The organism is Bordetella sp., from assembly GCF_057362025.1.
On the sequence record NZ_JBMQQZ010000083.1, the window covers coordinates 1 to 55,408 of the forward strand.

At 66.3% G+C, this 55,408-nt stretch carries 53 protein-coding genes (1 of these 53 cut by a window edge); 31 read left to right on the forward strand and 22 right to left on the reverse strand.

The window, feature by feature from the left end; translation table 11 throughout:
• Window positions 1-17: 17 nt before the first annotated feature.
• Entirely contained in the window at window positions 18-923 is a 906-nt protein-coding gene (locus ACO1P8_RS17370; protein ID WP_486297134.1) for a LysR family transcriptional regulator, read from the forward strand.
• A 66-nt stretch (window positions 924-989) separates the two neighbouring features.
• On the opposite strand, the gene ACO1P8_RS17375 is transcribed toward ACO1P8_RS17370, so the two are convergent.
• Window positions 990-1,988: a Bug family tripartite tricarboxylate transporter substrate binding protein gene (locus ACO1P8_RS17375; protein WP_486297135.1), complete on the reverse strand. Its 999-nt coding sequence runs from the start codon at window positions 1,986-1,988 to the stop codon at window positions 990-992.
• Window positions 1,989-2,085: 97 nt separating this feature from the next.
• Entirely contained in the window at window positions 2,086-3,135 is a 1,050-nt protein-coding gene (locus tag ACO1P8_RS17380) for a TauD/TfdA family dioxygenase (RefSeq protein WP_486297136.1), read from the reverse strand.
• Between the two features lie 227 nt (window positions 3,136-3,362).
• Between ACO1P8_RS17380 and ACO1P8_RS17385 the strand changes: the two genes are divergently transcribed.
• Genes ACO1P8_RS17385 through ACO1P8_RS17405 form a run of 5 tightly spaced genes read left to right on the forward strand, consistent with a single transcriptional unit; the run spans window position 3,363 to window position 7,389 of the window.
• The gene (locus tag ACO1P8_RS17385) at window positions 3,363-4,259 is read left to right on the forward strand and encodes a dioxygenase family protein (RefSeq protein ID WP_486297137.1); all 897 of its coding nucleotides are present in this window, start codon (window positions 3,363-3,365) and stop codon (window positions 4,257-4,259) included.
• A gap of 49 nt (window positions 4,260-4,308) precedes the next feature.
• The gene (locus ACO1P8_RS17390; RefSeq protein WP_486297138.1) at window positions 4,309-5,388 is read left to right on the forward strand and encodes an acyl-CoA dehydrogenase family protein; all 1,080 of its coding nucleotides are present in this window, start codon (window positions 4,309-4,311) and stop codon (window positions 5,386-5,388) included.
• Window positions 5,376-6,134, forward strand: a complete 759-nt coding sequence (locus tag ACO1P8_RS17395; RefSeq protein ID WP_486297139.1) for a PIG-L deacetylase family protein — start codon at window positions 5,376-5,378, stop codon at window positions 6,132-6,134. The genes ACO1P8_RS17390 and ACO1P8_RS17395 overlap by 13 nt, the downstream gene beginning before the upstream one ends.
• Window positions 6,131-6,715 (forward strand): class I SAM-dependent DNA methyltransferase, encoded by a 585-nt coding sequence (locus ACO1P8_RS17400; RefSeq protein ID WP_486297140.1) that lies wholly within the window; start codon window positions 6,131-6,133, stop codon window positions 6,713-6,715. Before ACO1P8_RS17395 ends, ACO1P8_RS17400 begins: the two co-directional genes overlap by 4 nt.
• Entirely contained in the window at window positions 6,712-7,389 is a 678-nt protein-coding gene (locus ACO1P8_RS17405) for a glycosyltransferase family 2 protein (RefSeq protein WP_486297141.1), read from the forward strand. The genes ACO1P8_RS17400 and ACO1P8_RS17405 overlap by 4 nt, the downstream gene beginning before the upstream one ends.
• Window positions 7,390-7,398: 9 nt before the next feature.
• Here the strand turns inward: ACO1P8_RS17405 and ACO1P8_RS17410 are convergent, their stop codons facing one another.
• The gene (locus tag ACO1P8_RS17410) at window positions 7,399-8,325 is read right to left on the reverse strand and encodes a LysR substrate-binding domain-containing protein (protein ID WP_486297142.1); all 927 of its coding nucleotides are present in this window, start codon (window positions 8,323-8,325) and stop codon (window positions 7,399-7,401) included.
• 109 nt (window positions 8,326-8,434) lie between these two features.
• Between ACO1P8_RS17410 and metC the strand changes: the two genes are divergently transcribed.
• The 8 genes from metC to ACO1P8_RS17450 all read left to right on the forward strand — a co-directional run bounded on the left by metC (window position 8,435) and on the right by ACO1P8_RS17450 (window position 16,965).
• Window positions 8,435-9,586, forward strand: coding sequence for a cystathionine beta-lyase (gene metC, locus ACO1P8_RS17415; protein WP_486297143.1), 1,152 nt, complete (start codon window positions 8,435-8,437; stop codon window positions 9,584-9,586).
• Window positions 9,587-9,625: 39 nt separating this feature from the next.
• Window positions 9,626-10,276, forward strand: a complete 651-nt coding sequence (locus ACO1P8_RS17420; RefSeq protein WP_486297144.1) for an amino acid ABC transporter permease — start codon at window positions 9,626-9,628, stop codon at window positions 10,274-10,276.
• Entirely contained in the window at window positions 10,273-11,040 is a 768-nt protein-coding gene (locus tag ACO1P8_RS17425; RefSeq protein WP_486297145.1) for an amino acid ABC transporter ATP-binding protein, read from the forward strand. The genes ACO1P8_RS17420 and ACO1P8_RS17425 overlap by 4 nt, the downstream gene beginning before the upstream one ends.
• A 91-nt stretch (window positions 11,041-11,131) precedes the next feature.
• On the forward strand, window positions 11,132-11,992 hold the full coding sequence (locus ACO1P8_RS17430) for a transporter substrate-binding domain-containing protein (protein WP_486297146.1): 861 nt from the start codon (window positions 11,132-11,134) through the stop codon (window positions 11,990-11,992).
• A gap of 144 nt (window positions 11,993-12,136) precedes the next feature.
• A complete protein-coding gene (locus ACO1P8_RS17435) occupies window positions 12,137-13,681 on the forward strand; it encodes an acyl-CoA carboxylase subunit beta (RefSeq protein WP_486297147.1) in 1,545 nt (514 codons plus the stop codon).
• A 25-nt stretch (window positions 13,682-13,706) separates the two neighbouring features.
• A complete protein-coding gene (locus tag ACO1P8_RS17440) occupies window positions 13,707-14,432 on the forward strand; it encodes an acetate--CoA ligase family protein (RefSeq protein ID WP_486297148.1) in 726 nt (241 codons plus the stop codon).
• The gene (locus ACO1P8_RS17445) at window positions 14,429-15,898 is read left to right on the forward strand and encodes a CoA-binding protein (protein WP_486297149.1); all 1,470 of its coding nucleotides are present in this window, start codon (window positions 14,429-14,431) and stop codon (window positions 15,896-15,898) included. The genes ACO1P8_RS17440 and ACO1P8_RS17445 overlap by 4 nt, the downstream gene beginning before the upstream one ends.
• Window positions 15,899-15,981: 83 nt before the next feature.
• The gene (locus ACO1P8_RS17450) at window positions 15,982-16,965 is read left to right on the forward strand and encodes a tripartite tricarboxylate transporter substrate binding protein (RefSeq protein ID WP_486297150.1); all 984 of its coding nucleotides are present in this window, start codon (window positions 15,982-15,984) and stop codon (window positions 16,963-16,965) included.
• An 18-nt stretch (window positions 16,966-16,983) separates the two neighbouring features.
• Here the strand turns inward: ACO1P8_RS17450 and ACO1P8_RS17455 are convergent, their stop codons facing one another.
• From ACO1P8_RS17455 to budC, 3 genes are all read right to left on the reverse strand, one after another.
• Window positions 16,984-17,556 (reverse strand): TetR/AcrR family transcriptional regulator, encoded by a 573-nt coding sequence (locus ACO1P8_RS17455; RefSeq protein WP_486297151.1) that lies wholly within the window; start codon window positions 17,554-17,556, stop codon window positions 16,984-16,986.
• Window positions 17,557-17,664: 108 nt separating this feature from the next.
• Complete coding sequence (locus ACO1P8_RS17460; RefSeq protein WP_486297152.1) at window positions 17,665-19,116, reverse strand: amidase family protein; 1,452 nt, start codon at window positions 19,114-19,116, stop codon at window positions 17,665-17,667.
• 189 nt (window positions 19,117-19,305) lie between these two features.
• Window positions 19,306-20,070 carry a meso-2,3-butanediol dehydrogenase gene (gene budC, locus ACO1P8_RS17465; RefSeq protein ID WP_486297153.1) on the reverse strand — a complete coding sequence of 255 codons (765 nt, stop codon included), beginning with the start codon at window positions 20,068-20,070 and terminating at the stop codon, window positions 19,306-19,308.
• 176 nt (window positions 20,071-20,246) lie between these two features.
• Here budC and ACO1P8_RS17470 point away from each other — a divergent pair, with 176 nt between their 5' ends.
• The 6 genes from ACO1P8_RS17470 to ACO1P8_RS17495 all read left to right on the forward strand — a co-directional run bounded on the left by ACO1P8_RS17470 (window position 20,247) and on the right by ACO1P8_RS17495 (window position 28,555).
• Window positions 20,247-21,464 (forward strand): pyridoxal-phosphate-dependent aminotransferase family protein, encoded by a 1,218-nt coding sequence (locus ACO1P8_RS17470; protein WP_486297154.1) that lies wholly within the window; start codon window positions 20,247-20,249, stop codon window positions 21,462-21,464.
• A gap of 71 nt (window positions 21,465-21,535) precedes the next feature.
• On the forward strand, window positions 21,536-22,513 hold the full coding sequence (locus tag ACO1P8_RS17475; RefSeq protein WP_486297383.1) for a Bug family tripartite tricarboxylate transporter substrate binding protein: 978 nt from the start codon (window positions 21,536-21,538) through the stop codon (window positions 22,511-22,513).
• Window positions 22,514-22,567: 54 nt separating this feature from the next.
• Window positions 22,568-23,080: a tripartite tricarboxylate transporter TctB family protein gene (locus ACO1P8_RS17480; protein ID WP_486297155.1), complete on the forward strand. Its 513-nt coding sequence runs from the start codon at window positions 22,568-22,570 to the stop codon at window positions 23,078-23,080.
• 92 nt (window positions 23,081-23,172) lie between these two features.
• Window positions 23,173-24,693 (forward strand): tripartite tricarboxylate transporter permease, encoded by a 1,521-nt coding sequence (locus ACO1P8_RS17485; RefSeq protein ID WP_094842028.1) that lies wholly within the window; start codon window positions 23,173-23,175, stop codon window positions 24,691-24,693.
• Window positions 24,690-27,824, forward strand: a complete 3,135-nt coding sequence (locus tag ACO1P8_RS17490) for an FAD-binding and (Fe-S)-binding domain-containing protein (RefSeq protein ID WP_486297156.1) — start codon at window positions 24,690-24,692, stop codon at window positions 27,822-27,824. The genes ACO1P8_RS17485 and ACO1P8_RS17490 overlap by 4 nt, the downstream gene beginning before the upstream one ends.
• A gap of 38 nt (window positions 27,825-27,862) precedes the next feature.
• The gene (locus ACO1P8_RS17495; protein WP_486297157.1) at window positions 27,863-28,555 is read left to right on the forward strand and encodes a GntR family transcriptional regulator; all 693 of its coding nucleotides are present in this window, start codon (window positions 27,863-27,865) and stop codon (window positions 28,553-28,555) included.
• A gap of 32 nt (window positions 28,556-28,587) precedes the next feature.
• Here ACO1P8_RS17495 and ACO1P8_RS17500 read toward each other — a convergent pair whose 3' ends face one another.
• Window positions 28,588-29,421 carry a transporter substrate-binding domain-containing protein gene (locus ACO1P8_RS17500; protein ID WP_486297158.1) on the reverse strand — a complete coding sequence of 278 codons (834 nt, stop codon included), beginning with the start codon at window positions 29,419-29,421 and terminating at the stop codon, window positions 28,588-28,590.
• A gap of 92 nt (window positions 29,422-29,513) precedes the next feature.
• On the opposite strand from ACO1P8_RS17500, the gene ACO1P8_RS17505 reads away from it, so the two are divergent.
• Window positions 29,514-30,161 (forward strand): DsbA family oxidoreductase, encoded by a 648-nt coding sequence (locus tag ACO1P8_RS17505; protein ID WP_486297159.1) that lies wholly within the window; start codon window positions 29,514-29,516, stop codon window positions 30,159-30,161.
• 203 nt (window positions 30,162-30,364) lie between these two features.
• Entirely contained in the window at window positions 30,365-31,129 is a 765-nt protein-coding gene (locus ACO1P8_RS17510; RefSeq protein ID WP_486297160.1) for a class I SAM-dependent methyltransferase, read from the forward strand.
• Between the two features lie 18 nt (window positions 31,130-31,147).
• Here ACO1P8_RS17510 and ACO1P8_RS17515 read toward each other — a convergent pair whose 3' ends face one another.
• From ACO1P8_RS17515 to ACO1P8_RS17525, 3 genes are read right to left on the reverse strand one after another with little or no spacing between them, the layout of a single operon-like run.
• Window positions 31,148-32,383: a CaiB/BaiF CoA transferase family protein gene (locus ACO1P8_RS17515; RefSeq protein WP_486297161.1), complete on the reverse strand. Its 1,236-nt coding sequence runs from the start codon at window positions 32,381-32,383 to the stop codon at window positions 31,148-31,150.
• 46 nt (window positions 32,384-32,429) lie between these two features.
• Window positions 32,430-33,230: an enoyl-CoA hydratase/isomerase family protein gene (locus tag ACO1P8_RS17520; protein ID WP_486297162.1), complete on the reverse strand. Its 801-nt coding sequence runs from the start codon at window positions 33,228-33,230 to the stop codon at window positions 32,430-32,432.
• Window positions 33,231-33,255: 25 nt separating this feature from the next.
• Window positions 33,256-34,242, reverse strand: a complete 987-nt coding sequence (locus ACO1P8_RS17525) for a Bug family tripartite tricarboxylate transporter substrate binding protein (RefSeq protein ID WP_486297163.1) — start codon at window positions 34,240-34,242, stop codon at window positions 33,256-33,258.
• 131 nt (window positions 34,243-34,373) lie between these two features.
• Here ACO1P8_RS17525 and ACO1P8_RS17530 point away from each other — a divergent pair, with 131 nt between their 5' ends.
• Window positions 34,374-35,060: a GntR family transcriptional regulator gene (locus tag ACO1P8_RS17530; RefSeq protein ID WP_486297164.1), complete on the forward strand. Its 687-nt coding sequence runs from the start codon at window positions 34,374-34,376 to the stop codon at window positions 35,058-35,060.
• Between the two features lie 69 nt (window positions 35,061-35,129).
• Here the strand turns inward: ACO1P8_RS17530 and ACO1P8_RS17535 are convergent, their stop codons facing one another.
• Window positions 35,130-35,909 (reverse strand): SDR family oxidoreductase, encoded by a 780-nt coding sequence (locus ACO1P8_RS17535; protein ID WP_486297165.1) that lies wholly within the window; start codon window positions 35,907-35,909, stop codon window positions 35,130-35,132.
• A gap of 174 nt (window positions 35,910-36,083) precedes the next feature.
• Here ACO1P8_RS17535 and ACO1P8_RS17540 point away from each other — a divergent pair, with 174 nt between their 5' ends.
• Window positions 36,084-36,512: a winged helix-turn-helix transcriptional regulator gene (locus ACO1P8_RS17540; RefSeq protein ID WP_486297166.1), complete on the forward strand. Its 429-nt coding sequence runs from the start codon at window positions 36,084-36,086 to the stop codon at window positions 36,510-36,512.
• Window positions 36,513-36,587: 75 nt separating this feature from the next.
• Here ACO1P8_RS17540 and ACO1P8_RS17545 read toward each other — a convergent pair whose 3' ends face one another.
• From ACO1P8_RS17545 to ACO1P8_RS17555, 3 genes are all read right to left on the reverse strand, one after another.
• Complete coding sequence (locus ACO1P8_RS17545) at window positions 36,588-37,385, reverse strand: alpha/beta fold hydrolase (RefSeq protein WP_094842012.1); 798 nt, start codon at window positions 37,383-37,385, stop codon at window positions 36,588-36,590.
• A gap of 234 nt (window positions 37,386-37,619) precedes the next feature.
• A complete protein-coding gene (locus tag ACO1P8_RS17550) occupies window positions 37,620-38,075 on the reverse strand; it encodes a universal stress protein (RefSeq protein WP_486297167.1) in 456 nt (151 codons plus the stop codon).
• A 132-nt stretch (window positions 38,076-38,207) separates the two neighbouring features.
• Window positions 38,208-39,746 (reverse strand): bifunctional aminoglycoside phosphotransferase/ATP-binding protein, encoded by a 1,539-nt coding sequence (locus ACO1P8_RS17555; RefSeq protein WP_486297168.1) that lies wholly within the window; start codon window positions 39,744-39,746, stop codon window positions 38,208-38,210.
• Between the two features lie 172 nt (window positions 39,747-39,918).
• Here ACO1P8_RS17555 and ACO1P8_RS17560 point away from each other — a divergent pair, with 172 nt between their 5' ends.
• Window positions 39,919-40,698 carry a L,D-transpeptidase gene (locus tag ACO1P8_RS17560; protein ID WP_486297169.1) on the forward strand — a complete coding sequence of 260 codons (780 nt, stop codon included), beginning with the start codon at window positions 39,919-39,921 and terminating at the stop codon, window positions 40,696-40,698.
• A 25-nt stretch (window positions 40,699-40,723) separates the two neighbouring features.
• On the forward strand, window positions 40,724-43,309 hold the full coding sequence (gene mgtA / locus ACO1P8_RS17565) for a magnesium-translocating P-type ATPase (protein WP_486297170.1): 2,586 nt from the start codon (window positions 40,724-40,726) through the stop codon (window positions 43,307-43,309).
• A gap of 24 nt (window positions 43,310-43,333) precedes the next feature.
• Here the strand turns inward: mgtA and ACO1P8_RS17570 are convergent, their stop codons facing one another.
• Together ACO1P8_RS17570 and ACO1P8_RS17575 are read right to left on the reverse strand one after the other, a co-directional pair.
• Window positions 43,334-43,810: a BON domain-containing protein gene (locus ACO1P8_RS17570; protein WP_486297171.1), complete on the reverse strand. Its 477-nt coding sequence runs from the start codon at window positions 43,808-43,810 to the stop codon at window positions 43,334-43,336.
• Window positions 43,811-43,964: 154 nt separating this feature from the next.
• A complete protein-coding gene (locus ACO1P8_RS17575) occupies window positions 43,965-44,873 on the reverse strand; it encodes a LysR substrate-binding domain-containing protein (protein ID WP_486297172.1) in 909 nt (302 codons plus the stop codon).
• A 118-nt stretch (window positions 44,874-44,991) separates the two neighbouring features.
• On the opposite strand from ACO1P8_RS17575, the gene ACO1P8_RS17580 reads away from it, so the two are divergent.
• From ACO1P8_RS17580 to ACO1P8_RS17590, 3 genes are read left to right on the forward strand one after another with little or no spacing between them, the layout of a single operon-like run.
• The gene (locus tag ACO1P8_RS17580; RefSeq protein ID WP_486297173.1) at window positions 44,992-46,158 is read left to right on the forward strand and encodes a CaiB/BaiF CoA transferase family protein; all 1,167 of its coding nucleotides are present in this window, start codon (window positions 44,992-44,994) and stop codon (window positions 46,156-46,158) included.
• Window positions 46,155-46,967, forward strand: a complete 813-nt coding sequence (locus ACO1P8_RS17585) for a citryl-CoA lyase (protein WP_486297174.1) — start codon at window positions 46,155-46,157, stop codon at window positions 46,965-46,967. Before ACO1P8_RS17580 ends, ACO1P8_RS17585 begins: the two co-directional genes overlap by 4 nt.
• A gap of 60 nt (window positions 46,968-47,027) precedes the next feature.
• Window positions 47,028-48,044: a Bug family tripartite tricarboxylate transporter substrate binding protein gene (locus ACO1P8_RS17590; RefSeq protein WP_486297175.1), complete on the forward strand. Its 1,017-nt coding sequence runs from the start codon at window positions 47,028-47,030 to the stop codon at window positions 48,042-48,044.
• 27 nt (window positions 48,045-48,071) lie between these two features.
• Here the strand turns inward: ACO1P8_RS17590 and ACO1P8_RS17595 are convergent, their stop codons facing one another.
• Window positions 48,072-48,995: a LysR family transcriptional regulator gene (locus ACO1P8_RS17595; protein ID WP_486297176.1), complete on the reverse strand. Its 924-nt coding sequence runs from the start codon at window positions 48,993-48,995 to the stop codon at window positions 48,072-48,074.
• A gap of 113 nt (window positions 48,996-49,108) precedes the next feature.
• Here ACO1P8_RS17595 and ACO1P8_RS17600 point away from each other — a divergent pair, with 113 nt between their 5' ends.
• On the forward strand, window positions 49,109-49,894 hold the full coding sequence (locus ACO1P8_RS17600; protein WP_486297177.1) for an SDR family oxidoreductase: 786 nt from the start codon (window positions 49,109-49,111) through the stop codon (window positions 49,892-49,894).
• Window positions 49,895-50,040: 146 nt separating this feature from the next.
• Complete coding sequence (locus tag ACO1P8_RS17605; protein ID WP_486297178.1) at window positions 50,041-50,952, forward strand: hypothetical protein; 912 nt, start codon at window positions 50,041-50,043, stop codon at window positions 50,950-50,952.
• Window positions 50,953-51,059: 107 nt separating this feature from the next.
• On the opposite strand, the gene ACO1P8_RS17610 is transcribed toward ACO1P8_RS17605, so the two are convergent.
• The 5 genes from ACO1P8_RS17610 to ACO1P8_RS17630 form a co-directional block, all read right to left on the reverse strand.
• Window positions 51,060-52,241 carry a glycosyltransferase gene (locus tag ACO1P8_RS17610; RefSeq protein ID WP_486297179.1) on the reverse strand — a complete coding sequence of 394 codons (1,182 nt, stop codon included), beginning with the start codon at window positions 52,239-52,241 and terminating at the stop codon, window positions 51,060-51,062.
• Window positions 52,242-52,397: 156 nt separating this feature from the next.
• Window positions 52,398-53,210: an alpha/beta fold hydrolase gene (locus ACO1P8_RS17615; protein WP_486297180.1), complete on the reverse strand. Its 813-nt coding sequence runs from the start codon at window positions 53,208-53,210 to the stop codon at window positions 52,398-52,400.
• A gap of 13 nt (window positions 53,211-53,223) precedes the next feature.
• The gene (locus ACO1P8_RS17620) at window positions 53,224-53,544 is read right to left on the reverse strand and encodes an NIPSNAP family protein (protein WP_486297181.1); all 321 of its coding nucleotides are present in this window, start codon (window positions 53,542-53,544) and stop codon (window positions 53,224-53,226) included.
• Between the two features lie 46 nt (window positions 53,545-53,590).
• On the reverse strand, window positions 53,591-54,445 hold the full coding sequence (locus tag ACO1P8_RS17625; protein WP_486297182.1) for a sulfurtransferase: 855 nt from the start codon (window positions 54,443-54,445) through the stop codon (window positions 53,591-53,593).
• On the reverse strand, window positions 54,442-55,408 hold the 3' portion of the coding sequence (locus tag ACO1P8_RS17630) for a Bug family tripartite tricarboxylate transporter substrate binding protein (RefSeq protein ID WP_486297183.1). It continues 8 nt past the right edge of the window; the window shows 967 of its 975 coding nt (coding positions 9-975); its start codon lies beyond the right edge, outside the window; it ends in the stop codon at window positions 54,442-54,444. Before ACO1P8_RS17630 ends, ACO1P8_RS17625 begins: the two co-directional genes overlap by 4 nt.

Genomic DNA, 55,408 nt, shown 5'->3' on the forward strand with positions numbered 1-55,408 from the left:
CGCGCCACACTGCGTGAATGAACATCCGGCAACTCGTTTCATTCGCGCGCGTGGCGCAGCTCGGCAGCTTCGCCGCCGCGGCCAAGGCCCTGCACGCGACGCAATCGACCATTTCGACGCGCATACGCGAGCTGGAGACCACCTGGGGCGTCGAGTTGTTCGACCGCTCGCACCACGGCCTGCAATTGACGGCCAAGGGCGAGGAAATCCTTCCCTGGGCGAAGCAGATCATCGCCCTGTCCGAGCGCATCAGTTTCCATCTGGGCGAACCGGAGGCCATCGCCGGGTTATTGCGCATGGGCGTGGCCGGGCGCATTGCCCACACCTGGCTGCCGCGGCTGATCGCCGCCATCCGCGCGCGCTATCCGCGCGTCCGCTTCGAGATCCGGCTTGGCTTGACGGCCCCCTTGCTGCAAATGGTGCGATCCGGCGAGCTGGACATCGCCTTTGCCGGCGCGCCCATCACCGATCCCACGCTGGAAGCGGTGTCGCTTGGCCATGACGAATTCGTATGGATGGCTTCGCCGGAACTGGATTTGCCGGTCGAAAGCACGTTGACGCCCGCGGATCTGGCGCAATATCCCATCGTCGGCCTGTCGCAGGCCTCGCCGCACTACCCCGCGATCGCGCAGTGGTTCGGCGCGGCGGGAGTGGAATACAACCCCTTGATCTCCTGTAGCGACATGGGGGTGGCGGCCAAGCTGATCGCGGCGGGCCTGGGCGTGGGGCTGCTGCACCGTGCCTCGCATCGGAACGAGGTGTTGGCCGGGCTGTTGACCGTGCTGGACACGTCGCCCGCCTTCCCTCGACTGGAATTCGTCGCCGTGCACCAGCGCGGCAATACCAGCCCGCTGGTCACGGCCGTGGCGCTGCTCGCGGCCGAGGTCAGCGACTTCCCGCGGGAAGCGATGCCGCCGGCCTGAACACTCAGAGGCCGTGCCGTCGTCATCGGGAAGGATGCGCGGCTGAGCAGCGTCGCCCTGCTTGCATCAACGCGCGGCGGTTTTGATGCCCGTCTTCTGGATGACCTGCGCCCACTTGGCACGCTCGCCCGCCATGAACTTGCCAAAAGCCGCCGGCGTCATGCTTTGCGGCTCGGTGCCGATGCCGGTCAGCTTTTTCCGGATATCGTCCCGCGCCAGGATCTTGGCAGTTTCCTTGCTGAGGATATCGACGATGGCCTGCGGCGTGCCCGTGGGCGCTACCAGGCCATACCAGACCGTCACATCGTATCCCGGCAGGCCCTGCGAAGCCACCGTCGGAATCTGGGGAACCATGGGAGACCCATGCGCGCCGGTCACGGCCAGGCCGCGCAACTGCCCGGACTTCACCATTGTCGCGGCGGTCGGCATATTGTCGAAGACCAGATCCACGCGCCCCGCCACCACTTCGCTCACCGCTTGCGGTCCGCCCTTGAATGGCACATGGGTCATCTCGATGCCGGCCATGGATTGGAACAGCTCGGCCGACATATGCGGCGACGAACCCGTGCCCGCGCTGCCATAGAACAGTTTGTGCGTCTTGCCGTAGGCGATCAGCTCCCGCACGTTTTTGACGGGCAGCGATGGATTGACCAGCAGGATGTTCTGGATGCCCGCCACCAGCGAGATCGGCACGAAGCTGCGTGCGGCGTCGTACGGCAGGTCATTCTGCAAGGCGGGATTCACCGCCAGCGCCGAGCTCGACCCCATCAGCAGCGTGTAGCCGTCCGGCGCGCTGCGCGCCACGACGCCGGTACCCAGCGCGCCGCCGGCACCCGGGCGGTTTTCCACGACAACGGGCTGGCCCAGGTCCAGGGTCATTTGTTCGGCCAGCGTGCGCGCCAGCACGTCGGACGTGCCGCCCGGCGTGAACGGAACGACGATCTTGATGGGCCGCTCGGGATAGGCGCCGGCGTGCGCCGTCCCCGCCCATCCCAACGGAAGAATCAATGACAACGCCGCCAGCAGGCGCGTGCCGATGCCACGCATCGCGCAGGAAATGTCCATGGAATACCCCTTGTGTCGTTATCCGGAAGGCCGGTGTCCATGTCCCCTCGCCTTCGCCGCTGGTGCTTCTATACAGCTTTTTATGGCGGTCCAATCATCAACCGTGATATGAGCGGCGCCCTTCGTCGCGCAGCCACAGCCGCAGCAGGTGCCGCTTGCGTTCCGGTTCTGGATAATCCACGAACCCCGTGCGGCGATGTCCGCAACGGCGATTGTCGACGATCTGAATCTGGCCGCGTTCGAAGAAGAACTCGCGGTTCCAGCGTTCTTCGCGCATGATGGATTCCAGCGCGTCCAAGGCTTCGAAACCCAGCGGATCCAGCTCCTGTCCCGCGAGGTGATAGCCGCTGAGGGTCTGATGGCGCGACAGCTTGCAGTTCAGCCATTCTCCGTCATAGGTGAACAGCGGACGGCTCAGCACCATCGGGTCGCCCGGATAGTGTTCGCGCTGACGGTTTGCCAGGAACGGTTGATACAGGCGCTCGACGAGTTCGATGGGATGCCGCTTCAGCATCTCGTTGTAGACCGAATAGAAACTGACGATGCTATTGATGCCGCCCGCCATGGCCGGATGCAGGCAGAACAAGGCCACATAGTGCGGCGGGCACAGGTTGTAGTTGTTGTCGGTGTGGAAATTCTGGTCCTTGCTGGTCGTGTCGCCGCGCACCGAAGTGCTGTAGGCACGGCCCTGGTCCTTCACGTCGTAGATCATCTTGCCGTCGAAACTCTGCGCCACCGGCCGGGCCACCATTTGCCCCAGCATCCAGTAGATGGCGCGGTTTTCCTCTTGCGAATACCGCTGCACCGGCACCTTGTCCAGGATCACGAAGCCGACGCCATGCTGCAGTATTTCGCGGGCGCGCCGCATCATGGCCATGCAGTGCGGCATGTCGAAATCCGCGGGCGTCAGCAGCAGGGTGGGCAGCGGATTGCGGCGCAAGGACTCGACGAAGGCTTCGATTTCGGCCAGGCTATCGTCGCCGATATGGATGATGCCATCATCCGGCGCCAGCGTATCGCGCTCCCAGACGATGGGCCCCTCGAGCGGCGTGTCGCGTATCGGCGGACGGCCCGGCGCAGACGTGTCGAGTATGGTGACTTCCTCGCCTTCGGCAAGATCCCGTGTGCGTTCGACTTGCATTTCCATGAATGCGTTTTCCCTTGGTTGCGGTTCGTGGGGAAGTATAGGAACGCAGGCGTGGCGGCAAAAACGAATTATTCCGTCGCGGCGGCGACGGGAAATCCGATATCCGGGATTACCATAGGCGGCGGCGCGCGCAGCCTCGGCTACCCGATGCGCGCGCGCTGGATGGCCGCCCCGCGACGCGCCGCCATCCCTGAACCTCATACAAGAACCGGACGACGGAGACATCCATGCAACAGCCCGATCCCCTGCAACTGACCCGGACCGTCCTCGAACGGGTCGCCAATTCACCCGACCCGCGTTTCCGGCTGTTGATGACGACGCTCGTCACCAAACTGCATGAGTTCATCCGCGAAGTGGACCTGACGCCCGAGGAGTGGATGGCGGCCATCGAATTCCTGACGGCCACGGGCCAGACCTGTACCGACAAGCGCCAGGAATTCATTCTTTTGTCCGATACCCTGGGGGCGTCCATGCAGGTCGTCATGCTGGCCCAGGCGCGGGCCTCGGCCTCGTTGCCCGAGGGAGTCGCCGCCACGCCCGCCACGGAGGCCACCGTCCAGGGCCCGTACTACTGGGAAGGCGCGCCCGAGCGCGAACTGGGCAGCAATATCGCCGAGGGCGTGCGCGGCGAGCCCGCGTATTACCACGGCCGGGTCACGGACACCGCCGGGCAGCCCCTGGCGGGCGTCCTGCTCGATATCTGGTCCGGCGACGGCGAAGGCGTCTACGACATGCAGGTCGCGGGCCAGAACGAAATGCTGGCGCGCGCGCGTTTACGCACCGACGCGCAGGGCCGCTATGCCTTCTGGTCCATCCGGCCGAGCTACTACCCTATTCCCATGGACGGCCCCGTCGGCAGGATGGTCCAGGGTTTCGGCCAACACCCCAACCGGCCAGGCCATATCCACTTCAAGGTCTCGGCGCCGGGCCACGCGGAGATCACCACGCATATCTTCGTCGCCAATAGCCCGTACATCGAATCCGACGTCGTTTTCGGCGTGCGCGACAGCCTGATCGTCGAATTCCAGCCGCATGCCCCCGGCCTCGCGCCGGATGGCCGCGAGATGAAGGCGCCGTTCTGGACGGCGGAGTACGACTTCCGGCTGGCGCCTGCCCGGGCATGACTGTTGCTGTTTCCCGCCATCGCATTGACCCTGTTTGGCGATGGCACGCATGGAAACTGCTTCGAAATCACTATTGGAATGCCTGCGTCCCGGCACGACCCCGGATCCTCTGGGGCGTTTCGGGACGTTGTGCGCCGCCGCCGGCCGCACCCGCGACGCCGCGGAAATCGGCTCGATATTCCAGGACATCGCCGGTGGCCTGACGCACACGGTACCGACACCGGGAAGCGGACGCACGTTGGCACGCTGGCGTGTCCTGGCCGACATCGCTGCCAGCAGCCTGCCGCTGGTCAAGCTGGTCGAGGGGCATCTGGATGCCGTCGCCATCCTGCATGAACTGAACCTGTGGAGCGAGGTCCAGCCGCGGGACATCTGGGCGGTATGGTGCGCCGAGCCGCCCGGCATGCGCGTGACGGCAGCCGTCGACGACACCGAGGTTCCCTGCCGCGCGCGCGTGTCCGGAATCAAGCCATGGTGTTCCGGCGCGGCCAGCGTGACACGCGCGCTGGTCAGCGTGTGGAACCCGCGGGGGCAGCCCTGCCTGGCGGCGGTCGACATGGATGCCCCCGGTGTACGGCTTGGCGAGGGCTGGCACGCTGTCGGCATGGGCCCCACCGCAAGCGTCGATGTGGAGTTCGATAACGTTCCGGCGGTCCTGGTCGGCGCGCCGGAAGCCTATGTCCAGCGGCCCGGTTTCCTGCATGGCGCGGCCGGCGTCGCGGCCTGTTGGTATGGCGCCTGCGCCGCCATCGCCGACGCGGTGCGGCTGGGGGCCCGTCGCCGCCCGGACGATGCGCACACCCTCGCCCACCTGGGCGCGATCGATATCAAGCTGGCACAGGCCGCCTCGCAGATGCGTGCCTGTGCCGCGGCCATCGACGCCGACCCCGGGCAGCCTCATGCGCGCGCGGTGTGGCGGGCCCGTCTGGCGGTGGAGGATGCGGCGCATGCTGTGCTGGAACGGGCGCCGCGCGCGCTGGGTCCCTCCCCCTTCTGCAAAGATCCCACGTTGGCCGGCCTGCTGGCCGACCTGCCGATCTACCTGCGCCAAAGCCATGGCGAACGCGACCTGGCGGCACATGGCCGCGCATTGATCGAGGCCTCGGAGACCGCGCCATGGACGCTTTGATCGACCGGGTCATTCGCGGCACCGGGACATCCGAAGCGCGTTGGCAATCCTGGCTGGACCGGAATCCCCCGCGCCCCATCGATCCGCTTGGCCTGGTGCAGCCGGCGGGAACCTTGCACATCGTCGCCCCGCATCCGGACGACGAGATCCTGGGTTGCGGCGGGATCATGCGAAAGGCCTGGCTGGCCGGCGTGCCGCTGAGCATATGGGCCGTCACCGATGGCGAACGGAGCCATCCGGACTCGCGCACATGGCAACCCGCCCGGCTTGCTCGCGAGCGGATACGCGAAAGCAGCGCCGCATTGGCATTGATCGCGCCCGGAGCCAGCCGCCATCGGCTCGAAGTGGCCGACGGCAGCGTGGAGGCGTTCGAGGACGACATCGCGGACCGTCTGGCCGCCTCGATCCACCCGCGCGACACCGTGATCGCGCCGTGGCAATGGGACGGCCATCCCGATCACGAATCCGCGTCGCGTGCCGCCTTTCGCGCCGCGCGCGCGCGAGGCGCGCGTTTCCTGGAAGTGCCGATATGGGCCTGGCATTGGATGGATCCCGAAACCGGCGCGTTTCCCACCGAGCGCGCGCGCGCCGTCCGCCTGGGCGACGAGACACTCGGCCTGAAACGGCGCGCGGTGCAGTGCTTTCGTACGCAGCTGGAGGCCGACTCGTCCACCGGCAAGCCGCCGGTGTTGACACCGACCATGCTGCAAAGGGTGGACCGCCCCTTCGAGGTGATATTCGAATGAACCGGTTCGACTCGCTGTACAGGCAATGCGCCGATCCCTGGCAGGTACGGGCATCCTGGTACGAACAGCGCAAGCGCGCCGTGCTGCTCGCCGCCCTTCCCAGACAGCACTACGGACGGATACTGGAGCTCGGATGCGGCAACGGCGAGATGACGCGCTGCCTGGCACCGCGATGCGACGCGCTGGTGGCCATCGACGGCGCGGAAACGGCGATCGCATTGTGCGTCCGTGCCTTGCGGCAGGCGGGTATTGCACATGTACGCACGCATGTCGCGCAACTGCCGGACGAATGGCCGTTGCGGCCGGGCGAAAGCTGCGAGCTGGTTGTTGTATCGGAGCTCGCCTATTACATCCCGGACGCCGGGCTCGCGGCTTTCCTTCAGCGATGCCATGACGCGCTCGCGCCCGGCGGCGAATGGGTCATGTGCCACTACACCAAGGATTTCGACGACCGCCAGCAGCCCACATCCGAGCTCCATGCCCGTGTCGACGACATGGGCGAACTGACGCGCGTCATCGCTTACCGGGACGAGCGCTTCCAACTCGACATTTGGCGAAAACCCAATAAGGAAACCGCATGATAGGCGTTTGCATACCCGCCCATAACGAGGAGGACACCGTACAGGCCTGCCTGGCCTCCATCCGCAAGGCCTGCATGCACCCGGGCTTGAAGGGTGAAAGGGTGGTGGCCGCCCTGGTACTCGACAGCTGCACGGATCGCACCGCCGAATATGCCGGCCCATCGCGGGTGGCGCAATTGCGCGTGGCCTGCCGCAACGTCGGCCAGGCGCGTGCGGCCGGCGCGGATTACCTGATCGCGGCGGGCGCCCGATGGCTGGCCTTCACGGATGCCGACACCACCGTATCGGCGTCCTGGCTGGCGGATCAATTGTCGCTGCAGGCCGCCGCGGTATGCGGAACGGTCAGCGTGGCGGATTGGACGGGACATGGCCGGCATGCGCACGAGGCCAAGTGGCATTTCCAATCGGCCTATCGCGATCACGATGGGCACCGGCACATCCACGGCGCCAACCTGGGCGTCGCCAGCGATGCCTACGTGCGGGCCGGCGGTTTCCGCGCGCTGGCGTGCCACGAGGATCGTGATCTGGTTGAACGCCTGGAACGGGCCGGCGAGACCATCGCCTGGAGCGCCCTGCCGCGCGTCTCCACCAGCGCCCGCCCCTACTCCCGCGTCGACGAGGGCTTTGCCGCGGCGTTGCGGGAGGGCTGGGAGAGTGACGAGAAGGCGGCGTGATCCGCGAGGTCACGCGCTCGCCGCGGACTTGAGCATCGGCCCCAGTTGCGCCAGATCCGCCTCCAGCTGAATCCGCATGCTGCGCAGCAGAGCCTTCGCGTTTTCCGACAGCGGATTCCCCGGCCGAAACACCAGCAGGGTGCGGAACGGGGCCTCCAGGGCAAACGGCCGCAGGACGATACCCCGCCCGACGTAATCGAGCCCCATCAGTGGATGCACCATCCCCATGCCCAGCCCGTGCATCGCCAGTTCGCAGATCGTGTTGGAGTAAGGCGTCTCCAGGATGGGGCTGACCTTGCACCCCTGTTCGTGCAGCATCGCTTCCAGCCGGCGGCGATTGGCATCTTCCGGATTGAGCGCGATAAAGGGGTGGGCGCAGAGATCGGCCGGCTCGATGACGGGCTTGCGCACCAGCGGATGCGCGGCGGCCATGGCGATTACGCCGGGCATGCGCAGGAATTCGGAATGTTCCAATCCCGACACATCCAGTTCGTCGGCCATCAAGCCGAAGTCCAGCTGGCCGGCCAGCACGCGCTGGTAGACCTCGCGCGAGCTGAGGATCTGGAACGATAACTGGACACGCCGCGTGGCCAGTTGGAAATGGGCGATGGCGCGCGGCATGAAGCCGGTCCCCAGCGCGGGCAGCGACCCCACGGCAAGCCGCCCCAGGCCGAACGACTTCAGGCTGCGTATGCGGTGCTCGATCATCTCGAAGCCGGAAAAACAGCGGTCGACCTCTTCGATCAGGGCGCTCGCCTCCTGGGTGGGCACCAGCCGGCCGCGCACCCGCTCGAACAGGCGCAGCTCCGCCGCCTCTTCCAGCCGCCGTATGGCCTGGCTTACCGCCGGCTGCGAAACGCCCAGCAAGTGAGCGGCTTTGCTGGTCGTTCCGGCGCGCATGACGGCGCGGAAGACCTGGATCTCACGCATATCCATCCTATAAGCCTCACTTATAGAGCTAAACGAATCACCATATTGAACGAATAGGCGCGATGGCCGAAACTGCTCCCGGTCTGCTTATCCACCTGTTTGCCCAATAGCTTCAATGAAAACCATAAACCAGCCTAATGAGCCTTATCGTAGCCTGTCCCCCCCGGTGATGCGCGGATCGACCGTGGTATTCGACACCTTCCAGGACTTCGCCAATCGCAAATCGCGCCAGCCGGACGGTTTCAGTTATGGCATCACCGGCACGCCCACCGCTCGCGAACTGGAACGGCGCATCGCGGCGCTGGAGCACGGCCGGCACTGTGTCGTGACACCCAGCGGGCAAGCGGCGCTGATGGCATGCGTGACGGGCTTCGTCCGGGGCGGCGACCATCTGCTGGTGTCCGCGGCGTGCTACGGCGCGCTGAAGACCTACGCACAGAATTACCTGGCCCGCATGGGCGTCGATGTCGAGTTCTACAAGCCGGACATCGGGTCGGAGATCGAGGCACTCCTCAAGCCAAACACGCGCATGATCTGCATGGAGGCGCCGGGAACCGTGACGATGGAAATGCCGGACATACCAGCCATCGCCGCCCTGGCCCGCCGGCGTGGCGTGCTGACCATGATGGACAACACCTGGGCCAGCCCATTGGGATTCCGCCCACTGGAACATGGCGTGGACTTCTGCGTCGAAGCGGCAACCAAGTTCCTCGGCGGCCATTCCGATCTGCTGGTCGGCGCGATCAGCATGAACGATCGCCAACATTACGAAGTACTGCGCGAAACCCAGAGCATCATGGGCCTGCAGGTCAGTCCCGACGATGCGTTTCTCGTTATGCGCGGCATGGAGACATTGGAGGTCCGCCTGGCTGCCCAGAGCGCCGCCACCCTGGACCTCGCCCGCTGGCTGGCCGGCCAGCCGCAGGTGCGCGAGCTGTTGTATCCGCCATTGGTATCCGATCCGGGCCACGCGCGATGGAAGCGGGACATGCGCACCAACGGCTGCTTGTTCTCCATGATCCTGCAGCCCGCAGGCGAGCGCGCGCATCACGCTTTTTTCGACGCGCTGGCGCATTTCTCCATCGGCGCCAGTTGGGGCGGCACGCATAGCCTGGCGGCGTATTACCCCGCCCCTCTGCAAGCCGGCCGCGTGTATGCGCGCACGGACCAGCCCGTGGTGCGGCTTTCCATCGGCCTGGAGAACCGGGAAGCGCTGCGGCAGGACCTGGCAGGTGCGCTGCGCGCCTATGGCCAGCACGCGTCATGACGCGATGACTCCAAACACCCACGACACAAGGGGATAACCATGTGGGAACTCTTCCAGCGCGCCGCGCCCCTGTTGGGGCCGGCGTTGCTGATGACTTTATTCCTTGGACTGACGTCCTTCATAGGCGGATGCGTGCTGGGTATGCTGATCGCCCTGGCGCGCATCTCGAGCCTGCGTCCGCTGCGCTGGTTCGCCTTCGCTTATGTGTCCATCTTCCGCGGCACGCCCCTGCTGATCCAGATCCTGCTGATCTACTTCGGCCTGCCGACCTACGGCATCGTGGTGGGCCCCGTCGCCGCCGCGCTGGTAGCCCTGACGCTGTTCTCGGCGGCGTATCTCAGCGAGAACTTCCGTTCGGGGATCACCGGCGTCGACCGGGGCCAGTGGGAGGCGGCATGGTCGATGGGCCTGGGCTACACGCGCACCATGCGGCGCATTGTCCTGCCGCAGGCCTTGCGCATCGCCATCCCGCCCTTGGGCAGCCGGCTGATCGCATTGATGAAGGACACCTCGCTGGCCTCCACCATTACTGTCGTCGAGCTGACGCGCGTGGCGGACCAGATCGGCGCGACCACCTTCCGCTACATGGAGATGTTCGTCATGGTCGGCGCCATCTATTGGCTGATCAACCAGATCCTGACCATTCTGCAGACCCTATTCGAGGCCAAGTTGTCGAGGCGCTACCAATGAACGGCAATCGCTCCCATACCGTGCGCGTCCGCGGCTTGAAGAAAAGCTTCGGCGCCAACCAGGTCCTGTGCGGCGTCGACCTGGAAGTCCTGCAGGGCGAGGTTGTCGTCATCATGGGGCCGTCCGGCTCCGGCAAGACGACGTTGATACGCTCGCTGAATTTCCTGGAAACCCCGGACGACGGCCATGTGGAAATCTGCGGGATCGGCGTGGCCTGCGACGGCGGGACCGGCGATCGCTCGCGACGCCAGGCGGTGCGGGACATCCGCCGGCGCACGGCCATGGTGTTCCAATCGTTCAACCTGTTCCCTCACATGACGGCCTTGCAGAACGTCATCGAGGGCATGCTCGCCAAAGGCGTGGCCCGCGAATCGGCAATCCACACCGGCATGCGGCTGCTCGACCGGGTCGGCCTGAGCGAAAAAGCCGCGCAGTACCCCGGCAAGCTGTCCGGCGGGCAGAAGCAACGCGTGGCGATTGCCAGGGCCCTGGCCATGGCGCCCGAAGTCATCTTCTTCGACGAACCGACATCGGCCCTGGATCCGGAACTGCGGGACGACGTGCTGCAAGCCATGCGCGAGCTGGCCGCGGAAGGCATGACCATGCTGGTCGTGACGCACGAAACGCGCTTCGCCCGTGAAGTCGCCGACCGCGTCGTATTCATGGAAGGCGGCCATATCCTGGCCAACTGCCCGCCCGATGAGTTCTTCGGAGAAAAAGCCAGCCCGCGTTGCCGCCAGTTCCTGGGCCGCCTGGGCGATTGAGCCCGCCATTCGACGATCACCACTGGCGCCTCTGCGGGCGCATATTCCAACGCCGCGTCGCATAGCGGCATCACATACCCAAGGGAGCACCATGTTGCCGAATCTCCGCTTATCACCTTTCCGTTCCGCGGCCTGGGGCGCCGCCACCATCATGCTGGCGGCGGCGGTATCCGCACTTCTTCCGGCGGCCGCGCACGCCGATGGCGCGCTGGACCGCATCCGCGCCAACGGGGTCATCCGCATCGCGAATACCCAGAGTTCGCCGCCGTGGTCGTTCCTGAACGACCAGAACAAGCCCGCCGGCTACGACGTCGATATGGCCCAGGAAGTCGCGCGCCGCATCGGCATACCCAGGATCGAATTCGTCGCCGACTCGTTCAAGAACTTCGTCGCCGGCCTGAAGGCCGACAAGTACGACCTGGTCATGAATGACGTTACCCCCACCGCCGAACGCAAGCTGCAGGTCGATTTCTCCGAGCCCTATGGCGTCGAGGACTTCCGCATCTTCGTTCGCCAGGACAACAAGGATATCCATGGCGACAAGGACCTGGCGGGCAAACGGGTGGGCGTAACCACCGGATCGTCCAACGAATCCTGGTCGCGCGCGCATTTGCCGCAGGCCACGATCCAAAGCTACGAAAACGGCAGCCTGATCTTCGCCGACCTGGCGGTCGGCCGGGTCGATGCGGTCATCATTTCGCACTTCGGCGGCCTGCGCTACGCCACCGAGCGGAAGATGCCCATCAAGGAGGTAGGCGAACCCCTGACCTACCAGTTGTCCGCTGCCGCCTTGCGCAAGGGCGAGCCGGCGCTGCTCGAAGCGGTCAACCGGGCCATCGCCGCGATGAAGGCGGACGGGACCATCGAGAAACTCGGGCGGAAGTGGGTCGGCAAGGATTACGACATGGTCGGGTCCATCGCCCGCGCCGAAGCGGAAGCCAAGGCACAGTGAGGTGACTTGACCTGGCGCGGCACTCGTATGGTCCCGCCGCGCCAGCATGACCGCCAACCGCGCTCCCATGCCGGCGTTCTCTCCAGACCGGTGCTTGACTTGTAGTAGTTGTGATCGCTACTATCAGTCAACGCCAAGGAGAGCATGCGCAACATGGGCCACGACACCTATATCGAGGAATTGCGTCAGCGGCAGGAGAAGGCATACGGCATGGGCGGCGAAGACCGCCTGGCAAAACGGCGGGCCCAGGGCGTACTCAATGCCCGCGAACGCCTGGATGTGCTGCTGGATCCCGACAGCTTTTTCGAGTCCGGCCTGCTGGCCACCTCCTTTCGGCCGGAAGCGCGCGACAAGACGCCGGCGGACGGCAAGATCGCCGGGTTCGGCGCCATTGCCGGCCGTCCGGTGGCCGTGGTGTCGAATGACTTCACCGTGATGGGGGCCTCCAGCAGCGTCGTCAACGGCAAGAAGATCAAGCATGTGCGGCAGGTGGCCAACGATTCCGGCATGCCGCTGGTGATGCTGGGCGAGTCGGCGGGCGCCCGCATGCCCGACCGCATGGGCGCCGCCGGGCGCGCCATCCTGGGCCAGGACCCGCTGGAATACCTGCGCGATCGCCGCACGCCCTGGGTGTCGGCGCTGCTGGGCAGTTGCTACGGATCGTCCACCTGGTATGCCTGCCTGTCGGACTTCGTCGTCATGCGCAAAGGCGCCACCATGGCGGTGGCCAGCAGCCGTGTCACCGAACTGGCCATCAAGCAGGCCGTGGACGCGGAGGAACTGGGCGGCTGGAAGCTGCACACGGCCACGACCGGCATCGTCGACGTCGCGGTGGACAGCGACGAAGAGGCGCTGGATGCGGTCAAGCGCTTCCTCGCCTACCTGCCCAGCCACAACGGCGAAGCGCCGCCCGTGGCCCCCGTGCCCGCGGGATCGGACGATGCCATGGCGGATATCCTGGATATCGTGCCGGATTCGCGCACCCAGACCTACGACAGCCGCGACGTCATCCGCCGCCTGCTCGATCGCGACAGCCTTTTCGAGCTCAAGCCGCGCTTCGGCAAGTCGATGGTGACCTGCCTGGGCCGGGTTGCCGGCAAGACCGTGGGCGTGCTGGCGAACAATCCCAAGTTCAAGGGTGGCGCCATCGACGTCGACGCCTGCGCCAAGGCCACCAGCTTCCTGGTGCTGTGCGACTCCTTCAACATCCCCATCGTTTTCCTGGTGGACCAGCCCGGTTTCCTGATCGGCCTGGACGGCGAAAAGCGCGGCGCGCCCGGCCGCATCATGAACTGGATGAACGCGCTGTCACAGGTGACCGTGCCGCGCTTCGTGGTGACCCTGCGCAAGAACTACGGCCAGGCCTATCTGAACATGGGCGGCGGCCGCAACAGCGACGAGGCCGCGGCATGGCCTTGCGCGGACTACGGCTTCATGGACCCCGGCACGGCGGTCAATGTCCTGTATGGCCTGCGCTACGAGGACACGCCGGAGGAATTCAAGCGCCGGGTCGACGAGATCAACCAGGACAACGCGCCGTGGGCGCTGGCCGGGCTTTACGAAGCCAAGGATGTCATCGATCCCCGCGATACGCGCACCTATCTGTCGCGCCTGCTGGAGATTTATGCCCGCAAGCCGTCCCGCGGCGTGGGGGCCCATCGCCTGTCCAACTGGCCCACCAGCTACTGACCGCCAACGTCGCCCCGGAGGCCCCATGCCACCGCCATCCATCGCCGCCATCCTGGCACAGGCCCGCCGGCACGGACACCCTGCCCTGGACGAGCCGCTGGCCAAGCGCGTGCTGGCCGAATACGGCCTGCGCGTACCCCGCTCGGCCGTCGTACAAACCGGAGAGCAAGCCCAGGTGGCGCTCGAACATCTGCAAGCGCCTTTGGCGCTCAAGCTGGTGTCGCCCGATGTCCTGCACAAATCCGATTTCGGCGGGGTCCGGCTGGGGTTGAGCCAGGCAAACGAGATCCAGGATTGCATGGACGACATGGCATCGCGCTGCGCGGCGGCCGGCTTCCGCCTGGACGGTTTCCTGCTGGAAGAGATGGCGCCGCCCGGCCACGAAATCGTGATCGGCGGGTTCCGCGACCCGTCTTTTGGACAGGTCATCATGCTCGGCCTGGGCGGGGTTTTTGTGGAGATCCTGCGCGACGTGGCCTTCCGCATCTGCCCGATCACGAACCTGGATGCGCAGGAGATGCTGGACGAACTGCAGGGGGCGGCGCTGCTGCGCGGGGCACGCGGCGGCGCCCGCGTACCCGATGCGGTAATTACCGATGCACTCCTGGCCATGGGTGGAAAAAACGGCTTGTTGACGCAGGCGGCCGACGCTATCGGTGAACTCGATATCAATCCCCTGATCGTCTCGGCGCAGGGCGCGGTGGCGGTCGATGCGCGCCTGATCCTGATCCCGGAGACGCAACCGTCGTGAACGCCGACCTTCATCAAGCTCCCCAGGATCCGTCGCGCGATGGATTCGGCGCCTTGTTCCGCCCCGCCACGATCGCCGTGGCAGGCGTATCGGCCAGGAGCGCCGGCCAGGGCAACAAGTTCATCCAGCGGCTGCGCGCGGCGGGATACGCGGGCGCGATCTATCCCATCCATCCCACGGAAACCCGGCTGGAGGGCCTGCCCGCCTATCCTTCCCTGGCGGATACCCCGGAACCCATCGATTACGCCTTCATCGCCATACCGGCCGAAGCCGTGCCGCCCCTGCTGGCATCGGCCCGGCATCGAGTGCGCTTCGCGCAGGTGATGTCCAGCGGCTTCGGCGAAGGCGGCCGCGGCGGCGCGCTGCGCGAGGCGCTGGCGCAGGCGGTACGCCAGGGTGGCATGCGCCTGCTGGGTCCCAATTGCATGGGCATCTATTCGCCGTCCGGCCGCGTCACCTTCACCGATGGCCGGATGGGGGATGCCGGCACGGTCGGCGTGCTCTCGCAAAGCGGCGGCCTGTCGATCGATATCGTTCGCAACGGCGAATACCGGGGCCTGCGCTTCAGCGGCGTCGTATCGCTGGGCAATTGCCTGGACGTGGACCCCGGCGACCTGCTGGAGTATTACATCGAGGATCCCGGTACGCGGGTCATTGGCGCCTATGTCGAAGAGATCCGCGACGGGCGCCGGTTCTTCGATCTGTTGCGGCGTGCCCGGGCACGCAAGCCCATCGTCCTGCTCAAGGGGGGCCGCACCGGACAAGGCCAGCGCGCCGCGGCCTCGCACACGGGGTCGTTGGCCAGCAACGACCAGGTGTGGCGCGCGCTGGCGGCGCAGACGGGCTCGATCCTGGTGGATACGATGGAGGACTTCACCGATGCGCTGGTCGCCCTGGAACATGAGGCGGATACCTCCCCTTCTTTCGACGGCCGCGTGGTGCTGTTCGGCAATGGGGGCGGCGCCAGCGTGCTTGCCGCGGATGCCTTCGGCCGCGCGGGCATAGAGGTGCCCGAACTGCGGGCCGGCACGATCGCCGCCTTGCAGCGGCTGGGGATTCCATCCGGCGCGGGCCTGGAGAATCCGCTGGACGTTCCCGCGAATATCCTGGATCGCGACCATGGCGCGCTGGCGCGCGGCATCCTGGCCGCGGTGGTGGAAACGGAGCGGCCCGGCGCCGTGATCGCTCACCTGAACCTGCCCGTCATCCTGGGATACCGGCAAGGCGCGCTGATGGACGAACTGGTGCATGCGGTGATCGAGCTGAAGGCGGCCTTGCCCCGGGACGTCAGGCTGTTCCTCGTGCTGCGATCGCCGGGCCAGGCCGATCTGGAAACGCTGCGCCAGGCGTATGTCCACCAGGCCATGCGCGCCGGCATCCCGGTTTTTCTCGGTTTGCCGGCGGCCGCGCGGGCACTGGCCGCGCTGCGCGACTACCGGCATTTTCGCGACACGCGGCCGGCCTGACGGCCGCCGCCAAAGATGGACGAGCCCGCGGCACAAGCCTGGCCGCCCGGCCGTACGGCACTTTCAGGCTGAGGAGACAAGAGATGAAAAAAACCATTCTTGGATTGCTGGCCTGTCTTGGCGCATACGCCCTGCAGGCCAGCGCGGCGCCGCCCGTGATCAACAAGGAAGTGCAGTTCATCGTGCCCGCCAGCGCGGGGGCGGCGCTGGATTCCGTCGCGCGCAAGCTGCAGGAAATGCTGCTGGCCCGCAAGCTGGTCACCGACATGATCGTGCTGAACCGGCCCGGCGCGTCCAGCCAGGTGGCCCTGAACGTACTGGACCAGCATCCCGGCGACCCGCACTACCTGATGACGCTGGCCACCTCGATCGTCAACAACCACTACCTGGGCAACATCAAGGTCTCGTACAAGGACTACACGCCCATCGCGATGCTGCTGGACGGCTATGTGGGCGTCCTGGTGCGCGCCGATTCGCCGTTCAAGACGGCGATGGACCTGGTCTCCCATTTGAAGAAAAACCCGGGCGACCTGAATATCGCCATCGCCGCGACGCTGGGCAATGACGTGCATGTAGGCGTGGCCAAGCCCCTGATGCGCGCCGGTGTCGATATCTCGCGGCTGACCTTTGTGCCCTTCAAGTCTTCCGGCGAGTCCATCACCAACCTGATCGGCGGCAATGTCGATGTGGTCGGGGCGACCACGCCGACCATCATCCCGGCCCTGCAGACCGGCAAGGTGCGCCTGTTGGCCATCGGGTCGCCCCAGCGCCTGCACGGGATACTGCGCGATACGCCGACCTGGAAGGAACTGGGCATCGATGTGGTGACATCGTCGCCGCAGGGCGTGATGGCGCCCAGGGGCCTGACGCCGGCCCAGATCAAATTCTGGGAATCCGCCCTGAAACAGGTATCCGATACCGCGGAATGGCGGGAATTCCTGGATCGGAACCAATGGGCGCCGCGCTACCTGGATGCCCGGGACACCGTGGATATGCTGGCCTCCGAAACGCAGAGCGTGCAGGAAGTCCTGAGCAAGCTGAAGGTGAAGAAGGCGCAAGGCGGTTAGCCTGGCCGCCGACGCACATCATGCCTTCGCAAGGCTTAGCGCGGCTTTCACCCCTCCTTCCAGGATGTCTTCGGCGAGCGCGGGATCGGCGACGGCCCGCGCCACTTGCAGCGTGCCCACCATCAGGCCGAAAACGGCGATGGCCCGGCGCCTTCTTTGCACCGGGCCGCCGCCGGGAAGCAACGCCGCCAAGCGCGTGACGTAGGCGAGCAGTCCTTCCTCGTATGTCTGCTTCGTGGAGAGAGGCTCACGGCCAACCTCGGGCAACAGGGCGGCCGAGGGACATCCATCGTCGGAAGTCTCAAGATGGGATCGGTTCAGGTAGTTCCGGATTGCACCTTCGATATCGATCCCCTCTTCGCTTGCTTGCGCCAACCGCGCGCGCTGGTTCTCCAGCGCGCTGGCAAGGACCTCCCGCACGAGATCCTCCTTCGATGCAAAGTGTGGATAGAACGCTCCGTTGGTCAATCCCGCCTCGGCCATGATGCCGGCCAGTCCAGATGCCGAAACGCCATTCTTGCGGAAACGCCTGGACGCCACCTCGACGATGCGACGGCGTGTGTTTTCTTTGTGGCCTTTCTCGAAACGCATTGATCCTACCTTTGATCGATACTGGGAGTGCCGGCTTCGCCTGTCATGTTCGAGGTCCGAACGTTCTGCGGACAACGATAAGGACGGTTGCGGAAAACGAAGCCTGGTTCACACGGGCAACGATAGCGTTCCCACCACGGCCTCAATCCGCCGGGCCAACTGGAGCAGCGACCTGTCCTTGCCATAGGGTCCGTCGATCTCGAGGCCGATGGGAAGATGATGCTGGTCCGACCCGACAGGGATGCTAACGCCAGGAAGCCCGGCAGCACTCGTCGGAATCGTGTGGTTTGCCAGCGCCAGGTGATTCACCGGATGGCCCGCGATGGTAAAGCTCGTTTGGTTCTCTGTCGATGGAGCGGTGCACGGGGTCGTCGGAAAGACGAGCGCATGTGCGCCGCTGCGCAGGAATGCCTCATCGAACCGGTGCCGGATTTCGTCGCGCTCCCGCAATACGGCATCATAGGACGATACCGAAATGTAGCCCGGTCCATCCGGCAGGGCAAAACGCGCCCACACCTCCTTCAGCTCGGATTTCAGGGCGCCATATATCTGGTCGAAAGTAACCGGGATATCGTGGTGGCGAAGAAAGTCGGTGATCGCACCCCGTGTTTCGCGAAAAAAAATATTCCAGGTCGCATTCAAGGCCAGCGCGGAAAAGTCATACCCAAGATCGACCTCTACGATTTCCGCGCCGGCCTCCCGCAATCCGCGCACGGTGTCATGGAAACGTGCTTCGACCTCCGGCGCCACGAGTTCGAGGTATTGCCGCGGGGCGTAGGCCAGCCGCACGCCCTTCAGTCCCGCCGGGGGCTCGCCTGTCGGGTCCGCTTCCCCCGTGATGACCTGATCGATCAACATGCAATCTTCGACGTTGCGGGCAAATACGCCGGTTGTATCCAGGGTGTGGGAGATCGGGGCTACGCCGCCTCGCGGCCAGCGCCCGGTGGTTGGCTTGAAGCCGACTATCCCGCAAAGCGAGGCCGGTACGCGGATGGATCCGATCGTGTCGCCACCCAAGGCGGCCGGAACGATCCCTGCCGCGACCGCGGCGGCCGATCCGCTGGACGAACCGCCGGTGACGTGGTGGGCCGCCCGGGGGTTGTGCACCTGTCCATAGGCGCCGTTGTGGCCGGTCAACCCGTACGACATTTCGACCAGGTTGTTCTTGCCGAACACGATGCCGCCCGCACTCCGAATCAATTCGACGCTCTCGGCATCCCGGTTGGGTACGTATTCCATCAGATTGGATACGCCCAGTGTCGTACGCAGCCCCCGGGTGAGGTAGCTGTCCTTTATTCCCATCGGGACACCCAGCAATGGCGCATGCGCGCCCGCGGCCCGCGCCCGATCAGCCGCCCTGGCCGACGCCAACACCGAGTCTTCTTCTATTGTGATGAAGGCCCGCAGCTGCGCCTGCTCCCGGGCGCGCCGCAAAAGCGCGGTCGCATAGGACTCTGCTGACATCTCGCCTTTCCAAATGGCGTCGCGCGCGGCCGACGCGCCCAGAGTCGCAGCCGCGTGGGCGGCAAAATTGCTCGGCATACCTGATGTTTCCTGCATGACATTCCTCGCGGGTTTGAACGGATTGATGCCGGCGAAAAGGCGCAGTCGGCATCGCTATTTAAATTATGATCATAATATTAAATGTCGATCATAATCTAAGCAACAACAATCTCGCGAAACAGGGGGAAGAGATGGTCGGTGGCAGTTGCCGACCCGTCCGCCCCAGCAGGGAGGCTCAGGCCGTGCTCAAGCTTGCGGCGGCTGCCCGTTCGACGCGCTGAGGCCGCCGTCCACGGGCAGGTTGACGCCGGTCACGAAGACGGCGTCGTCGCTGGCCAGGAAGGCGATCACCGAGGCGACCTCTTCGGGCTCGGCGCCGCGGCCCAGCGGGATGCGTTCGGCGAATTTCTCCATCAGGGCATGGTTGGCATACATGTCCTTGGTCAGCTCGGTGCGGGTCAGGCTGGGACACACGGCATTCACCCGTACGCCATCGCGGCCATGATCCATGGCCAGTGCGCGCGTGAAGTTGGTCACTGCGCCTTTCGCGGCGTTGTAGAAGCTCATGCGCCAGTCTCCGCCGATGCCCGACACCGACGAGACGTTGACGATGCAACCGCGTGACTTGATCAATTCCGGCATGGCGGCGCGGCAGCCATGGAAGACGCCGTCCAGGTCCGTCGCCATGACTGCGCGCCAGTCTTCGGGCGAGGCCTCGGTCACGGTGCCCTCCACGGCGGTGCCGGCGTTATTGACCATGACATCGAGCCGGCCGAAGCGCTTCACGGCGGCGCGAATCAGGTTTTCCACCTCGTCCAGGCGGGAAACGTCCGTCGTGTGGACGACCACTTTGGATTGGTCCAGCCCGTCGGCGGCCTGTCGCAGTTTGGACTCCGTCCGTCCGGCCAGGACGACGCTGGCGCCCTCCTGCGCGAAACGGCGGGCCGTGGCCGCGCCGATGCCGGATCCCGCGCCGGTGACGACGACTACCTTTCCGGCGAATCGATTCATGATGTTCTCCTGTCGGGTTGGCTAAGGGGACCTTTGCCGCAAGCGGCATACCTCGCATCCCAGAGCGGCGCGGGTAAACCACTAGCCCAAAAGACCTTCGATGCCCTTCCCAGGCCGGCCACCCGCTGCTATGGTATTTTGCATTCAAAATTCAAGATGCCAGGAGCGAGACCCCGATGCTGCGACTCGACTTCCATCCCGCCGGCCGCCATTTCCTTCAAATCCCCGGCCCCAGCCCCGTGCCGGACCGGCTGTTGCGCGCCATGAGCTATCCCACCATCGACCACCGCGGGCCGGAGTTCGGCGCGCTGGGACTGGAAGTCCTGCAAGGCATCCGCAAGATCTTCAAGACCCAGCATCCGGTGGTGATCTATCCGGCGTCCGGAACGGGCGCTTGGGAAGCCGCGCTCTCCAACACCATGAGCCCCGGCGATCGTGTCCTGATGTTCGAAACGGGGCACTTCGCCAGCCTTTGGAAGAAGATGGCCGATGGCCTGGGCCTGGATACGGAGTTCCTGGGCCTGCCCGGCACCGAGGGGTGGCGGCGCGGCGTGCAGCCGCAGATGATCGAGGATCGCCTGCGCGCCGATACCGGCCACCGGATCAAGGCCGTCTGCGTCGTCCATAACGAAACATCGACCGGCGTCACCTCCGACATCGCCGCCGTGCGTCGCGCGATCGACGCGGCTGCACACCCTGCCCTGCTAATGGTGGACACCATCTCCGGCCTGGCCTGCGCCGACTACCGCCACGACGAATGGGGTGTCGACGTGTCGATATCGGGTTCGCAGAAAGGCTTGATGCTGCCGCCCGGCATCAGCTTCAACGCCGTCTCGCCCAAGGCGATCGAACGCAGCCAGCAAGGCGGCCTGCCGCGCAGCTTCTGGCGCTGGTCGGAAATCCTCGAAAGCAACAAGACGGGCTATTGGCCGTATACCCCCAGCACGAATCTTCTGTACGCGCTGCGCGAAGCGCTGGAGATGATCCTGGCGGAAGGCCTGGATGCCGTGTTCGCGCGTCATCAGCGGCTGGCGGCGGCGTGCCGCGCGGCGGTCCAGGCCTGGGGTCTGGAGATCCAGTGCATCGAGCCGGAACGTTATTCGCCGGTGCTGACTGGCGTCGTGATGCCGGCCGGCGTGGATGCCGATGCGGTGCGCCAACTGATCTACGAGCGTTTCGACATGTCGCTGGGCACCGGCCTGGGCAAGGTCAAGGGCCGCATGTTCCGCATCGGGCACCTGGGCGACTGCAACGACCTGACGCTGATGGCAACGCTGGCCGGATGCGAGATGGGCCTGAAGCTCTCCGGCATCGCGCTGGCCAGCAGCGGCGTGCAGGCGGCCATGGGGTTATTGCAGGACAGCTCGCAGGAACGCCGAGCCAAGGCAGCCTGACGCCGGCCGGGGCGATCGCCACCCAGAGGGCGACGCCGCGTGCGCGGCCAACCACCACGGAGGAGACCATGATGCAAGCAAGCAAAGCGCGTCGCGCGATAGCCCTGGCCATGGCGGCGCTGCTGCCGGCGGCCGCCTGGGCCTGGGAGCCGACCAAGCCGGTCGAGATCATCGTGCCGTTCAGTGCCGGCGGCGCGTCCGACCAGATGGCCCGCACCATCCAGGGCATTGTCGCCAAGCACAACCTGATGAAGCAGCCGCTGATAGTCGTGAACAAGGCAGGCGCCTCCGGCGCCGAAGGGCTGATGGATACCAAGGCATCGGCCGGCGATCCCAATAAGCTGCTGGTGGCCTCTTCGGCCCTGTACACGGTGCCTTTGATCAGCAAGCTGCCGTTCAACTGGCGCGACCTGTCGCCGGTCGCGATGGTCGCGGTGGACGAGTTCGTCCTGTGGGTGAACGCCAAATCGCCTTACCAGACGGTCGACCAGTTCATCGCCGCCGCCAAGGCGAACAAGCTGAAGATGGGCGGCACCAGCTCCAAGCGCGAAGACCAGATGATTACTGCCATGGTGGAACACGCCACCGGCGCCAAGTTCATCTACGTTCCCTACAAGGGCGGCGGCGAGGCGGCCACGCAGCTGTCGGGCAACCATATCGACGCCAACGTCAACAACCCGGCCGAATCCGTGGCGCAATGGCGCGCCGGCGAACACCGGGCACTGTGCGTCTTCGCCGAGCAGCGGCTGTCCTACACCCAGAAGGTGACCGAGACGCAGAGCTGGGCGGATATCCCCACCTGCAAGGAAAAGGGCCTGGACGTCCACTACGAGATGCTGCGCATCTTCCTGTTGCCGGGCAAGGCCACGCCGGACCAGGTGGCCTACTACGTCGACGTCTTCAAGAAGGTCAGCGAGACGCCGGAGTGGAAGCAGTACCTGGAACGTTCCGCGCTGAAGCCCGAGCTGCTGACCGGAACCGCCCTGACCCAATACCTGGAGAAGGACGAAAGCATGCACAAGGACATCATCAAGTCCGCCGGCTTCTAGGCATTGCCGGGCGCATGGCGCGCCCGCGTGGCGCGCCCCAGAAGGAGCACGAACATGATGCAAGCGCAAGAGCAAGAGCGGCCCGCCAGCCGCGCGGTGGTGTCGTACATGGTTATGGAACTGGCCGTCGCCGGCCTGCTCGCGGCATTGGCGGTGACGGTGATATGGAGCAACTACAGCATCGGCGCGGGCTGGGCCGACGACGGTCCGCAGACAGGTTATTTCCCGATGCGGATCGGCATCATTATTCTCGTCGCGACCGCGGCCGTGGCGGTGCAGGCCCTGCGCAGGCGCGACCTGCGCCCGTTCGTGCACGTCGACGAGCTGCGCCAGGTGTGCGTGGTCCTGGTACCGCTGGCGATCTACGTGGGCCTGATCCATTTCCTGGGCATCTACGTCGCCTCCGCGCTATTCGTCGCGGCCTTCATGCGCTGGGTGGGCAAGTATCCCTTATGGAAAGGACTGCCCCTGGCCGTGGTCATCATGGCGGTCCTGTTCTGGGTATTCGAAATGAAGTTCCTGGTGCCGCTGCCCAAGGGACCGCTTGAAAGCCTGCTCGGCTACTAGGCGCGGCCGCGCCCGGCCGCGCGCGGCATCGCGCGCGACGGGAAAAGCAACAGAGAACGCGGCCGCTGGGCAGCGCTCGCTCGGAGGACATCATGCAAGAACTATCCGCGCTCTGGGACGGCTTCGGCGTCGTCCTGTCCTGGGGCAACGTCGGCCTGATGATGGTCGGCATCCTGCTGGGCATCGTGGTGGGCGTGCTGCCCGGGCTGGGCGGGCCCAATGGCGTGGCGATCCTGCTGCCCCTGACCTTCTCCATGCATCCGACGTCGGCCATCATCCTGCTGTCGTGCATTTACTGGGGCGCCTTGTTCGGCGGGGCGATCACATCCATCCTCTTCAACATCCCGGGCGAGGCCTGGTCGGTGGCTACCACCTTCGACGGTTATCCGATGGCGCAGCAGGGCCGCGCGGGACAGGCCCTGACGTCGGCCTTCACCGGGTCGTTTTTCGGGGCGCTGGTCGGCGTGCTGCTGATCACCTTCCTGGCACCGGCGGTGGCGCGCTTCGCGCTGCGTTTCGGGCCGGCGGAGTTCTTCGCGGTCTACTTGCTGACCTTCTGCAGCTTTATCGGCATGGGCCGGGAGTCCAAGCCCAAGATCATCATCGCCATGGGTATCGGCTTCGCGCTGGCCGCCGTCGGCATGGATACCGTGTCCGGAGACCTGCGCATGACTTTCGGCTCCTCGGAACTGCTGCGGGGCTTCGATTTCCTGGTGGCGGTCATCGGCCTGTTCGGCATCGGCGAAATCCTGCTGACCATGGAGGAAGGCATCGCCTTCAAGGGCAAGAAGGCCGCCATCGACCTGAAGGTTGTCTTCAAGACCTGGGCGGGGCTGCCGCGCTACTGGCTGGTGCTGCTGCGCTCGGCGGCCATCGGCTGCTGGCTGGGCGTCACGCCTGGCGGGGCCATCGCGGCCTCGTTCATGGGCTACGGCGTGGCGAAGAAGTTCGCCAAGGATCCGGACTCTTTCGGCCAGGGCAATGTCGAAGGCGTGCTCGCGCCGGAGACTGCCGCGCATGCCGCCGGCACCAGCGCCCTGCTGCCGATGCTGGCCCTGGGCATTCCCGGCTCGGCGACCGCGGCGGTGCTGCTGGGCGGGCTGATGATCTGGGGCCTGCAGCCCGGCCCGCTGCTTTTTTCCGAACAGAAGGATTTCGTTTGGGGATTGATCGCCAGCATGTACCTGGGCAACCTGGCCGGCCTGTTCGTGGTGCTGTGCACCGTGCCGCTGTTCGCCGCCATCCTGCGCATTCCGTTTTCCATCGTGGCGCCGATGATCCTGGTGGTATGCGCCATCGGCGCCTATACCGTGCATAACGCGGCTTTCGATATCTGGCTGATGCTGGTGTTCGGCGTGGTCGGCTATCTCTTCAAGAAGCTGCAGTATCCGCTGGCGCCGCTGGTGCTGGCCCTGGTGCTGGGCGACCGCGCCGAAGACGCCTTCCGGCAGACCATGCTGATATCGTCGGGGAGCCTGAGCGTGTTCTGGTCCAACGGACTGGTGGGCAGCATCGTGTCCCTGGCGCTGGCCGCCCTTTTCTGGCCGCTGATATCGGCGGCATTCTCGCGCCTGCGCAGGCACCGCGACGCCCTTTCGCCACGCTATCCATGACCACCGCTCCTTCTCCCATCCTCCCGCAGCCCGTGCGCCTGGTGCCCTACGCCGCCGGCGCCGCGCCCGCGCTGGCCACGCGGCTGCGCAAGGCCTTGCGCGGCGACGTGCTGTTCGACGGCGCCAGCCGCGGCCGCTACGCCACCGATGCGTCCATCTACCAGATCACGCCCATCGGCATCGTCGTGCCGCGCGACCAGGCCGATCTGGCCGCCGCCCTGGACATTGCGCGCGACGAAGACATACCGGTGCTGGCGCGCGGCGCGGGCACCAGCCAGTGCGGCCAAACGGTCGCCGAGGCCCTGGTCGTGGACACCAGCAAATGGCTGAACCAGGTCGTGGACTTCGATCCGGACGCGCGCACGGTGACGGTCGAGCCCGGCATCGTTCTCGATCATCTGAATGCCTGGCTCAAGCCGCATGGCCTGTGGTTTCCGGTGGACGTTTCGACCTCGGCGCAATGCACGCTGGGCGGCATGGCGGGCAACAACTCCTGCGGCTCGCGTTCGATCGAGTACGGCAACATGGTGCACAACGTGCTATCCATCGATGCCATCCTGGCCGACGGTACCGAGGGCAACTTCGGACCGGTATCGCGGCTGGCCGCCGCGCCGCGTCTGCGCGGCATCCTCGAAGGCGTGTGGGAAATCGCGCTGCGCGAGCGCGACGAGATCGCGGCGCGCACGCCCAAGGTGCTGCGCCGCGTGGCCGGCTACAACATCGATATCTTCGATTGCCAGAACCCGCGCGCCTATACCGACGATGGCGAGGCCAACCTCGCCCACCTGCTGGTGGGGTCGGAGGGCACGCTTGCCTTCACCCGGCGATTGACCTTGAAGCTGTCGCCCCTGCCGGTCCACAAGGTGTTGGGAGTGGTCAACTTCCCCACCTTCTACCAGTCCATGGACGCCGCCCAGCATCTGGTCCGGCTGGGGCCGGTCGCCGTGGAGCTTGTCGATCGCACCATGATCGACCTGGCGATGGACAACCCCGCCTTCAGGCCGGTGATCGAAGGCGCTTTGGTGGGACAGCCCCAGGCCATCCTGCTGGTGGAGTTCGCCGGCGACGACAGGCAGGCGCTGGCGCGCAGCCTGCGGGACCTGACGCATACGGTCGCCGACCTGGGTCTGCCCGGCGCGGTGGTCGAAATGACGGATGCCCAGGCGCAGAAGGCCTTGTGGGAGGTCCGCAAGGCGGGCCTGAACATCATGATGAGCATGAAGGGCGATGGCAAGCCCGTGTCCTTCATCGAAGATTGCGCGGTGCCGCTGGAGCATCTGGCGGAGTACACGCGCCAACTGACCGAAGTATTCCATCGCCACGGCACCGAAGGGACCTGGTATGCCCACGCCAGCGTCGGCACGCTGCACGTGCGCCCCATCCTGGACATGCGCCGCGACGGCGGCTCGCGCATGCGGGCCATCGCCGAAGAAGCCGCCGAACTGGTGCGCCGCTACAAGGGCGCCTATTCCGGGGAGCACGGCGATGGCCTGTGCCGGGGGGAATGGGTCAGTTGGCAATACGGTCCCCGCATCAACCAGGCCTTTCGCGAGATCAAGGCCTTGTTCGATCCATCCAACCGCTTCAATCCGGACAAGATCGTCGACCCGCCGCGCATGGACGATCCGGCCAATTTCCGCTTTCCGCCCGCCTACGGGGTAAAGCCCTATGCGCCCGCGCTGGATTGGTCGGCCTGGGACGTGATGCGCGATCCCATGACCGGCCGCGAATCGCCGCCGGGCAGCGCCGGCGATCCCACGGCCGGTCTGGCCAAGGCCGTGGAGATGTGCAACAACAATGGCCATTGCCGCAAGTTCGACGCGGGCACCATGTGCCCCAGCTACCGTGTCACCAAGGACGAGCAGCATGTGACGCGCGGACGCGCCAATACGCTGCGGCTGGCGATCAGCGGACAACTCGGCATGGAGGGCCTGGCCAGCACCGCGGTCAAGGAGGCGCTGGACCTGTGCGTGTCCTGCAAGGGATGCCGGCGCGAATGCCCCACCAGCGTCGACATGGCCAAGCTCAAGATCGAGGCGCGCCGGGCGTGGACGCAGGCGCATGGCCTGCGCCTGCGGGATCGCGCGATCGCCTTCCTGCCGCGCTACGCGCCGCTGGCCGCCCGCCTGGGCTGGCTGACGCGGCTGATCGACCGCTCTCCCTCGCTGGCGCGGCGGGTCAAGCGCGCATTGGGCGTGGCGACGCAACGATCGCTGCCGCGCTTTGGTGCCTCTTTCCTGGAGGACGCCGCGCGCGATGGCGGAGGCGCTGCCTCGGGCGCCACGGGTATCGCGCCCCACCCCGCCCCGGCGCATCCGGCGGCGGCGAATACGGCTGCGGGTGACACCGCCGTGACGCGCGAAGTGCTGCTGTTCGTCGACACGTTTAACAACTACCTGGAGTCGGCCAACGCGCGCGCGGCGCGCCAGGTACTGGAGGCAGCCGGCTATACCGTGCGCCTGAACGCGCGTCCCGGCGAGCGGCCCCTGTGTTGCGGCAGGACCTTCCTGGCCGCCGGGCTGGTGGACGAGGCCAAGGCCGAGGCGCGCCGGCTGATCGATGCGCTGTCGCCCTTTATCGCGCGGGGAGTGCCGATCGTGGGCCTGGAACCGTCATGCCTGCTGACGCTGCGCGACGAGTTCCTGAACTACGGCTACGGCGATGCCGCGCGGCGCCTGGCGGCATCGGCTTTCCTCTTCGAGGAATTCCTGGTGCGCGAGCATCGGGCCGGACGGCTATCGCTGCCGCTGCGCGCGCCCGCGCGGCGACACGCCCTGGTGCATGGGCACTGCCACCAGAAAGCGTTCGATGCGGTTCAGCCCGTCAGGACCGTGCTGGGCTGGATTCCGGGATTGGAGGTGTCCGTCATCGAATCGTCCTGTTGCGGCATGGCGGGCAGCTTCGGCTACGAGGCCGAGCACTACGCCGCGTCCCAGGCCATGGCCGAAGCCGCGCTCTTGCCGGCGGTGCGGGCCGCGCCGCCGGACAGCTGGATCGTCGCCGATGGCACCAGCTGCCGGCACCAGATCCTGGATGGGACCGGGGTAGAATCCCTGCACGTCGCGCAGGTGCTGGCGGCCGCGCTCGATCCCGACTCGTTGCCCCCGGGACGGCAGGACGCGGCGGCCTGACCGACGATGGCGCGCCAGCCAGTCCATGTGGATCCGCTATGTACACAGACCAGGAAACTTCTCGGGCCACGCCGCTGCTCACACCGGTGGAAAGAGCGATTCTCCACGATTCGGTCACCGAACACCTGCGCAACTTCATCATCGAAGGCGTCCTGGCGCCGGGCATGAAGCTGAACGAACGCCAGCTGTGCGAAACCCTGGGTATTTCGCGCACGCCGTTGCGCGAAGCACTGAAGGTCCTGGCCGCCGAGGGCTTGATCGAGATTTCGCCCAACCGCGGTGCCGCCGTGGCGCGCATGTCCGAAGCGGAAATCCGCGAAGCCTTCGAGGTACTCAGCGGCCTGGAGGCCTTCTCCGGCGAACTGGCCTGCGAACGCATCACCGACGAGGAAGTCGCGCAGATCCGCGCTTTGCATGCGGCCATGCTGGAATGCCGCGCGCACGGCGACCTTCCCGGCTACTACAGCCGCAACCAGCAGATCCACGATCGCATCAACCTGGCCGCCCGCAACCAGATGCTGCGGCAGACCTATCTATCGGTGAACCGCCGGGTACAGGCCCTGCGCCTGCGCTCCAATCTGAAGGCGCCGAAATGGGCCAGCGCGATCGAGGACCACGAACAGATGCTGGTGGCACTGCAGGAGCGCGATGGCCCCCGCCTGGGACGCATTCTGCGCCAGCATCTGCTGGACAAGCGCGACGCCATCCTGGAACTCGGCCTGCCGCACTAGGCTTTCGGGCACGGGACTTTTCCAGGATCGCGCTACGGTGCCCGGACGATGCCGCGCACGTTCGCGCGCCGGATCGCGGCCTGCACCTCTCCCTGCGCGAGCGCGTTCTTGACGAAATCGGTGACCCAATCCTGGGCGGCCGCGCGGCCGAACGGCACGCCGATCGCGAAATGCTCCACGCCCCAATGTCCGGGCAGCAAGCGCGACCCAGGCAGCTTATCGCTCATTTCGAACAGGATGGCATTATTGGTCGCGAACCCGTCGATCCGGTTGGCGCGCAGCATCTCGACGCCATGGGCCAGTGTATCCACCGGTACATAGATCGCGCGGGGATAGAGGGATTTCAACTCGGCGGCGCTGGAGCTGCCCGCGCTGACGCCGATCCTGACACCGGTTTTGTTCAGGTCGTCGAGTATCCTGAGCCTTGAATTCGCCAGCACCAGGACGCTCTTTTCGACGTCCATGACCGGAGGCGAAAAATCCATCTCGCGGGTCCGCCCCGGCGTCGCGTTCGTGAAAGTGAAATCGGCCTGCCCCATCGCCACCGCATGCAGGGCCTCGGCGTTGTTCGGATAAACCTTGGGATCGAAGGGAACGCCCAGCTGCTTCGCGAACGCCTCGCCCAGTTGATAGCCCACGCCACGCGGCGGCTGCTTGGGATCCGGCTGGACGAAGGACGTGGGGCTGCCGCGATACACCGCGACGCGCAAGCTGCCGCTGGGCGCCAGGACCTGTTTGATCAAGCTCGCTTTCTGGTTCTTCCAGGCGGCGTTGTAGGCCTCCTGGGTGGAGTCGAAAGAGGAGCAACCTTGCAGCGCGGCCAGGACCACCAGGGCCGCGACGGTCGCATAACGCCTTGTGAACACAGGCTTTCCTTTTTTTGGGCTCGACAGGGATGGCAATTTAGCATCCCTATAATTGTCGGGAATCGTTCCGCCGGCCTTTTTCAGGAATACCCATGACCCAGCCACTCCGAATCGATGTTGTCTCCGATGTTGCCTGCCCCTGGTGCGCGGTAGGCCTGTCCTCGCTCGAAAGGGCGCTGGCGAACCTGGGCGCGGAGGTCGATGCGCGGATCTTCATGCACCCCTTCGAGCTGAACCCGGACATGGGCCCCGAAGGCGAAGCCATCGTCGACTACCTCGGCAAGAAGTACGGCCGCACGCCGGAGCAAATCGCCGAAACGCAGGCTCGCATCCGCGAACGCGGGGCCGAAGTGGGTTTCGCTTTCGGGCCGCGTACCCGCGTCCACAACACCTTCGACGCGCACCGGCTGTTGTACTGGGCGGGCACCGCAGGCGAACAGCTGCCCTTGAAAATGGCGTTGCTGAAGGCCTATCACGGCGAGGGCAAGGATCCCAGCAAGCACGATGTGCTGGTCGAGGCGGCCGAGTCGGTCGGGCTGGACGGCGCGCAAGCCCGCGATGTCCTGCAAAGCGGACAATTCGCCGACGACGTCCGCGCCGAGGAGCAGGAATACATGGCCATGGGTATCCACTCGGTGCCGGCCATTATCTTCAACCGCGAATATCTGGTCAGTGGCGGACAGCCGGTGGCAGCGTTCGAGCAAGCCATACGCCAGGTGCTGGCGGGCATGCCTGGCTGAAGGCGCGCATGGCCGGCTGCCCGAGCTCCGCGGCACGCGGATCGCGAGCGGTGTACCTGATGGACGAAGACCGCACTGACGAATACCACATCGGGACGAACACCACACTGCGCCGGTGCCGGTATGGTAAGGTCCTTCGGCATTGCCGTACTTATCGGCGCTTGTCGATAAGCCGGTCTCCAACTTGCTGACATGAGGTTGAAGTGAAAGCCGCCATTGCCTTGTTCGCTTTCTCGACGCTTGCCCTGGCGTCCTGTGCCCAGGCGCCGCTTGCGCCGAAGAATTCGGCGATCGCCGCCGCCGTCGCCTCGCCCGACCGCCCTCCCGCGGACGTCGATCGCGATGCGGAACGCAAACCCGCGCAGCTTCTGGCCTTTGCGGGCATCAAGCCGGGCGACCGCGTGGCGGACCTGATCCCCGGCGGCGGCTACTTCACGCGGATATTCAGCAATGCCGTCGGGCCGACCGGCCACGTATACGCCGTGGTGCCCGCCGAGTTCGTCAAGCTATCGCCCAAAGCGCTGGGCGCCGCGCAGGCGATCCCGACCGCAACGGCTTTCACCAACGTCACGGTGGTGAACGGCTCCCTCGCCGCCCTCGCGATACCGGAAGCGCTGGACGTCGCCTGGACCTCGGACAACTACCACGACGTGTACGGATTCGTGGGCGCCGCCGCCGCCGAGCAAATGGATGCGGCGGTGTTCAAGGCATTGAAGCCGGGCGGCGTCTTCATCGTCGTGGATCATGTCGCCAATGCGGGCACCAGCGACACCAGCTCGAACACGCTGCACCGTATCGACCCCGAAACCGTCAAGCAACAGGTACTGGCCGCCGGCTTCAAGCTGGAGGCCGAAAGCAGCGTGCTGCGCAATCCGCGGGACACCCACGATGTCGCCGTCTTCGCGCCGGCGGTTCGCGGCCAGACCGATCAGTTCGTCTTCAAGTTCCGCAAGCCCGAATCCCGGTAAGCGACCGGCAACGCCGCATCACTCGGCGCGCGCGACTTCCCGCACTACGCCCGCGTCCACCAGAGCCTGGATCGCCGCGCTGTCATAGCCGAATTCGGCCAGGATGGCGCGCGTGTCTTCTCCCAGGCGCGGTGCCGCGCGATGGTAGCGCGCCGGCGTGGCGGAGAACTTCACCGGCATGCCGACCGTGCGTATCGCGCCGGCCTGCGGATGGGTCTGTTCCACGACCATGTCGCGCGCCAGCGTCTGCGGGTGGGACAGCGCCTCTCCTATCGAATGCACCGGGCCGGCCGGTACGCCGGCGCGGTCCAGCTCGGCCAGCCATTCCTCGGCCGGGCGCTGCAGCAGGATGGCCGAGATCAGCCGGGTCAATTCCTCGCGGTTCGCCATGCGGTCGCTGTTAAGCCGGAACCGTGGATCGTCCAGCCACTGCGGTTGCCCCAGCGTCTGGGCGATGCGCGTCCAGTTCTTTTCGTTGGCGCCGCCGATGATGATCCATGACGTCGCAGTGGGAAACGCCTGGTACGGCGCGGTCAGCACGTGCGCGGATCCGCTCGGACCGGGCGATACGCCCGAACCGAAGTAGATGGCCGCATGCCAGTACAGTTGCTGCAGGCTGGCCTCCAGCAAGGACGTTTCCACGCGTTGTCCCTGCCCGGTGCGCAGCTTGTGCTGATACGCGGCCAGGATGCCGAACGCCGCCAACAGGCCCGCGTTGATGTCCGCTACCGAGTTGCCCGTGCGCAAGGGCGGCCCGCCGGGCTCGCCCGTAATGCTCATCAGGCCCGAGAATCCTTGCGCGATCAGGTCGAAGCCGCCTTTGTCCGCATACGGCCCGGTGCTGCCATACCCGGATACGCTGCAATAGATCAGGCCCGGATTTTCCTTGCGCAGATCCTCGTAGCCCAGGCCGAGCTTTTCCATGGTGCCCTTGCGGAAGTTTTCCGTGATGACATCCGCGTCGCGCAGCAGCCGCATCAACACGCCTTTGCCTTCGGGATGCTTCAGGTCCAGCGCGATCGCGCGCTTGTTGCGGTTAAGCATCAGGAACGGCATCGATACGCCGTTGACCTGCGGGTCCCGGTACTGGCGCGCGTCATCCCCCCCTTCCAGCTTTTCCACCTTGATGACATCCGCGCCCAGGTCGGCCAGCATCATGCCGCACGTGGGCCCGGCCATGATCTGCGAGAGCTCGATCACCCGCATGCCGGCGAGCGCGCCCTTCCCGGGCGCCGAGGTGTTTCTTTCTTCCATCGTTGGTCCTTCCTTGATCCCGGGTCGCTGTCCCGGATAGAGAGCCTCAGCGGCCGTTGAACCGTGGCGCCTGCTTGGCCAGGAAGGCGCGATAGCCGGTCTGGAAATCCTCGGTATCGAAGCAATCGAACGCTTCGTCGCGCTCGGCGTCCGTCAGCTCGCCACCCTGGAGAATCCTGCGCACGAACTGCTTGTGCCAGCGGGCGACCAGCGGCGCGCCCGCCGCGATGCGCTGGGCCGTGGCCCATGCCTCGGCCGCGACCTGGTCGTCGGCAACCACGCGCGTCACCACGCCCAGGCGCAGCGCTTCCTGCGCATCGAAGATCGTGCCCTCCAGCAACATCGCGAGCGCCGCGTCGGGACCGACCAGCCGCACCAGCGGCGTCAATTCCGAATACGACATCACCAGCCCGAGGTTCTTGATCGGTACACCGAAGCGCGAGCTGGCCCCGCAGATGCGCACATTCGCCAGGCTGGCGATTTCCATGCCGCCTCCCACGCAGATGCCGTGGATCTGCGCGACCACGGGGTGACGGCAGGCGCCGATGGCCTCGATCGTGCGCCGCATGATGGCGCCATACTCGCGCGCCTGCTGCTTGTTGGAGCGCGAAGTCTCGAACTCCGAGATGTCGTTGCCGGGCGAGAATGCCTTTTCGCCGGCTCCGCGCAGTATCACGCAGCGCACCCATTCGTCGGCGGACAGGGCCTGGAAGGTGTCCCCCAGCAGGCGCCATGCGTCGACCGTCAAGGCGTTCAGTTTGGCCGGGCGGTTAAGCGTTACGGTGACGATCCCGCCGTCGCGCTGGATCAGGATGGGGGATTCGGCCGATGCCGCGGATTCGGTCATGATGCGCTTCCTGTTTCGAGCGGGTTCATTGTTTGGCCTGGGCCTTGGTCAAGCCCAGGCTGCTGGTCAGCCGGCCGTACTTGGCCCATTCGCTGTCCACGTAGGCGCGGAAGGCCGCCGGCGTATCCGGGCCACCGCCCACGTCCATGCCCTGATCGTTCAGCTTTGCCCGCACGGACGGATCCTTCAGCGTCTGGGACAGGGCCAGGTCCAGACGGTCGAGCACGGGTTTGGGCAGCTTGCCCGGCGCGAGCACGGCATACCACTGCACCACATCCACGCCCTTGACGCCCGCCTCGGCCAGTGTCGGTACGTCGGGCAAGCGCGGACTGCGCTGCGGGCTGGTCACGGCCAGGGGTCGCAGTTTGCCTGCCTGCACCTGCCCGATGACGCCGGGCAGCGTGTCGAAGTTCAGGTCGACCTGCCCGCCCAGCAGGTCGGCGACCGCCTGGCCGCTGCCCTTGTAGGGCACGTGGATCATTTCCACTTTTTCGATCTGCGAGAAGCGCGCGGCGGTCAGATGCTGGGGGCTGCCCATGCCGGAAGACGCGTAGGTCAGGCTGCCGGGTTTCGCCCGCGCCGCCTTAACCAGATCCTGCACCGTCCTGAAGTCGTGCTTGGTCGGATTGATGACCAGGACGTTGGGCACCGAGCCGATATAGCGGACCGGGGTGAAGTCCTTGATGGGGTCGAACGAGGTGGGCAGGACATAAGGGGCCGCCACCGTGGATTGCATGTTGGCCAACAGCAGCGTGTAGCCGTCCGGCGGCGCCTTGGCCACCATATCCGCGGCGATCAGGCCGGAGGCGCCCGGCTTGTTCTCGATGACGATCTGCTGGTTAAGGATGGCGGACAAGCGCTGGGCCACAATGCGGGCCGACACGTCGGTGCCGCCTCCTGGCACGAAACCCACGTACAGATGTATCGGCTTGTCCGGATATTCCGCCGCGGCGGGGAATGCCTGCATGAACATCAATGTGCTACCGAGCGCGGCAAGCGCTTTTTTCCACATGAGAGTCTCCTTTGGCATGGCGCCGCCCGTAACGGCTTGGTCTATGATTCGGGCTGACCTGGTATTTTTCTGGAATTTGATATTTGGTATACCAGACACCAGCCTAACGATAAACCTGACGCTTCACACCTATGGCAAACCCTGATTCCGCCCTGGCCGGCGCGGCCATGCCGCCCGAGGGACTGGCGATCCACCACCCCACCCTGCCCGCCGTCGTGGCGGACCGCCTGCGGCAACTGATCGTCAATGGGACCTTGCGGCCCGGCACCTGGCTGAACGAGCGGGATCTGTGCGACCTGCTGAAAGTGTCGCGCACCCCGTTGCGCGAGGCCTACCGCATCCTCGCGTCGGACGGCCTGCTCAGCATCCAGCCCAAGCGCGGTGCGATGGTGATCGAGTTATCGCGCGCGGATATCGAAAACACCTTCGACGTGCTGAGCGTGCTGGAAGGTCTGGCGGTGCGGCAGGCCGCGCAGCGCGCCACCGATGCGGAAATGGCGCACATCGCCCAGCTGCACCGGCGCATGCTGCAGGGCTACGAGGCGCGGGACATCGCCGCCTACTTCGAAGCCAGCATGGGGACCCACATCGCCATCAGCCGTGCCGCCCATAACCCGGCACTGGTCGCCAGCTACGATCGCCTGAACCTGCAGGTCCAGGCCCTGCGCTACAAATCCAACCTGGACCCCGACGAATGGGCCGCCGGCGTGGCAGACCACGAAGCCATCGTGCAGGCGCTGCTGGTGCGCGACGGCGAGCGCGCGGAGCAACTGATGCGCGAGCACCTGTATAGCAAGAAGGCCTACAACTTGCGGTGACGCCAGGCGTCGCGTCGCCCCGCTGCCCTGCCCGCCGCCGGGGCCGTCTGACGGCCCCGGCAACCCGGGCTACTCGCCCACGTGCGTAGCGGCTTGCGCGTTCAAGGCGGCGAACACCTCGCGATACTTCTCCTGCCCCTGCTCGACCGCGAAGCGCAGCGGATATACGCGCTTGACCAGGATTTCGCCGGCATCCGGCTGCGTGGCGATGATCTGCATGACCTCGTCGATGAAATCCCGCAGCGGCATGGCGTTCGGGTCGGTCGCCTGGTGGTCTCCCAGCAGTGTGGTCTGCACATAGGGAGGTGCCAGCTCCATGACGCGCACGCTCGTATCGCGCAACTGATAACGCAGCGATTCGCTGAACGAATGGATGGCCGCCTTGGTGGCGCTGTAGGTCGGCGTGGCGGCCAGCGGCAGGAAGGCCAGGCCGGACGACACGGTGATGACGGTTGCCTGCGGCTGCTTCCTCAGCGTCGGCAGCAAGGCCGCCGTCAAGCGCAACGGCGCGAGCAGATTCGTCTGGATGGTCGCCTCGGCCACCGACAGGTCGATGTCGTCTGCCGTCCAGTTCTCTGGCTTCATGATGCCGGCGTTATTGATGACGACGTTCAGGGCCGGATGCTGCTTGACGATATCGGCGGCGAAGCGGGCGATGTCGCCGGCGTCGGCCACGTCCACCGTGGCGGTCGCGATGCCCGGATTGGCGGCCGCGACTTCGTCCAGGGGACCTTGACGGCGTCCCGCGATAATGACCCGATTGCCTGCCTGGTGCAGTGCGCGCGCCAGGCCCTCGCCGATACCGGTTCCGCCGCCGGTGATAAGGATGGTATTGCCCGTGGTTTGCATGATGACGCTTCCTTTGAAAAGAGTGCGAACGCAGAATACGTGCAATACTCTCCTTTGGGAAGTAGGCACCCTTTGGTTAACTACTTACCAATAGGATACTATTGGCAGACCGCGTCGCTCGCCTCTGTGGCGCGCGATGGGCACACGGCGATCATCACAAAGGCATCACCGAATATGAGCAAGCACACCGCCACCGCGCGCGACGAGCCGCTGGTCTTCACGTCACCCGACGGGACCCACGCCAACCCCGAGGTCGACCGTCTGGTCCTGGCCGTCATCGGCCGCGTCGCGGACAAATGGACCTTGCAGGTGCTGGAGGCCCTGGACCAGGGCGGCGTGCTGCGGTTCAGCCAGGTCGCCCAGGCGGTCGGCGATATCAGCCAGAAGATGCTGACGAAGACCTTGAGGAAGCTTGAGGAAGACGGCTTCGTGACGCGCAAGGTCTATCCGGAGGTCCCGCCGCGCGTGGAATATGCCCTGACGGACCTGGGCGCGAGCCTGTGCGCGGCGCTCTGTTCGCTATGGCAATGGGCGGAAACGCACTACGACAAGCTGCGCTCGTTCAGGGGCGCCGGATTGCCCGATACGCCCGCCTCCGACTAGAAGCAGCCCGCCGCGCCGGCACAGTCGGGGCGGCACCGGGCCGCCGTGCGGGCGCGCGGCCCCTCGGGGCTGCAACTACGCGCGCGGCTTGCTGGCGGGTTGCCGGCCGGCCGCCCGCAGTATCAGCGCCGCGATCGTGTCCGGATGCGAAATCAGCGACAGGTGGCTTGCCTTGACCTCTATCGTCGTGGCGCCCATGCGCTTGGCCATGAAACGTTCCAGATCCGGATTGATGGTGCGATCCTGCGTGGACACGGCGTAGAAGCTGGGCTTGCTGCGCCAGGCCGCCTGCGTCGTCTTGCCGGCCAGCAGCGGTTTGCGAAACGGCTGCTGGACGGCATACAGCACCATGGCTTTGGCGCGCGGCAGATCTCCGGCGAAGTCGCGCAGGAAGGCCTCCTGGCTGAGCCGCCCTTCATCGCCGTCGAACACGATTCCCGCACTGGCCGGCGGAGTGGGATACTTCGCCGCGAGCTGGGCGTAGTCCTCGTCCGCATCCGGGGCGCGTGCCGCCACGTACACCAGCGAAGAGACGTTGGGATGGACGCCGGTTTCCGTCACCAGCATGCCGGAGAACGAATGGCCCACCAGCACCGTCGGACCATCCTGGCGTGCCAGCACCCGCTGCACGGCATCGACGGCCTCGGGAAAGGTAGTCAGGGGATTCTGGACGGCCGTTGCATTCATGCCCGCAGCCTGCAGCCGCGCGATGACTTCGGTCCAACAGGAACCATCGGCGAACAGGCCATGGGCCAGGACGACATTCCTGGCTGTTGGCGGCGCTGCTTGCGCAGAGACCCGGAGCCCGGGAAGAATGGTGGCCGCGGCAGCGCCGGCCAACGCGGCGGAAAACGTGCGCCGATTCATCGTCATGGGTAACCTCGTTTAGTACTGACGCGCAAAGGATACGGTCAAAAACGCGCGCCAGACGTCACATTTCCGTTATAGGCCGCACGTACCAATCCGTTGTATGAGGCCGGACGCGGACGCGCCCGGACACGACGCCCGGCATGCGCCGGTCCGGTGCCTGCAGGGTCGTGAATGGCCGTGAAAGGCGGTGAAGGGGCCCTCGAAGAGGGTCCTGAAGGGTGGCCGAAAGGTCGCCGCTTACGCCGGCCCTCGATCCGGATACAGCAGCACCGGCCGATCGGTCAGCCTGATGAAGGCCTCGGCGACACTGCCCAGCAGCAGGCGCTGGACGCCTTTGCGGCCATGTGTGCCCATCACCACCAGATCCACGTCCAGCTCGCGCGCGACGCGGTCCAGTTGCTCGGCCACGGTGTTTCCGCCACTGGTGTTGTGGACCAGGCGGGTCTGCACCGGGACCCCTTTGCCGGCGACTGTTTTCGCGGCGTCCTTCAGGATGTCGCCGGTCTGGACATCGATGGACTTGCGCATCTCGGCCGGATCGTAGACCAGCGAGGTGTAGTAGTCGCTGGGATATTCCACCACGGACACGGCATACAACGTCGCGCGCTCCTGCGCCGCCAACTGGACCGCCTTGTCCAGCGCGGCCCGCGCGGCCTTGCTGCCGTCCAGGGCGATCATGATATTTCGGTACATGGCGATCTCCGTATTCACGGTGTCACCCATCATGCCCGCGCCCGCGGCCCGCGGGTCTGATCTGCGTCAAGCGGACCGCCGGCCGGCAATGTGAACCGGCGGTGCGGTGCCCTGCCCGACCCTGCTGCCCGGCTAGGACGCCTGGTCCAGGTGAAGCATCGCCGCCACGGATCCGGATATCGTGACGGGATCGCCGCCGGCCTGCACGGTGCGCCAGGAAGGCGCGCCGTGATTTTTCCGCATCTGCATCATCAGGACTTCGGCGTCCGCATCGGAGGGGTCATGCCGGCGCCGGTCTACGCGCGCAAGGCGCAGATCCAGCGCAGCTTCCAGCCAAAACCCGTCGAACGGCACGCCGGCGCGCGCGGCCACCTGGCGCAGGCTTTCCCGGTCTTCGGGGCGCTCGAAGGCCGCGTCGGCAATGACCGCGTGCCCCCGCGCCAAGGTGTCGCGCGCCTGTCGCGCCAGGGTGGCGTAAACCTGTTCGGACACCTCGGGCCGATACGCTTCGGACGGCAGGCGGGCCTCGGCAGCCACGCCATACAGGCGTTTGCGGATGCGGTCGCTGGACAACACGCGGGCTCCTGGCGCCTGTCCGATCCGATGGGCGATTGCCGCCGCCAGGGTCGACTTGCCGGTCCCGCTCAATCCGCCGATCGCGACAAGACGGGCCGGGCGCGCTTGCAGCAGGCGCAGCGCCAGTTGTCCGTAATCCCGGGCTTCGCCGAACAGATCGCGGCGCCGTGGCGCCGGCACGTCCCGGGCCTGCGCGGCGGTGACGTGGCAGCGAATGGCCGAGCGCAGCGCAAGAAAGTACGGCATCAATGGGAGGCCATCGGTTTCGTCGCGCTCGTCCAGATAACGATTGAAGACGAAGTTGGCCCATTGCGGCTGGCCACGGTAGCGCAGGTCCATCAGGAGAAACGCAAGGTCGTACAGGACATCGACGGTGGCCAGCGCCTCGTCGAATTCCAGGCAGTCGAACAGCACCGGCGTGCCGTCGACCAGGCAGATATTGCGCAAGTGCAGATCGCCATGGCAATGGCGTATCCGCCCGGCGCGCCCCCGGGCGTCCAGCAGCGCGGCGCAGTCCCGCTGCCGAAGGCGAAACAGGCGGTTCAAGGCCGTGCAGCCCGCGGGCACGGCACTGCCCAGCGTCAGGAATGCCAGCTCGTTGATGTCCAGTACGCGCCTCATGATGGCCAATCCGCGCGCATGGAAGGCAACGGGCGCGTCCCGGTGAAAGGCGGCGATGGCATGCGCCAGCCGCGTCAGCAAGGGTGCCGTCAGGGCGCCGCGCGTGGCCATCCGGTCGAATAGCGTCTCTTCATCGAAACGCGCCATTTCGACCACGGCATCGACGAGCTCGCCGGGGCCGTCGAACGCCAGCGAGCCGTCGGGCTGCCGTGTGATCCGCCGTACCGCCAGATACAGCATGGGCGCCGTGCGGCGGTTCAATTCCAGTTCGCGCCGGCACGCGGCCAGGCGCAGCGCGGGCGTGGAGAAATCCACATAGGGATAGCGCACCGCGCGTTTCAGCTTGAAGGCCCGATGGGCGGTCAAAAAGATCACCGAGATATGGGTTTGCACGGTCGCGACTTCCGCCGTTTCCCCATGGGTGCGGGGGCATCCCAGGAAATCCATCGTCGCGGATTGCGTATCCGGCTCCATGCGCGCGCTCCTGTCGTAAGCCATCGTGTTTGCCGGATGGTGACGCGGCCGCGCGATCGCCTATTGATCCTGGTCAACGGGTGGCTGACGGACGTCGCCATACTAGGACGGGACGCTGTGTATCAGCGAGGACCAGAGGCCGAACACGATGAAATCCGCGCTCCGGACCGGTATGGCGAGCCTGCTTGCCTGCGCGGCATTGGCCTTGTCGGGCCAGGCCGCGGCCCAGGCCACCCCCACGCCCGACGATCTGGCCGACGCCTACCGCCGGACGGTGCGGCAGCAATTGCATCCGCCATCCGATGACATACGGTACTACGCCACGAGCGCCCTGCTGATGCTGAGCGGCGCCGGCATTACGCTGAACGAGCCGCAGTATCTGGTCGTGGTCGACCGCAACCCCAATGTGCAGGCCATCCTGGTGTACTGGCTGGGTTCGCCTTCCATGCAGCGCCTGATCGGCGCGTCGCCGGTATCCACGGGCCGTATCGGCCAGTTCGATCACTTCCAGACGCCCACCGGGGTTTTCGATCACTCGGTGACGGACGGCGACTTCCGGGCCGAGGGGACCAAAAACGAATTCGGCATCCGCGGCTACGGGAGGAAAGGCATGCGCGTCTACGACTTCGGCTGGCAACAGGCACTGCGCGGCTGGGGACGCGGCGGCACGGGCACGATGCGCCTGCAGATGCATGCGACGGATCCGGACATCCTGGAATCCCGTCTGGGCCGCGTGCAATCCAAGGGCTGCGTACGCATTCCCGGCAGCCTGAACGTCTTCCTGGACCGGTTCGGCGTGCTGGACGCGGACTACGAGGCCGAGGCCCGCGCCGGACGGCCCTTGTGGGTGCTGTCGCCCGATCGCACGCCCGTGGACGGCGCCGGCCGCTACCTGGTGATCGTCGACAGCGGCCGCACGGCGCGGCCGCCATGGTCGCCCGCTCCGCGCTAAGGCACGGATACGACAGGAGAACCGCATGGCGTGGGAGTCCGCATCGGAGGACGAACTATGGAATGGCACGGTGACGCGCGCGCTGGCATCCCTGGAAACCGATGCCGACGGCCTCGCGTCGGCCCAGGCGGAAAAGCGGCTTGCCGTGCACGGCGCCAATCGCCTGCTGGAACGTCCCCGGCGACGTCTCGTACTGGAGTTCCTCGAGCGGCTGCGCAATCCGCTGGTCCTGACCTTGCTGGCGTGCGCGGCGGCGGCGGCCCTGACGCGCGAGCAGGCCAGCTTTACCATCATCGTCGTGATCGTGCTGTTGTCGGTGCTGCTGGATTTCTTCCAGGAGCATCGCGCGCTGATGGCCGCCGATCGCCTGCGCGACCGTGTGGCGTTGCGCGTCACGGCCATGCGCGACAAAGCGCCCAGGGACATCCCGGCCGCCGACCTGGTCCCCGGCGATGTGGTCCTTCTGGAAGCGGGCGATCTGGTACCGGCCGACGCCCGCCTGATCGCGTCCCGGGACCTGTATGTCAACGAGGCCCTGCTGACCGGCGAACCCTATCCCGCCGAGAAGCGCTCGGACGATGCGGCCGATGGCCAGCACGCAGACCGGCTGGCGCGCGCGGACGCCGTCTTCATGGGATGCTCGGTCATCAGCGGGACTGCCCGCGCGCTCGTCCTGGCCACGGGCCGCGCCACGCAACTGGGCGCCATCGCCGACGAAATGCGGCGCGAGCCGCCGCCCACCGCCTTCGCGGTCGGCATCCGCGATTTCGGCATGCTGGTCATCCGGCTGACGGTCCTGCTCGTCCTTTTCGTACTGCTGGTCAACCTGCTCTTCCACCGTCCGCTGGTGGAATCCTTTCTCTTCGCCCTGGCCCTGGCGGTGGGCCTGACGCCCGAGCTGTTGCCGATGATCGTCTCGGTCACGCTGGCGCGTGGCGCCATACGCATGGCGCGCGAGCAGGTCATCGTCAAGCGGATGTCGGCCATCCATGACCTGGGCAGCATGGATGTCTTTTGCAGCGACAAGACGGGAACGCTGACGCAGGCGCGCATCGAACTGGCCGGGGAATTCGATATCCGCGGCGAAGACTGCCGGGATGCCCTGCGCTGGGCCTATCTGAACGCGAACTTCGAGACCGGGTTGAAAAGCCCGCTGGACGACGCCCTGCTGGCAGCCGCGCCGGCGGATCTGACGGGATGGCGCAAGATCGACGAAGTGCCCTTCGATTTCGAGCGGCGCCGTGTTTCCATCCTGGCCGAACAGGACGGCCGGCGCTATCTCATCGTCAAAGGCGCACCGGAGGATCTCCTCATGTTGTCCTCCGGCTACCGGATCGCCGGCAGCGACGGGCCTCATGCCTTCGACGAACAGGCGCGCGGCACGGCGGCGGATACGCTCAAGCGCCTGGGCGAGCAAGGCTATCGCGTCCTGGGCGTCGGATGGCGCGAGGTAAACCCGGATCGGGACCACGCCGGCATCGCCGACGAGACCGCGCTGACCTTCGCCGGCTTTGCCGCCTTTGTCGACCCGCCCAAGGAAACCGCCCGTCCGGCGCTGGATGCGTTGTCCAGGCTGGGAATATCCCTGAAGATCGTCACGGGCGATAACGAATGGGTGACCCGGCATGTCTGCGATGCGTTGGGTATCCGCATCCAGGGCGTGCTGAACGGACCGGACCTGGAGAAGCTGACCGACGAAGCGTTGTCCGCGCGGCTTGCCCGAACGACCTTGTTCTGCCGGGTGAACCCTGCGCAGAAGGCGCGCGTTATCCGCGTCCTGCGCAACCGCGGCCACATCGTCGGCTACCTGGGCGACGGCATCAACGATGCCCCGCCGCTGCATGCCGCCGACGTCGGCCTGTCGGTCGACGGCGCGGCCGATGTCGCCAAGGAGGCCGCCGCGATGATCCTGCTGAAGCAGGACCTGAACGTGCTGGCCGAAGGGGTGCGCGAAGGACGCCGCACATTCGCCAACATCATGAAGTACGTCATGATGGGCACCAGCTCGAACTTCGGCAATATGTTCTCGATGGCGGGGGCTGTGCTGATCCTGCCTTTCCTGCCCATGCTGCCGGTGCAGGTCCTGCTCAACAACCTGCTGTACGACACCTCGGAAATCGCCATCCCCCTGGACCGGGTCGATGAAAAGATGATCGCCAGGCCGTATCGCTGGGATATCCGCCAGGTGCGCGATTTCATGCTCGTTCTCGGCCCCGTCAGTTCGATGTTCGATTTCCTGACCTTCGGCCTGCTGTTGTGGGGTTTTCAGGCCAGCCAGGGCCTGTTCCAGACGGCGTGGTTCGTGGAGTCGCTGATGACGCAGGTGCTGGTGATTTTCGTCATCCGTACACGGGCCCGCCCGTGGTCCAGCCCGGCGCATCCGGCCCTGGCCGCCACCGCGCTGGGCGTCGTCGCCCTGGCAGTGGCATTGCCCTACACCGCGCTGGGGGCGTGGTTCGGCTTCGTCCCGCTACCCGCCCCCCTGCTGCTGGCGCTGGCCGGCGTAACCGCCGCCTATCTGGCCGTGGCCGAGCAGGCGAAGCATTGGTACTTCTCGCGCCGTCGGGGCAGGCGGCCTCACCGGCAGCGCACCGCCTCGCACCTGGGATAAGCGCGAGGGGCGGCCGGCCGTCCCTCAGGCTTCGCGTGCCCCCTGCAACTCCGGTACGTGTCCCGCCGAGCCGTATTCCGAAAGCTGGTCGGCGACCCGCTCCACGCCATCGACCGAGACCACCGCGTCGACCAGCCTTTGCCGTTCCGCAGCCAGGATGTGGCCGGTCAATAGCACGTTGCCGCCGGCAACATTGACGTCCACCGCGCCCGGGGCGCTGACGACGCGGCCGATGGCCGCACGCACCCGTTCATGGATCTTGCGGTCGCTGGCCGGGATGCTGGCCGAGGCGGCATGACGGATCCGGACGGCCACGCCCTGGAGCCGGTCGCCGGTCCAGCGCGCTTTGCGGCGCACGAAGCGCGAGGTGTCCCGGGCACGGCTCGCGGCCCTGTCCCGCAGCACGCTGCGACGGCCGCGCCCCATGTCGGGGTCGAGGTAATACATGGCCGCGGCACCCAGGGCCGCTGCGACAAGGGTATCGATGAGATGGTTCTTCATGGCGTCTCCTGCAGGGTCCCGTGAAATGGCGGCCGTGTACCGCCCCGAAGGGTAAGCGCAGCAACCGCGATGCCTGCGCGGGCGCCGGGGCGGCGTCCGCGGCGTGCGCAACGCGCAGCGCCTGCGGGGGCTGCACCTGTGGCGCGTATCGCCATCACGCCGCGCGGCGCGTGGTCCGCCCGCCCCGCGCCATCGCCCTGCGCCGCAGCAATGCGGCGAATGCGCGGCTGGCCGGCGATTGCGGCCGCTCGTTGTTGAACAGCAATCCGGGCGTGCGCATGGGGGCGGGATCCTCCAGGGGAATGGTGCGCAGCGCCCGATGCAGGGCGGTGGCGGCCGCCACGGCGATGGTCCCGACCTGCATGCGCGCGGCCAGGCCCAGCATGGCGGCGACCGAATTCATTTCCGCGATGATGGCCGGTTCGGCGCCGGCCGCCGCGAAGCATTCGTCCAACAACCGGCGCGTCGAGAAACTGGCCGGCAACAGGACCAGCGGTTCCCTGTGCAGCTCTATCACGCGCAGCCGCCGGCGCGCCGCCAGGGGATGGTGCTGCCCCACGACCAGCACCAGTTCCTCGTTGAACCAGGGTTCGAATTGCAAGGCGCTGGGCGATTCCGGTCGATACGCCACGCCGAAGTCCAGTTTGCCGGCGTCCAGTTGCAAGGCGATGGCATCGGCGGGCAGCTCTTCGATGATTACCCTGACCGCGGGACTGTCCTGCAGGAAGCGCGCGACGCAATCCGGTATGAACGCCAGGTTGAAGGTATGGGTGGTACCGACTCGCACCTCGCCGATCATGGAAGCGCTATCGCGTTTGAGCTCGCCCAGGCCCATGTCGACCTCTTTCAGGGCCCGCGACGCATAGGCCAGGAAGGACTCGCCGGCCGGCGTCATCACCACGCGCTTGCCGATCCGTTCGAACAGCGGCTGTCCCACTTCGTCTTCCAACTGGCGGATCTGGTGCGACAAGGTCGATTGGGTCACGTGTACCCGTTCGGCGGCGCGGGTGAAGTTCAATGATCCCGCCAGCGCAATGAAGTACCGCAGATGCCGCAATTCCATCGTTGCCCCCGTTTCTTATCGATGGCATCAATGATAAATCGCGAAATTAATCATTTCCATCTTCACGATACGCCCGGTAGTCTGCTCTCCGGTCAAGCACAGCGACAAGGAAACGCTTATGTCCAAGGTGTTGGACGGCATCACCGTCATCGAACAGGGAACCTTCATTACCGGCCCGGCGGCCGGGATGCTGCTGGGCGACCTGGGCGCGAACGTCATCAAGGTCGAGCAGCCCGGCTCGGGCGACCCTTTCCGCGCCTTCAAGGGCGGCCTGTACAGCCCTCACTACCAGACCTACAACCGCAACAAGCGCAGCATCGAACTCAATATCAAGGATCCCGGCGATGCCGCCGTCTTCGAAGACCTGATCCGCGGCGCCGACGTCTACATCCAGAACTTCCGCCCGGGCGCGGCCGAGCGCATGAACGCCGGCCAGGAACGCCTGCGCGCGCTGAATCCCCGGTTGGTGTACTGCGCGATCAGCGGCTTCGGCCAGACCGGACCGGCCGCCGGCCGGCCCGCCTACGACACGGTGGCGCAGGCCGCCAGCGGTTTCCTTAACCTGCTGGTCGATCCCGCCCATCCCCGCGTCGTGGGACCGGCCATCGCGGACGCGCTGACGGGCTTCTACGCGGCCTATGGCGTGCTGGGGGCCCTGGTCGAACGCGCCCGCACCGGGGTGGGACGCGTCGTCGAAGTCTCCATGCTGGAAGCCATGTGCCACTTCAACCTGGACGCCTTCACGCACTTCCTTTCGGAAGGCGAAATCATGGATCCCTATAGCCGGCCGCGCGTATCGCAGTCCTACGTGCTGGCCTGTGCCGACGGCGGCCGGATCGCCCTGCACATGTCTTCGCCGGAAAAATTCTGGCGCGGCCTGGCCGATGCGATGGAACGGCCCGACATCCTCGCCGATCCGCGCTTCGCCACGCGCGAGGGCCGCATCGGGAACCAGGAGGCGCTGATCGATATCCTCGGCGCCGTTTTCGCCGGGCGCACGCGCGACGAATGGTGCCAACGCCTGGCCGAACGCGATGTTCCGCACGCGCCGGTGTACGACACCGCCGAAGCCCTGCGCGACCCGCAGGCCCGCCATCTGCAATTGGAAATCGAATCGATGCATCCGTCGCTGGGCCCCTGGCGCACGGTACGTTCGCCGGTCAGCTTCGATGGACGGCTTCCCACTGAAGTATCGCCGCCGCCGTTACTGGGTGAGCACAATGCGCAAATCCGCGCCGAACTGGCCCAGGCCGGCGCGACGACTTCCTGCAAGGACCCTTCATGAAAATCGGCAAGGCGACCATTCCCCATACCGCCATCTGCACTTCCGACGAGCACACCATCGTGGTGCGTGGCGAGGACCTGTGCAAGGACCTGATCGGCCGGATCTCGTTCACGGATTACTTCCATTTGCTGTTGACCGGACGGCGGCCCGACGCCGCCGCTGCCGCCGTGCTGGACGCGACGCTGGTGGCCATCGCCGAACACGGCTTCGTGCCCAGCGTGCAGGCCGCGCGCATGACCTACGCCGCCGCGCCCGATGCCATGCAGGGCGCGGTCGCCGCCGGCCTGCTGGGCTGCGGGTCGGTCATCCTGGGCGCCGCCGAAACGGCGGGAAAACTGTTCGTGGACATCCGCGATACGGCGCCGGAGCACGGCGACGACGTCGATGCGGCCGCGCAGGCGGTGCTCAAGCGATACGCGGCGCAAGGCACGCCGATCCCTGGCTACGGCCATCCCCTGCACAAGGACCGCGACCCACGCGTCGCGCGATTGTTCGAGGTCGCGCGCGAATGCGGCGCCGGCCTGGCCTATGTGGATATCGCCGAAGCGGTCGAAAGACAGATCCCGGCCGTCCTGGGCAAGGCGCTCAAGCTCAACGTATCGGCGGCGATTCCGGCGGTGCTGCTGGGCGCCGGATTCCCCGTGCAGGCGCTGCGCGGCGTGCCGCTGCTGGCCCGCACCGCGGGCCTGATCGCGCATCTCTACGAGGAATTCCACCAGCCCTCGGGCTTCGCGTTGTCGTATCAGGCCACGCGGGAACTGCGGTACGACGGCGCTGTGCCGGCCGGATATGGCGAATCCGCGGCCTGACCCGCGCGCCATGCGCCCCGGGGAGCCGGGGCACCTATTCATAAGAACGGAGACAAGCACATGAATCGAAGCCATCACGCATCGGCGCACGGCGCGCCCAATCTGGCCAGGCGCAGCCTTGCCGCGCTGGCCGTGGCGGCCGGGGTACTTGCCCTGGTGCCGCAGGCGGCGCGCGCCGCCGATTATCCCGATCATCCCATCAAGATGATCGTGCCCTTCGGCGCCGGCACCACGACCGATACGGTCGCCCGCATCGTCGGCGATGCCATGGCCAAGTCGCTCGGCCAGCCGGTCATCATCGAAAACCGCTCGGGCGCGGGCGGTTCGATCGGAACGGAGTATGTCGCGCGCGCGCCCGCCGACGGCTATACGCTGGTCATGGGCACGGTCGGCACCCACGCGATCAACAAGGCTTTGTTCCCGCGCCTGGGCTACGATCCGATCCGCGATTTCGCGCCCATCGCGATGATCGGCTCCACGCCGACCTTGCTCGTGGTCAGCGCGTCGTCACCCTACCGCAACCTGAAGGACCTGGCGGCGGCGGCCGCCAAACCTCCGGGTATCAGTTTCGCGTCCGCCGGCACCGGCACCTCGGGCCACCTGGCCGGCGAACTATTGAAATCGCGCCTGGGCGGCACCATGGTGCACGTGCCGTACAAGGAAGGCAGCCAGGCCCTGACCGACGTGATGTCCGGCCAGGTGCAATTCATGTTCTACCACCCGATCGCCGTATTGCCTCACATGAAATCCGGCAAGCTGCGCGCCCTGGGAACGTCCGGCAACCAGCGCAGCGCCTCGGCCCCCGACGTGCCCACCATCGCCGAGCAGACGGGCAGCGATTTCAACCTGGTAGCGTGGTTCATGCTGTATACGCCGGCCGCCACGCCGCCCGCCGTGCTGCAGAAGCTGCAGGCAGCGGCCAATGGCGCCCTTACCGATGCGGCTGTCGCCGCCAAGCTGCAGGGCCAGGGGGTGGAGAAAAGCACGGTCTCCACGTCCGGCCTGGATGCCTTCGGCCGTGCCGAAGTGGCGAAGTGGTCCGGCCTGGTCAAACAGTCCGGCGCCCAGGTGGATTGACGCCGCGCCGGCCGGTTCCAGCCTGGATCAGCGTGGGTCGAAAAGCGCTGCCAGGCGCTTTTCGCGAAACCGCGCGATGGCGAAGTCGATGAAGACGCGCGTCTTGGGCGCCAGCAGCTTCTTGTTCGGGTAATAGATGGAAATCGGCCCCCATACGGCGGACCAGCCCGGCAGGACGCGGATAAGTTCGCCATTGGCCAGGCCTGGCGCGGCATGGGGGGTGGGCAGCAGCGCGACGCCATAGCCCAGTTTCGCCGCGGCGGCCATGGCTTCCGGATCGTCCAGGATGACGCGGGTACGGCATTCGGCCGCGGCTTCCTGGCCGTTGGCATTGCGCAGTGTCCAGGTGCGCAGCCGACCGGTGGACGCGGACCTGCGCGCGATGCCATCCAGATCCGCCAGATCCTGCGGATGCCTGGGCACGCGGCGCCGCGCCATATACGAGGGCGAGGCCACGGCGATCACATGTGCGATGGCCAACTGGCGGGCCACCACACCCTGCGTCAACTCGATGCCGCCGCCGATGGCCGCGTCGTAGCCTTCGCGCACCAGGTCCACCGGACGGTTGTCGAAGTGCCAGTCGGGAACGATGGCCGGATAGCGCGCCAGGAAGTCGCCCAGCATCGGCAACAGGTATTCGCGACCGAAGGCCAGTGCCACGCTCAGGCGCAGCACGCCCGACGGTTCGCCGTCCTGCCGGGCGGCCTGGGCAATCGCATCCTGCAGGCCGGCGAACGGCCCTGCCGCATCGGCAAAAAAACGCTCGCCGCCCTCGGTCAGCGCCAGCCTGCGCGTGCTGCGATGGAACAGCCGCAGGCCCAGGTTCGCTTCCAGCCGCGCGACATTCTTGCTGACGGCGGCGGGCGTCAACCCCAAACTGCGCGCGGCGGCGGAAAAGCTGCCCAGCTGTGCACTGCGAATAAAGGATTCCATCAGGTTCAGGGCTTCCATGCGCGGCGCTATTCGATAGTTCAGGTTGAAAATCCATCAACCGATTATGGACTATCGCACCCACCGAAGAAAGGGAATACTGGCCACACTTTCCCAACCCGAGGTCCACGACCATGAACTCCTCACTCTCCTCCGCCCGCGCCGACGACACCTCGCGCAATGCCCCGCTCGCCGGCAAGACCGCGTTCATCACCGGCGGCGCCCGCGGCATCGGCGCGTCCATCGTCCATCGGCTGGCGCGCGATGGCGCCAACGTGGTCTTCACCTATCGCGGCTCGGCCGAGCAGGCCCGCGCGCTGGCGCAGACGATAGAAGCCGGCGGCGGCCGCGCGCTGGCGCTACAGGCCGACGGCGCGGACCCGCAAGCGGTAGCGCTGGCGGTGGATGCCGCCGCGCGTGAATTCGGCGGCATCGACATCCTGGTCAATAACGCGGGCGCGCTGCTGCTGGGCCCGATCGAGAGCTTTTCCCTGGAGGATTTCGACCGCACGCTCGATCTGAACGTGCGGGCGGTGTTCGTGGCGTCGAAGGCCGTGCTGCCCCATATGCCGGACGGCGGCCGCATCATCAATATCGGCAGCGTCAACGCCGACCGCATGCCCTTCCCCGGCGGTGCCGCGTACGCGATGAGCAAGGCGGCGCTGCAGGGGCTGGTGCGCGGGATGGCGCGCGACCTGGGCCCACGCGCCATTACGGTCAACAATGTCCAGCCGGGACCGGTGAACACCGATATGAACCCGGAAAGCGGCGAGTTCGCCGACATGATGCACGGGATGATGGCGCTGCCGCGGCATGCGCATCCTGACGAGATCGCCGGCATGGTCGGCTATCTGGCCGGCCCCGACGCCGCCTTCGTCACCGGCACCAGCCTGACCATCGACGGCGGCTTCGGCGCCTGATCCCGTGCCCCTGCGCGCACGCACCGCAACGCCCTTGTGGCGCAGCCCGCGCCGCCAGGGCGTGTCGATGCCACAAGCGGCGCGCCGCGCGGGTATGCCAATTGCTCAAGGCCGAGGTTCATTCCCCTTCCTGAGCGAGGCTATCCATGGAATCCACCACTTCGTATCCGTCGGGTTCGCCGGCATCCCTGGGCAAGCGCGAGTCCTTCGGCTCCGCGGTCTCCTGGGGGGCCGTCCTGGCGGGCGCCTTCGTGGCGGCCGCCACCTACCTGATGCTGCTGCTGGCCGGGGCGGGCTTCGGGTTCGCCTCCATGTCGCCATGGGGCGATGACGGCGCATCGGCCAAGACCCTGGGGATAGGCCTTATCATCTGGCTGGTCGTCATCCAGATCATTTCCGCCGGCCTGGGCGGCTATATCGCCGGGCGGATGCGCACCAAATGGGTCGACGTCCACTCCGACGAAGTCTATTTCCGCGATACCGCGCATGGCTTCCTGGTATGGGCGGTGGCCGCGGTGGTCAGCGCCTTCCTGTTGGGATCCGGCGTATCCTCCGCGGTCAGCGGTGCGGCCAAGGTGGGGGCTGGAGCGGTATCCGGCGTTACCGGCGCGGCAACGGCGGCCGCGGCGGCTGGGAGTAACGGCGGCACGTCCGCCATGCAGGGGCCGTCGGCGCAGTATTTCGTCGATAGCCTCTTCCGCTCGGATCGGCCCGACGCCACGCAAGGCGATGCCGCCAAGGCGGAGGTCGGCCGTATCGTCGCGGTCAGCCTCGCCCGGGGCTCCATCGCCCCCGAAGACAAGGCCTACGTCGCGCGCGTCATCTCCGCGCAGGCGGGCGTCGATCAGGCGACCGCCGAAAAACGCATCGACGATACGATCAATCGTGCCAAACAGGCGGCGGACGACGCGAAGCAAAAGGCCCGCGAAGCAGCGGACCAGGCACGCAAGGCAGCCGTCGCATTTGCGTTGTGGGCCTTCATCTCGATGCTGATCGGCGCGTTCTCGTCCACCTATGCCGCCACCCGTGGCGGCCGCACGCGCGACGCCGTGCGGTGATTCGGTCCGCAGGCCGCGCGATCCGCCGATTGCGCGGCCTGCGACGGGATCCGTCGATGGACATGCCATGAAGCATGAATGGCGGCAAAGGGGACGGACGGATGCGCTTATCGCGCGTCCCGCACGTCGCCATGCTGGCAGCGCGGATCGTACAGTTCCAGAATGCCCGGCAGCGGATTCATCAGGCTCAGATACACGTGCTCGGTGCCGGCGATAAAAGGATCGATGCCGAATTCGCTCACGGCTTTTCCGCGCGCCGCCGTCCCCATGCGCGCGATGTCGTGCGCGCCCGACTGCACGGATTTCAGCAGCGTCGAAATCGCCGTGGACGAACATGGCGGCACGATCCAGCCGTCTATGCCCGGGGTGATGTTTTCCGGCAGCCCGCAATGGGATGTGACGATGACCGGCTTGCCGGTGGCCATCATTTCGCGGCACGCGAACGAAATCGTTTCGATTCGATGCGACAGCACAAAGCCGATGTCGAGGGCGGCCAGAAAGGGGCGCACGTCATCCAGGTCGCCCGCATACGTGAAGTGTTCCTGCATGCTCAAGGCTCGCACTTCGTCCAGGTCCGCCGCCGAGGGGCGCGCGCCCGCGACCGCCACGTGGAATCGCCGGCGCAGGGGGTGCGGCAGTTCCGCCACCGCCCTGACCATGTACATCCATCCCTTGTAGTCCGACGTACCCGCATTGCTGCCCAGGACGATGCGGTCCGGCATGTTCGAGCCGAAGTACTTTTCCCGCAAGGCGGGCCGGGCCGCTTCCGTGGCCGGCGCAAACCGGTGTGTGTCGATGCCATTGAACACCCGCGTCACACCCCTGCGCGCATAAGGGCTGCGCGCCAGCCGGCGCTTCACATGCTCGCACACGGCGATGACATGGTCGGTACCCGCCAACATGCGCAGCCACGCGCTGGTCCCGCGGATCCGATGGTCATTGTGCTTGGTCAGCACGATCTTCGGACGGCGTGGCAAGGTCAGCGAGGCCAGAAGCACCAGGCGATGATCGGACGATCCATTGACATGCACGATGTCGTACCGCTGTTCCCGCAGCAATCGATTCAACTGGCGCAGCGCGGCGGGAACCTGATGCAGGCGGCTGGGAAACTCCTGAGTGTGCGTCCGGACGCCGGGCAGTTCGCGGCCCATGCGCTCCAGCGCGCTGCGCGCCGGTGCCGCGATGCTGACGGAATGACGCTGTGCCAGCGCGGATGCCAGGCGGGCGATATAGGAGGTATGCCCCCCTATGCCGCGCGCGCGGTGGAAATTCGTATACAAGATCTTCATCGTCGTGGGCCTGTGGTTGCCGTTCGCGTGCGCGCGCGTCGACATTGCGGCCGATGCTAGCTGTTCCGGATGACGATCATGTTAAGGAGAATGGGCCGGGCAGCCATGTCGTTGGGTGTCGTCCCGTTTCTTATGGTGTCGGCTGGCCGGACCCGATCACGCGGCGCGAACCGGCGCGGCGCGGGCGAAGTGCCGCATCAGCGCCGCGTCGAACGCGGCGGGGTTTTCGATATTGGGAAGATGCCCCGAGCCAGGGATCATTTCCAGCACCGCGCCGGGAATGCGCTGCGCCAGCGAGGCCATTTCCGCGGGCAGCACGCCGTCGTTGTCGCCGCAGATCAGGGTGACCGGCAGATCGACATTGTCCAGTCCCGGCCGGAAATCGAAATCCTGCAAGGCGCGGCCGGTACCGACAAAGCCTTCGACCGGCGTCTCGCAGATCATGCGGTGGATGGCTCGAGCCTGCCCGGATTCGCGGAAGCCGGCGCCGAACCAGCGGTCGATGGTCGGCGTGGCCAGCGCTTTCATGCCCTGCCCGCGCGCCACTTCGATGCGTTCGTCCCAGGGCGCGACGAAGGACTCGGGGCTGTCCGCCCGTGCGTCGCAGATGACGGCGCTGAGAAGGCGCGTGGGATGACGGGTTGCGAGATCGAAGGCGATCATGCCGCCCAGCGACAGGCCGACCAGATGCGCGTGGGCGATGCCCAGCGCGTCGAGCAGCCCGATAACATCGTCGCCCAGCTGGCGCATGCGATATGGCGCGGGCGATACCACGCTGGCACCGTGCCCCCGGGCGTCGTACGCGATGGCGCGATAGCCGGCCTGGCCGAGGCGGTCGAGCTGCCCTTGCCACATGGCGTGCGTCGTCATGATGGAGTGGCTGAACAGGACACAGGGACCGGCATCCGGCCCCTGTTCAACGACGGCGAAGGTCGCATCGCCTACGGTAAGTGTGCGAGTTCGTTGCATAGGTAAATGGGATTCAGTCATTGGGTGAAAACGCGGTCGGGACCAGTGCCACCGTGGTCTGGTTACCCAGCAGCGGGCCGTCCGTCTCGCTGGCCGCCTTGGCTGCCTTCCATTCCGGATCGGCACCGAAGGCGCGCAGCGCCGCATCGCGGGCCTCGGCCGACGGATAGCGCGTCAGATAGTAGAAGTCGTCCGGCGCGCCCGGTTCGGTCCAGCAATGCAAGACCTCGATGCCCAGCCGCTCGAAGATAGGCATGGTATGGGCTTCGAAGCGCTGTTTCAAGGCCTCTGCCTTGCCGGGTTGCGCGGTGTACTTCTTCAATTCGTAGATCATCGGGACATCCTTCCTTAAGAAAATCAATCAGCGGGCCGGCGCGCCCTTACGGACCCGTCGCCACGGGCAGGCCCGGCGTCGAGCCCCATTCCGTCCACGAGCCGTCATAGACGCTCGCGGATACCGCGCCCAGGCGCGCCAGCGCAAGGCGGATCACGCATGCGGTCACGCCGGAGCCGCACGTGCAGATTACGGGTCGGCGCGGATCCACGCCGGCCTGGTCGAAGACGGCTCGCAGGCGCGCCGCGTCCAGCAAGGTACCATCGCCTGGGTCGAGCAGGCGCGTATACGGAAGATTACAACTGCCCGGGATATGGCCGCCACGCAAGCCTGGCCGGGGCTCGGGTTCGTCGCCGCGATAGCGCCCGGGGCTGCGCGCGTCCACGATCTGCACGCCCTGGCGTGCTGCCGCCAGCACATCGGCTTGCGTGCGGGCATGCGCCCACGGCGCATCGGCGGCATAGGGGCAAGGCGCCAGCACCGCCTCCCCGCCTTCGACGGTACCGCCGTCGGCACGCCATTTCGGCAAGCCCCCATCGAGAACCGCCACCTGGCCATGCCCGTAGGCCTTGAACAGCCACCAGGCGCGCGGCGACGTATGCATGCCGGCGCGGTCGTACACCACCACAGCGTCCTCCCTGCCTATCCCCAGGCCGCCGGCCACCGCGCCGAAGTGCGAGGCCGGCGCCAGGGTGTGGGGCAATCCGCCCCCGGGATCGGCAGCGGCATCCAGGTCCAGGAACACCGCACCCGGGATATGGCCCCGGCGATAGTCGTCCCTGGGAGACGGCACGGCGGCAGCCATCGACCACGATGCATCGACGATACGCAGCCGGGGCGAGCCCAGGTGCTCGACCAGCCAGCGCGTATCGACGATGTCCGGCATCCGTGTCGCGCTCATTGTTCGACCTTGATGCCGGTGCGCTCGACGAAGGAACGCCATTTCTCCGATTCCTTCTCCATGAAGACCTTGAATTCGGCGGGCGTATCGCCGCCCGGCTCGGCGCCGATATTCAGCATCTTCTCGCGCAGTACGGGGTCTTTCAGGCCGGCCGCCACGACCTTGTAGATCCTGTCGATGATGGCCGGCGGCGTGCCGGCGGGCGCCAGCAGTGCGCTCCACCCCTGCACGTCGAATCCCGGCACACCCGACTCCGCGATCGTCGGTATTTCCGGCGACTGCGGAAAGCGCTGCATGCTGGTCAGGGCAATGGGACGCAGCTTGCCGGATTTCATCCAGGCCAGCGCGTCCGAATAATTGGCGAACGTGATCTGTACCTCGCCGGCCGCCGCGGCGGTGACAGCCGGCGCGCCACCGCGATAGCGCACATGGGAAATTTTCGCGCCCGTCATGTACTTGAAGATCTCGCCGCTGAACTGCGTCAGCCCGCCCGCATCGGAAAAGAAAATCTGCCCCGGCTTCTGTCCGGCCAATGCGATCAATTCCCGCACCGTGTGCACCGGCAGCGACGGGTTGGCCATCAGCACCAGCGGATTGGTGTTCAGCAAGGTGATCGGCGCGAAGTCCTTCACGCCGTCGTAGGGCACCTTATAGATGTATTGGTTCAGGGTCTGCGGCGCGGCCAGGCCGAGCAGCAACGTGTAGCCGTCCGGTTCGGCCCGCGCCACGTACTCGGTGGCCAGGCTGCCGCTGGCGCCGGGCTTGTTCTCCACGATGATGGATTGCCCCAATCCTTCCTGCAGTACCGGGCTGAGCATGCGCGCCAGGATATCGGCGATGCCGCCGGGCGCGAACGGCACGATGATACGTATCGGCTTGACGGGCCAGTCGCCCGCGCGGGCCGCCGGCATGCAGGCGGCCATTAGCACACACGCCGCCATGGCGGCCATCCGCCTGACGATT

Bases quoted from the DNA above. Each gene is read 5' to 3' on its own strand.
- ACO1P8_RS17620 (WP_486297181.1), bottom strand. From the start codon at position 53,544: ATGATCTACGAATTGAAGAAGTACACCGCGCAACCCGGCAAGGCAGAG.
- ACO1P8_RS17490 (WP_486297156.1), top strand. From the start codon at position 24,690: ATGACCACCGCTCCTTCTCCCATCCTCCCGCAGCCCGTGCGCCTGGTG.
- ACO1P8_RS17455 (WP_486297151.1), bottom strand. From the start codon at position 17,556: ATGCGTTTCGAGAAAGGCCACAAAGAAAACACACGCCGTCGCATCGTC.
- mgtA (WP_486297170.1), top strand. From the start codon at position 40,724: ATGGCGTGGGAGTCCGCATCGGAGGACGAACTATGGAATGGCACGGTG.
- ACO1P8_RS17470 (WP_486297154.1), top strand. From the start codon at position 20,247: ATGCTGCGACTCGACTTCCATCCCGCCGGCCGCCATTTCCTTCAAATC.
- ACO1P8_RS17595 (WP_486297176.1), bottom strand. From the start codon at position 48,995: ATGGAAGCCCTGAACCTGATGGAATCCTTTATTCGCAGTGCACAGCTG.
- ACO1P8_RS17585 (WP_486297174.1), top strand. From the start codon at position 46,155: ATGAAAATCGGCAAGGCGACCATTCCCCATACCGCCATCTGCACTTCC.
- ACO1P8_RS17495 (WP_486297157.1), top strand. From the start codon at position 27,863: ATGTACACAGACCAGGAAACTTCTCGGGCCACGCCGCTGCTCACACCG.
- ACO1P8_RS17390 (WP_486297138.1), top strand. From the start codon at position 4,309: ATGGAAACTGCTTCGAAATCACTATTGGAATGCCTGCGTCCCGGCACG.
- ACO1P8_RS17475 (WP_486297383.1), top strand. From the start codon at position 21,536: ATGCAAGCAAGCAAAGCGCGTCGCGCGATAGCCCTGGCCATGGCGGCG.
- ACO1P8_RS17485 (WP_094842028.1), top strand. From the start codon at position 23,173: ATGCAAGAACTATCCGCGCTCTGGGACGGCTTCGGCGTCGTCCTGTCC.
- ACO1P8_RS17540 (WP_486297166.1), top strand. From the start codon at position 36,084: ATGAGCAAGCACACCGCCACCGCGCGCGACGAGCCGCTGGTCTTCACG.
- ACO1P8_RS17560 (WP_486297169.1), top strand. From the start codon at position 39,919: ATGGCGAGCCTGCTTGCCTGCGCGGCATTGGCCTTGTCGGGCCAGGCC.
- ACO1P8_RS17575 (WP_486297172.1), bottom strand. From the start codon at position 44,873: ATGGAATTGCGGCATCTGCGGTACTTCATTGCGCTGGCGGGATCATTG.
- ACO1P8_RS17385 (WP_486297137.1), top strand. From the start codon at position 3,363: ATGCAACAGCCCGATCCCCTGCAACTGACCCGGACCGTCCTCGAACGG.
- ACO1P8_RS17425 (WP_486297145.1), top strand. From the start codon at position 10,273: ATGAACGGCAATCGCTCCCATACCGTGCGCGTCCGCGGCTTGAAGAAA.
- ACO1P8_RS17525 (WP_486297163.1), bottom strand. From the start codon at position 34,242: ATGTGGAAAAAAGCGCTTGCCGCGCTCGGTAGCACATTGATGTTCATG.
- ACO1P8_RS17505 (WP_486297159.1), top strand. From the start codon at position 29,514: ATGACCCAGCCACTCCGAATCGATGTTGTCTCCGATGTTGCCTGCCCC.
- ACO1P8_RS17375 (WP_486297135.1), bottom strand. From the start codon at position 1,988: ATGGACATTTCCTGCGCGATGCGTGGCATCGGCACGCGCCTGCTGGCG.
- ACO1P8_RS17450 (WP_486297150.1), top strand. From the start codon at position 15,982: ATGAAAAAAACCATTCTTGGATTGCTGGCCTGTCTTGGCGCATACGCC.
- ACO1P8_RS17580 (WP_486297173.1), top strand. From the start codon at position 44,992: ATGTCCAAGGTGTTGGACGGCATCACCGTCATCGAACAGGGAACCTTC.
- ACO1P8_RS17530 (WP_486297164.1), top strand. From the start codon at position 34,374: ATGGCAAACCCTGATTCCGCCCTGGCCGGCGCGGCCATGCCGCCCGAG.
- ACO1P8_RS17590 (WP_486297175.1), top strand. From the start codon at position 47,028: ATGAATCGAAGCCATCACGCATCGGCGCACGGCGCGCCCAATCTGGCC.
- ACO1P8_RS17430 (WP_486297146.1), top strand. From the start codon at position 11,132: ATGTTGCCGAATCTCCGCTTATCACCTTTCCGTTCCGCGGCCTGGGGC.
- ACO1P8_RS17610 (WP_486297179.1), bottom strand. From the start codon at position 52,241: ATGAAGATCTTGTATACGAATTTCCACCGCGCGCGCGGCATAGGGGGG.
- ACO1P8_RS17535 (WP_486297165.1), bottom strand. From the start codon at position 35,909: ATGCAAACCACGGGCAATACCATCCTTATCACCGGCGGCGGAACCGGT.
- ACO1P8_RS17615 (WP_486297180.1), bottom strand. From the start codon at position 53,210: ATGCAACGAACTCGCACACTTACCGTAGGCGATGCGACCTTCGCCGTC.
- ACO1P8_RS17410 (WP_486297142.1), bottom strand. From the start codon at position 8,325: ATGGATATGCGTGAGATCCAGGTCTTCCGCGCCGTCATGCGCGCCGGA.
- ACO1P8_RS17520 (WP_486297162.1), bottom strand. From the start codon at position 33,230: ATGACCGAATCCGCGGCATCGGCCGAATCCCCCATCCTGATCCAGCGC.
- ACO1P8_RS17605 (WP_486297178.1), top strand. From the start codon at position 50,041: ATGGAATCCACCACTTCGTATCCGTCGGGTTCGCCGGCATCCCTGGGC.
- ACO1P8_RS17480 (WP_486297155.1), top strand. From the start codon at position 22,568: ATGATGCAAGCGCAAGAGCAAGAGCGGCCCGCCAGCCGCGCGGTGGTG.
- ACO1P8_RS17395 (WP_486297139.1), top strand. From the start codon at position 5,376: ATGGACGCTTTGATCGACCGGGTCATTCGCGGCACCGGGACATCCGAA.
- ACO1P8_RS17625 (WP_486297182.1), bottom strand. From the start codon at position 54,445: ATGAGCGCGACACGGATGCCGGACATCGTCGATACGCGCTGGCTGGTC.
- ACO1P8_RS17370 (WP_486297134.1), top strand. From the start codon at position 18: ATGAACATCCGGCAACTCGTTTCATTCGCGCGCGTGGCGCAGCTCGGC.
- ACO1P8_RS17440 (WP_486297148.1), top strand. From the start codon at position 13,707: ATGCCACCGCCATCCATCGCCGCCATCCTGGCACAGGCCCGCCGGCAC.
- metC (WP_486297143.1), top strand. From the start codon at position 8,435: ATGAAAACCATAAACCAGCCTAATGAGCCTTATCGTAGCCTGTCCCCC.
- ACO1P8_RS17460 (WP_486297152.1), bottom strand. From the start codon at position 19,116: ATGCAGGAAACATCAGGTATGCCGAGCAATTTTGCCGCCCACGCGGCT.
- ACO1P8_RS17600 (WP_486297177.1), top strand. From the start codon at position 49,109: ATGAACTCCTCACTCTCCTCCGCCCGCGCCGACGACACCTCGCGCAAT.
- ACO1P8_RS17545 (WP_094842012.1), bottom strand. From the start codon at position 37,385: ATGACGATGAATCGGCGCACGTTTTCCGCCGCGTTGGCCGGCGCTGCC.
- ACO1P8_RS17380 (WP_486297136.1), bottom strand. From the start codon at position 3,135: ATGGAAATGCAAGTCGAACGCACACGGGATCTTGCCGAAGGCGAGGAA.
- ACO1P8_RS17515 (WP_486297161.1), bottom strand. From the start codon at position 32,383: ATGGAAGAAAGAAACACCTCGGCGCCCGGGAAGGGCGCGCTCGCCGGC.
- ACO1P8_RS17420 (WP_486297144.1), top strand. From the start codon at position 9,626: ATGTGGGAACTCTTCCAGCGCGCCGCGCCCCTGTTGGGGCCGGCGTTG.
- ACO1P8_RS17555 (WP_486297168.1), bottom strand. From the start codon at position 39,746: ATGGAGCCGGATACGCAATCCGCGACGATGGATTTCCTGGGATGCCCC.
- ACO1P8_RS17400 (WP_486297140.1), top strand. From the start codon at position 6,131: ATGAACCGGTTCGACTCGCTGTACAGGCAATGCGCCGATCCCTGGCAG.
- ACO1P8_RS17435 (WP_486297147.1), top strand. From the start codon at position 12,137: ATGCGCAACATGGGCCACGACACCTATATCGAGGAATTGCGTCAGCGG.
- ACO1P8_RS17550 (WP_486297167.1), bottom strand. From the start codon at position 38,075: ATGTACCGAAATATCATGATCGCCCTGGACGGCAGCAAGGCCGCGCGG.
- budC (WP_486297153.1), bottom strand. From the start codon at position 20,070: ATGAATCGATTCGCCGGAAAGGTAGTCGTCGTCACCGGCGCGGGATCC.
- ACO1P8_RS17570 (WP_486297171.1), bottom strand. From the start codon at position 43,810: ATGAAGAACCATCTCATCGATACCCTTGTCGCAGCGGCCCTGGGTGCC.
- ACO1P8_RS17405 (WP_486297141.1), top strand. From the start codon at position 6,712: ATGATAGGCGTTTGCATACCCGCCCATAACGAGGAGGACACCGTACAG.